We start from the raw sequence: 56,677 nt of genomic DNA on the forward strand, positions 1-56,677 counted from the left end.
GTCAACCTATTCCAGGACTTGACACCGGACGATGCCGGCGGCGCAAGCCGTCAGCGCGGTTTTGCGCCGTGCCGGGCCGCCATCCGCGCAAGCGCGGCCTGCAGCGGCGACGGTTCGAGATGATCGGCCAGATCCCGCAACGCGGCCGCGCCGACCGACGTCATCCGCGCCTGCTTCACGTGCGGCGGCTCCGGCGCATCCTTCGGGCGCACGCGCACGCGCAACGTCGAGACCGGCCAGCCGCGCTTTTGCAGATCGCCGAGCAGCCGCGGCTCGACCTGCCGCAGCCGCGCGGCCAGCGCATTGTGCGCGGCAAAGAGGGTCAGGGTGCCGTCCTTCACGAAGCCGGGTTCGACGTGGTTCGCCAGGTAATCGGGCAGGAGCGCGGCAAGATCGCGCTGCAGCGACGCGATCTGCTCGACGCCGGCGCGCAGTGCCGCGAACGCGTCGGTGCGGCCGAGCACTTCGGACACGGGTTGCGGGCGATAGGCGGCGAGCGGGCCGAAACGCTTGGAAAATCGGTTCATCGAGACATTCTTCGGGCGCGCACGCGCGCGGACGTTGACGCCGATTGTACCCGCGCGGACCCATGCACGGGCGGCTTTCGCCCCGTGGGCCCGGCCGTCGGCGCGCAGTGCCCGTCCGGCCGAGACACGGGCGCGCGCTTCCCCGCGTGCTAAAATTCGACGTTTGAGTCCACTAATTCGCTAAGCCGCCGAGGCTCGGGCGTCGGGGCGCGCAACACGCGCCGGGCGCCGGTGCTGCGACGCAGGATCCGATCCGATGACAACCGGTTTTCTCCAGAAAATTTTTGGCAGCCGCAACCAGCGGCTCGTCAAGCAATACCAAAAGACCGTCACGACGATCAATGCGCTCGAAACGCAGATCGAGAAGCTGACGGACGACCAGTTGCGCGGCAAGACGGACGAATTCCGCCAGCGGGTCGCGGCCGGCGAGTCGCTCGACAAGCTGCTGCCCGAGGCGTTCGCGGTCTGTCGCGAGGCCAGCCGGCGCGTGCTGAAGATGCGGCACTTCGACGTGCAGATGATCGGCGGCATGGTGCTCCACTACGGCAAGATCGCGGAAATGCGCACCGGCGAGGGAAAGACGCTCGTCGCGACGCTGCCCGTGTACCTGAACGCGCTGGCCGGCCGCGGCGTGCACGTCGTGACCGTCAACGATTACCTCGCGCAGCGCGACGCCGAATGGATGGCGCGCCTCTACAACTTCCTCGGTCTGTCGGTCGGCATCAACCTGTCCGGCATGGAGCACGACCAGAAGCAGCAGGCTTATGCGGCGGACATCACGTACGGCACGAACAACGAGTTCGGCTTCGACTACCTGCGCGACAACATGGTCTACGAGACCGACGCGCGTGTGCAGCGGGCACTGAACTTCGCGGTCGTCGACGAAGTGGACTCGATCCTGATCGACGAAGCGCGCACGCCGCTGATCATTTCGGGCCAGGCCGAGGATCACACCGAGCTGTACGTGCGGATGAACGCACTGCCGCCGCTGCTCGAGCGCCAGATCGGCGAAGAGAAGGCCGACGGCACGGGTGTCGAGAAGCCGGGCGACTACACGCTCGACGAGAAGGCCCGCCAGGTGTTCCTGACGGAATCGGGCCACGAGAAGGCCGAGCGCCTGCTCGCCGAATGGGGCCTGATCGGCGAGGGCGAAAGCCTGTACGCGCCGCAGAACATCACGCTGATGCACCACGTGTACGCGGCGCTGCGCGCACACACGCTGTTCCACAAGGATCAGCACTACGTCGTGCAGAACGGCGAAGTGGTCATCGTCGACGAATTCACGGGCCGCCTGATGGCCGGCCGCCGCTGGTCCGACGGCCTGCACCAGGCGGTCGAGGCGAAGGAACACGTGAAGATCCAGAGCGAGAACCAGACGCTCGCGTCGATCACGTTCCAGAACTACTTCCGGATGTACGCGAAGCTGGCCGGCATGACCGGTACCGCGGACACCGAAGCGTACGAATTCAACGAGATCTACGGTCTCGAGACGGTCGTGATCCCGACCAACCGCCCGCCGAAACGGATCGACAAGCAGGACCAGATCTACAAGACGGCCAAGGAGCGCTACGACGCGGTGATCCGCGACATCCGCGACTGCTACGAGCGCGGCCAGCCGGTGCTGGTCGGCACGACGTCGATCGAGAACTCGGAACTGCTGTCGCACCTGCTGAAGCAGGCCGGGCTGCCGCATGAGGTGCTGAACGCGAAGCAGCACGAGCGCGAAGCGGCGATCGTCGCGGAAGCCGGCCGTCCGAAGCGCGTCACGATCGCGACCAACATGGCGGGCCGCGGTACCGACATCGTGCTCGGCGGCAATGCCGAGAAGCAGGCCGCGTTCATCGAGGCCGACGACGCGATCCCGGCCGACGAAAAGGCGCGCCGCATCAAGCAGTTGCACGACGAGTGGGAAACGCTGCACGAGCAGGTGAAGGCCGCTGGCGGCCTGCACATCATCGGCACCGAGCGCCACGAATCGCGCCGGATCGACAACCAGCTGCGCGGCCGTGCGGGCCGCCAGGGCGATCCGGGCTCGTCGCGCTTCTACCTGTCGCTCGACGATCCGCTGCTGCGCATCTTCGCGGGCGACCGTGTGCGCTCGATCATGGATCGCCTGAAGATGCCGGAAGGCGAAGCGATCGAAGCCGGCATCGTCACGCGCTCGATCGAGTCCGCGCAGCGCAAGGTCGAAGCGCGCAACTTCGACATCCGCAAGCAACTGCTCGAATACGACGACGTGTCGAACGACCAGCGCAAGGTCATCTACCAGCAGCGCAACGAGCTGCTCGAAGCGCACGACATCACCGAGACGATCTCCGCGATGCGTCACGGCGTGATCGCCGAAGTCGTCCGCCAGTTCGTGCCGGAAGGCAGCATCGAAGAGCAGTGGGACGTGCCCGAGCTCGAGGAAGCGCTGCGCAACGACTGGCAGCTCGACCTCGCGATCCAGGAAATGGTGAACGAGTCGTCGTCGATTACGGCCGAGGAGATTCTCGACGCCGTGATGACGGCCGCCGACGAGCAGTACGAGGCGAAGGTCGCGATGGTCGGCCGCGAATCGTTCAGCGCATTCGAGCGCTCGGTGATGCTGCAGACGGTCGACCGCCTGTGGCGCGAGCACCTCGCGGCGCTCGACCATCTGCGCCAGGGCATCCACCTGCGCGGCTATGCGCAGAAGAACCCGAAGCAGGAATACAAGCGCGAAGCGTTCGAGCTGTTCGCCGCGATGCTCGAGGCGATCAAGCAGGAAGTCACGCGCGTCGTGATGAACGTGCAGATCCAGTCGCCGGAACAGCTCGAGGAAGCGGCCGAGCAGATCGAGGAGCGCGCAGGTCATCTTGAGAACGTCGAGTACCAGCACGCCGATTACGCGGAAGCCGGTGCGCCGGTGGCGAACGTTACGGCTGCCGCGGCGGCCACGGCAACGGCCGACATGGTCGGCAGCGCGATGACGCACAGCGGCCCCGGCGGCGAAATGCCGAAGGTCGGCCGCAACGACCCGTGCCCGTGCGGCAGCGGCAAGAAGTACAAGCAATGTCACGGGAAGCTGTCATGATCGACGGCGGCGCGCGTGACGCGTGCCGCGTCGTTCGCAGCTTCGAGTCAGTGATGTGAGTTGTGGCGGCCCGCGTGGGGCCGCCGGTTCTTCCAATCGATGCCGGCACGTGCCGGCATTTTCCATCCGGCAGGTGTGCCCCATGGCTGTCAATTTTCCGTCGATCGATCCCGCCCAACTGCATCCCGTCGCCGGCGTCACGCTCGGCTGGGCGGAAGCGAACATCCGCAAGCCGAATCGCAAGGACGTGCTGGTCATCTCCGTCGACGAGGGCGCGACGGTCGCGGGCGTATTCACCGAAAACCGTTTCTGCGCGGCACCGGTCACCGTCTGCCGCGAGCACCTGGCGAAGGTGCGCGCGGGCGGCGCGGGCATTCGCGCGCTGGTCGTGAATACGGGCAATGCGAACGCGGGTACCGGCGAGCCGGGCCTAGTGAACGCGCGCGAAACCTGCACGGAACTCGCGCGTCTCGCGGGTATCGAGCCGGCGCAGGTGCTGCCGTTCTCGACCGGCGTGATCCTCGAGCCGCTGCCGATCGACCGCCTGAAGGCCGGGCTGCCGGCCGCGCTCGCGAATCGCAAGGCCGCGAACTGGTTCGACGCCGCGCAGGCGATCATGACGACCGATACGCTGCCGAAGGCCACGTCCCGCCAGGTGACGATCGACGGTCACACGGTCACGCTGACGGGCATCAGCAAGGGCGCCGGCATGATCAAGCCGAACATGGCGACGATGCTGGGCTTCCTCGCGTTCGACGCGAACGTCGCGCAGCCGGTGCTCGACACGCTCGTGAAGGAAGTGGCCGACCGCTCGTTCAACTGCATCACGATCGACGGCGACACGTCGACGAACGACTCGTTCATCCTGATCGCGTCGGGCAAGAGCACGCTGCCGGCGATCACGTCGACGGATTCGCCGGCCTATGCGGCGCTGCGCGATGCGGTGACGGAAGTCGCGCAGGTGCTGTCGCAGCTGATCGTGCGCGATGGCGAAGGTGCGACAAAATTCATGACGGTGCAGGTCGAAGGCGGCAAGAGCGTCGCGGAATGCCGCCAGATCGCTTACGCGATCGGCCATTCGCCGCTCGTGAAGACCGCCTTCTACGCATCCGACCCCAACCTCGGCCGGATTCTCGCGGCGATCGGCTACGCGGGCGTCGCCGATCTCGACGTCGGCAAGATCGACCTCTATCTCGACGATGTGCTCGTCGCGAAGGCGGGCGGCCGCAACCCGGCTTACCAGGAAGAGGACGGCCAGCGCGTGATGAAGCAGAGCGAAATCACGATCCGCGTGCTGCTTGCCCGAGGCGACGCACAGGCCACCATCTGGACGTGCGACCTGTCGCACGACTACGTGAGCATCAACGCGGATTACCGCTCCTGATCAGGAGTGCCTGAACGACATGGACAAGCTTGAACAGTTTCTGACGCGCGCGGAAGCGCTGCTCGGTCGTCTCGAGGGGATGTTGCCGCCCGCGCAGGCAGCGGTCGACTGGAATGCCGCACACGCATTCCGCTGGCGCAAGCGCCAGGGGCGCGGTTATCTGCAGCCGGTGCCGGCCGTGTCGTCGATCACGCTCGACGACCTCCACAATATCGATCGCCAGAAAGGGCTGATCGACCAGAACACGCGGCAGTTCGTGCAGCAGAAGCCGGCGAACAACGTGCTGCTGACCGGCGCGCGCGGTACCGGCAAGTCGTCGCTGATCAAGGCGTGCCTGAACGCGTATGCGAAGGACGGGCTGCGTCTGATCGAAGTCGACAAGGACGACTTGCACGATCTCGGCGACATCGTCGACCTGATCTCGCAGCGTCCCGAGCGTTTCATCGTGTTCTGCGACGACCTGTCGTTCGAGGAAGGCGAGTCGGGCTACAAGGCGCTGAAGGTTGCGCTCGACGGCTCGATCGCCGCGCAGTCGGACAACGTGCTGATCTACGCGACGTCGAACCGCCGCCATCTGCTGCCCGAGTACATGAGCGACAACGAGACGTACAAGCATCTCCCGGACGGCGAGATTCACCCCGGCGAAGTCGTCGAGGAGAAGATCTCGCTGTCGGAGCGCTTCGGTCTGTGGGTCAGCTTCTATCCGTTCAAGCAGGACGACTATCTCGACATCGTCGGGCACTGGCTGCGTCATTTCGGTTGCCCGGATGCGGAGATCGAGTCCGCACGCGGCGATGCGCTCGTGTGGGCGCTCGAGCGCGGCTCGCGGTCGGGGCGCGTCGCGTGGCAGTTTGCGCGTGACTGGTCGGGTCGCAAGGAGCAAGCATGAGCGCGGATCAGGCGCAGGGCGCCGTGCGGGCGCCGGACGGCCGCAAGGTGACGGAAGTCGCGGTCGGCGTGATGGTGCAGCCGGACGGCCGGTATCTGCTCGCGCAGCGGCTGAAGGGCAAGCCGTATGAAGGTTACTGGGAGTTCCCGGGCGGCAAGCTGGAGGCCGGCGAAAGCGTCGAGGACGCGCTGGCGCGCGAGCTACACGAGGAACTCGGCATCGAAGTCACTGCCAGCCACCGCTGGCACACGCTCGAGCACGATTATCCGCATGCGTACGTGCGGCTCTATTTCTGCAAGGTGACGGGCTGGACGGGCGAGCCGCACAGCAAGGAAGGGCAGGCGTTCGTGTGGCAGCAACTGCCGGTCGAAGTCGCGCCGCTGTTGCCGGCGGCGCTGCCGGTGCTCGAACTGCTCGAGAAGGAAGCGGCGTCGCAATGACGCCGTGGCGGCCCACCTGAAACGCGGGCCAGATCGGCGGGCGGCACGGCGGACGGCGGCGCTGCGCGCCGCTCAGCTGTCGCGGCGGTTGTCCGTGCCGTCTTCTTCCGATGACGGACCCTCGTCGGAGGAACCGCCGATCCGATACTTTTCCGCGGCCCATGCGCCGAGGTCGAGCTGCTTGCAGCGGGCCGAACAGAAGGGACGGAACTTGTTTTCAGGCGTCCAGCGCACTTCCGCGCCGCACGAAGGACATTTCACGACGGTAGTCATACGAAAGCGTTGAACCGGCACGCGGCCGTTACAGATTGCACAGTGTCAGATGGAACGGCACGTCGATGTCCACCGCGCGCGGCCGCACGTCGCCGTCCTGCATGGTGAACCGTACCCACAGCATGTATTTGTTGGCGCTTGCCTCGGGGATGACGCGCAATTCCGGCGCCACGCGCACCTGCATCAACTGGTAGGTGCGGCCGGACAGCATCTGCTGGTAGCTGCCCTGCATCGCCATGACCTTCGACGCCTGGCCCGATTCGCGCGCGAGGCGCAGCACGATCGCAGCGGCATCGCGCAGCGGCAGCATCGGCAGGATCCATTTCGCGATGTCCTGGCGCCGCTGCTCGGCGGGCCATTGCTGCCATGCGTAGTACGACGGCAGGTCGAACTTGCACGTGCCGCCCGGAATCACCGCACGGCTGCGGATGCTGGCGAGCCACTCGTTGTCGACGAGGTGCTGACCGGTCTTGCCCTGCATCTGCGCGAGATTCGCGAGCGTCTGCTCGATTTCGCCGAGCACGGCTTCGAGCGCGTTCTGCTCGATGCCCGGATTGCCGCGAAAGGGGGCGAGCGTCTGGCGTTGACGTTCGAGCTCCTTCATCAGATCCGATTTCAGGTCCGCGCGGCCCGTTACCTCGGCAATTTCGAACAGCGTCGTCAGCGCGACGTGGTGTTCACGCGGGTCCTCCTGAGCCAAAAAGAACGCGAAGCGCTCGAAGAGATCTTCGAGGCGCAACAGCGTGCGAATTCGCTCGTTGAACGGATACTCGTAAAGAATCAAGCGCGCTCGCCTCTTGGGTAGGGATGGAAACAATGCAGGACATTCTAATGCCCACGCTCTACCCTAGCAACGCGCCAATTTCGTACACCATCACGATCGCGCGCGAGGCTCAGTGCGCAGCGAGCGCGAACCCGAGATAGCGTTGGTGCAGTGCATCGACCTGCGCGGCAAGCGCATCGGGCGTCGTCGCGTCGTTGACGATGACGTCGTCGGCCGCCGCGAGGCGGGCCTCGCGCGACGCCTGCCGCGCGATGATCGCCTCGACCTGCTCGCGCGTGAAGCCGTTGCGCTGCATCACGCGTGCGATCTGCGTTTCGACCGGACAGTCGACGACGAGCACGCGATCGCAGCGCGCCTTCCAGTTGCCGGATTCGACGAGCAGCGGCACGACGAAAATCACGTATGGGCCCTGCGCTTCGCGCGCCTCACGATCGGTCTCTGCCCGGATCAGCGGGTGCGTGATCGCTTCGAGGCGCCGGCGCGCGTCGTCGTCGCTGAAGATCAGTGCGCGCATCTGCGCGCGGTCGAGCGAGCCGTCGGCAGCAACGAAGCCGCGGCCGAATGCCTGTTCGATCGCGGGCATCGCGAGGCCGCCCGGCGCGGTGATGCGATGGGCGATCAGATCGGTATCGACCAGCGATGCGCCTCGGGCGGCAAACAGGTCGGCGACGGTCGTCTTGCCGCTGCCGATGCCGCCGGTGAGTCCAATTGCGAACATGTCAGCCTCCGAGCGCCGAATAGAAAGGGGTGCCGAAAAACAGCGTCGCGACACCGCCTGCCGCGAGGAACGGGCCGAACGGAATCGGCTCCTCGAAGCGCATGCGACCGCGCCAGGTCGCGACGAGCCCGACGACCGCGCCCGTCACCGCGGCGAACAGCACGACCTGCGGCAGTGCGGCCCAGCCCATCCATGCGCCGAGCGCGGCGAGCAGTTTCAGGTCGCCGAAACCGATGCCCTCGATGCCGCGCAGCCATTTGAACAGCCAGTAGACCGACCACAGGAACAGGTAGCCGGCCATGGCCCCGATCACGGCCGAGCGCAGCGATGTGAACGTGCCGCCGAGGTTCAGCACGAGCCCGGCCCAGAGGAGCGGCAGCGTCATCGAGTCGGGCAGGTAGCCTGTCCGGACATCGATCGCGCTCATCGCGAGCAGCGCGGCGCACAGCGCGAACGCGGCGAGCGCGGCGACGGTCGGGCCGAATGCCGCGAGCGAGCCGGCGGCGAGCAGCGCGCATGCGAGTTCGACGAGCGGATAACGGATGCCGATCGCGTGGCCGCAGCGTCGGCAGCGCCCGCGCAGGATCAGGTAGCTGACGAGCGGGATGTTTTCCCATGCGCGCAGCACGTGGCCGCAATGCGGGCAAGCGCTGCGCGGGCGCCACAGATCGTAGCGCGGCGGGTAGCCGTCTTCGTGCGTGGCACTCGTGTTGCCGGTCGCTTCGTCGATCTCGGCCTGCCATGCGCGCTGCATCATCACGGGCAGCCGGTGCACGACCACGTTCAGGAAGCTGCCGACGCACAGGCCGATGACGACTGCGAACGCGTACTGCAGCGCGGGCGGCAGCATCGCCAGCGCGAGCAGCGTGCTCTCGGGCGAATCGGTAACGGCGGACAAGGGCGCTGGCGTCATGAGGCTCAAGGTTCGGACTTAAAGGGCGACAGAATCGGTTGCGATGCTACACCACGTTGCCGAGCTGAAGGATGGGCAGGTACATCGCGATCACGAGGCCGCCGACGAGTGCGCCCAGTACGATCACGATCAGCGGTTCGCCGAGCGCGGCGAGCGTATCGAGATGCGCGTCGAGCTGGCGCTCGCACAGCGCGGCGATGTCGGCGAGCATCGTGTCGAGCGCACCGGTCTCCTCGGCGACGGCGATCGGCTGCACGACGTCGTCCGGAAAGCAGCCGGCCGACTGCATCGCGTCCGCGAGACGCGCGCCGCGCAGCACGTGGGCGGCGATGTGGGCGGTAGCGCGCTCGAATACGGGATGGCCGGCCGTGCGTTCGAGCGTGGTGAAGGCGTCTGCGAGCGGCACGCCGGCGCCAAGCAGCGTCGCCAGCGATCGGCACCAGCGCGCGGCCGCGAACCGGCTCATCGCGCTCCCCGCGAGCGGGACGTGCAGCAGGCGCCGCGCGACGGCGTGGCGCAGTGGCGCCGATAGCCGTAGCGCGCGATGGGCGGCCAGCGCGGCTGCCGCCGTACCGGCAACCAGCACACCGCCCCACGCCGACAGTGCCGAGGACAACGCGAGCAGCGCACGGGTCGGTGCCGGCAGTGCGGCGCCGAAACCGTCGAAGATCTGGCGGAACGTCGGTACGACCCACACCATCAACGCGGCCGAGATCGCGAGCCCGAACAGGATGACGGCCGCCGGATAGGCAAGCGCGGCCCGCAGCTTGCGCCATTGCGCGTCGGCGCGCTCGCGGTGCTCCGCGACCCTGGTCAGCATGATGCCGAGCGAGCCTGACGCTTCGCCGACCTCGATCAGCTGGCGATACAGTGTGCCGAACTGCGCCGGATAGCGTGCGAGTGCATCGGCGAAGCGATGGCCGCCGACGATCTCGCGTGCGAGACCGGCGGCGATGCGCGGCAGGCCGTCGCGTGGCCGCGTGCGCGCGAGCATCTCGAGCGACGGCGCGAGCGGCAACCCGGCCTGCAGGAGGCTCGCGAGCTGGCGCGTGAAGCGCGTGACGTCCCGCGTGCCGGCCGTTGGCGGCCGGGCCGGCCCGCGGATGTCGAGCGACAGGACTGCGATGCCGTCGCGTGCGAGCGCGGCGCGTGCACTCGCGGCATCGAACGCGATGATGATCCCGCGGCGTGGCGTGCCGTCGCGATGGCGGCCGCGCCATGCGAAGCGGCTTTCGCGCGGCGTTGTGCGCATGCTCATGCCGCAGGTGTCGCGGCGATGGCCTCCGCGATGCTCGTCGTGCCGTCCCGGACACGCGCGAACGCCGCGTCGCGCAAACTGCGCACGCCTTCGGCAGCCGCGCATTGCGCGAGTTCGCCGACGCTTGCCCGGGCGACGATGCGTTCCGCCAGCCGGGGCGATACCGGCATCGTCTGATGCAGGCCGATGCGGCCGCGATAGCCGATGCCGTGACAGGCCGAACAGCCTCGCGCGACGAACGGCCGCCATCCCGCGGCGAGAGCAGCCGGGTCGCAGCCGGCGTCGTGCAATACGGGCACCGGTGCGTCCGAGTGCATGCGGCAGGTAGTGCACAGCCGCCGGACGAGGCGCTGCGCGGTGACGAGGTGCAGCGCGGCCGCGAGGTTGTATGGAGCGACCCCGATGTCGAGCAGCCGCGCGACGGCGGCCGGCGCGTCGTTCGTGTGCAGTGTCGACAGCACAAGATGGCCGGTCTGCGCGGCCTTGATCGCGACGTCGGCCGTCTCCGCATCGCGAATCTCGCCGACCATGATGATGTCCGGATCTTGCCGCAGCAGCGCGCGCAGTGCCGTCGCGAACGTGAGCCCCGCCTTTTCGGCGACGCCGACCTGGCTGATGCCGTCGAGCTGGATCTCGGCGGGATCCTCCACCGTGCAGACGTTGTGCGCGTCGCGATCGAGCATCTGCAGCGCGCAGTAGAGCGACAGCGTCTTGCCGCTGCCGGTTGGGCCCGTGACGAGCACGAGGCCATGCGGTGCGCGTATCGCGGCTTCCATCGCGGCCGCCTGTTGCGCGTCGAAGCCGAGACGGGCGAGCGTGAGGTCGGTCGGCAGGGTTTCGAGGCGCCGCAGCACGAGTTTTTCACCGAACAACGTCGGCAGCGAACTGACGCGGTAGTCGCCGCGCGTACCACCGTCGATCGCGATGCGCAGCCTGCCGTCCTGCGGGAGCCGTCGCTCGGCGATGTCCATGCGTGCGAGCACCTTGATCCGCGTGACGAGCGCGTCGCGCAGATGAAGAGGTGGCCGCGCATGTTCGTGCAGCACGCCGTCGATGCGCAGGCGGATGCGCCAGCCGGCTTCGAACGGTTCGACGTGGATGTCGGATGCGTCGCGCACGCGTGCCGCGTGAAGCGTGTCCGTCAGCAGCCGCACGGCCGGCGCGTCGTCGAGCTGGGCCGCGTCGAGCGCGCGCGGCGCGGTGACGGGCGTTGCATCGGAATGAGTGGGTGGCGGCTGCGTGCGCAGCGGCGCCCCGGGAGGAGTGAAATGCATGTGAGCCGGCACGCTGGCCGCCAGTTGACCGTGACCAGCAGATGGTCGCGCGTCGCAGGCGGCGCCGGCAGTCGGCCGTTCGGCTAACGCGCGGCGGCGCGTGCGGTGCGCGAGCCGCGCGGCTTGAAGAGCTTGACGGTGCGCACGGCCTGATCGTCGCTGCGCATCACCTCGAGCATCACGTCGCCGATTTTCAGGCACACGTCGTCTTCCGGAATTTCCTCGAGGATCTCGAGCACCAGGCCGTTCAGCGTCTTCGGCCCGTCGGTCGGCAGCTTCAGGTGCAGCCAGCGATTCAGTTCGCGCAGCGGCATGCTCGCCGAGACGATGCATTCGCCGTTCTCGTCCCAGCCGCCCGCGCGTTCGCTGCGCGGCATCGATGTCGTGAATTCGCCGATCAGCTCCTCGATGATGTCTTCGGGCGTGACGAGTCCTTCGAGTTCGCCGTACTCGTTGACGACGAGCGCGGTCCGCTGCCGCGTTTCCTGGAAAAACTGGAGCTGCTGGACCACCGGCGTGCCCGAAGGCACGTAGTACGGCTCGGCGAGCAGCGTGCGCAGCGTCTCGCGGTCGAACTCCTGGTTGTGCAGCGCGGTCAGCGTCTTGCGGACGTGCAGCACGCCGAGCACCTTGTCGATGTCGCCTTCGTAGACGACAAGCCGGTTGTGATAGCAGGTTTCGAGCTGGTGCAGGACGTCGTCGAGCGGCGCGTAGAAGTTGAGCGACTCGATCTGGCGGCGCGGCACCATCACGTCGTCGACCGTGATGTTCTCGAGGTCGAACAGGTTGAGCAGGATGCTGCGGTGCTTGGTCGGCATGAAACTGCTCGACTCGAGCACGATGGCCCGCAGCTCGTCGGCCGACATCCGCTGGTCGCGGCCCTTCTTCGTGTTGATGCGCAGCACCCACAGCACGCCGTTCGCGAGTGCGTTGACGAACCAGACGACCGGCTTGAACACGCGCATCAGCGGCGCGATCACGAGGCTTGCGGGCAGTGCAATGCGTTCGGGGAACGTCGCACCGACGATCTTCGGCGCGATTTCGGCGAACACGATGATCAGGAACGCGACGATGCCGGTCGCGATCGACAGCGCGAGGTTGTTGCGGCCGAACGTATGGAGCGCGAGCGACGTCGTCAGGACCGGGATGATCGTGTTGAACAGGTTGTTGCCGATCAGGATCACGCTGAGCAGCAGGTCAGTGCGCGTCAGCAACCCCTGCGTGGTTTTCGCGCCGAGCGCGCCCTGGCCGGCGAGATGCTTCAGCCGATGGCGATTGAGCGCCATCATCGCGGTCTCGGAAATGGAAAAGAAGCTGGAACAGAGGAGAAGCAGGAAGACGGCGCCGATTTGCGCCCATAAGGGAATTTGGTCCACGCGTTGGAAGGAGCAGTGAAGGACAGGGATGGGGGAAATATAGCAGAGGCCGGCGACCGTGATGTGTCGTGCGCGACACGAGGGGGCCGCGGCGGCCGGACGAAAAAAAACCGTGCACATGGTGCACGGTTTTTTCAAAATCTGGTCGGGGTGAGAGGATTCGAACCTCCGGCCTCTACGTCCCGAACGTAGCGCTCTACCAGGCTAAGCTACACCCCGATTTCTACTCTTCCGATTTCGCCGTCTTCTTCAAGACCGCTGCGTCGTCAAGCAAGAACATAACTATAACGACGTTTCTTCAAGAAGGGAAGCCCTTGGAGAAAAAAATTTTCGAGACAGGTGATTTTCCCGTGTCGAACATGTGTCGCAGCCGTGGCGGCGACACATGACATGCAATCAGGACTGCCGCGACGTCGAGTAAGAGCACAGCGCGAGCAGGCTCTCCTTGTAGATTGAATCGGGGAATGCGGCGATCGCGGCCGCTGCCGCCTGCGCTTCCTGGCGCGCGCATTCGAGCGTGTGATCCAGTGCGCCCGAGCGCGTGATCGCTTCGAAAATCGTGTCGAAGCGATCGGTGCCGCCCTGTTCGATCGCCTCGCGTGCCAGCGCTGCCTGCTCGGGCGTGCCGCGCTCGATCAGATAGATGAGCGGCAGCGTCGGCTTGCCTTCGCGGAGGTCGTCGCCGGCATTCTTGCCCATTGCCTCGACGGTGCCCGCGTAGTCGAGCCAGTCGTCCATGATCTGGAATGCGGTGCCGATCCGGCGGCCGTATTCGGCGGCGGCGGCCTCGGTCGGCGCATCGGCGCCCGCGAGCACTGCGCCCAGGCGTGCCGATGCCTCGAACAGCTTGGCCGTCTTGTAGCGGATCACCTGCATGTAGCGCGCTTCGTCGACGTCCGCGTCGTGCATGTTGAGGAGCTGCAGCACCTCGCCTTCGGAAATGATCGTCGTCGCTTCGGACAGGATCTCCATCACGCGCATCTTGCCGACGCCGACCATCATCTCGAACGAGCGCGAATAGAGGTAGTCGCCTACCAGCACGCTCGCCGCGTTGCCGAACAGCGCATTGGCGGTCTGGCGGCCGCGGCGCAGCTCGGATTCGTCGACGACGTCGTCGTGCAGCAGCGTGGCCGTGTGGATGAACTCGACGACGGCGGCCAGCACGTGCCGCTGGTGCGACGTCTCGCCGAGTGCACCGGCGACGAGCAGCAGCAACGCCGGGCGCAGCCGCTTGCCGCCCGCGCCGATGATGTACTCGGCGATCTGGTTGATCAACAGCACGTCGGACGCGAGGCTTTGCCGGATAACGCGATTCACCTGCTCCATGTCGCTGGTGATCGGAGCGAGCAGGTGGGCGGCGCTGAGGGTGGGGGAGGCGGTGGACGACGACATGATGATGGAATTGGGTGATGCCGCGGATTATAAGTCGAATCCGAGATATCCCGGTCTGTCACACGTGCCGCAGCCGCGAATTTGGCCGTTCGGCCGAGGCCCGCGCGTGGCAATCGTCGATCGGTTTTGACTTCGGTGCTAACCCCATGTATAATCACGTGTTTTCCGCGCGTGGTGTGCGGAAAAATTGGATCCAGAGTGAGGTTCTCAATGTACGCGGTCATAAAAACCGGCGGCAAGCAGTACAAGGTTGCCGTTGGCGAAAAACTCAAAGTAGAACAGATACCGGCTGACATTGACGCTGAAATCACGCTCGACCAGGTTCTCGCAGTGGGCGAAGGCGAATCGATTAAGTTCGGTACGCCGCTGGTCAGTGGGGCTTCCGTCAAGGCCACCGTTGTGTCGCACGGTCGTCATGCCAAGGTCACCATCTTCAAGATGCGTCGCCGGAAGCACTACCAAAAGCACGGCGGCCACCGCCAGAACTACACTGAGCTGCGCATCGACGCGATCAACGCGTAAGCGCCTCGGTAAAGGAGCAATCAGATGGCACACAAAAAGGCAGGCGGCTCTTCCCGGAACGGCCGCGACTCCGAGTCGAAACGTCTCGGCGTGAAAGTGTACGGCGGCCAGGCAATCAATGCCGGCGGCATCATCGTGCGTCAGCGCGGTACGCGTATGCACGCAGGCGAGAACGTCGGCATGGGCAAGGATCACACCCTGTTCGCGCTGGTCGACGGTCACGTCAAGTTCGCGACGAAGGGCGCGGACAAGAAGCATCTGGTCATCGTCGTCCCGGCGGCTGCCTAAGTTCAGGCACCCACGGGCTTCGTAGCCGAAAGGCCCCGCAGTCTTCGCGGGGCCTTTTTTTATTTGGCCGCCGGGCGCGTGCGCGTTCCGGCGACCGTTGCGCAACCGGCGTACGATCGGCCGAACGGCAGATTGTTCAAGCGTGCCGGCGCGCGGCACAATAGCGGAAATACTGGGCGGAGTGACGAATGAAGTTCATTGACGAAGCACGAATCGAAGTCATCGCCGGCGACGGAGGCGATGGCAGTGCGTCGATGCGCCGCGAGAAATTCGTCCCGTTCGGCGGGCCGGACGGCGGCGACGGCGGTCGGGGCGGTAGCGTGTACGCGATCGCCGACCGCAACATCAACACGCTGATCGACTACCGTTACGCGAAGAAGCATCTGGCGCGCAACGGCGAAAACGGGCGAGGCTCGGATTGCTACGGCAAGGGTGGCGACGACGTCACGCTGCGCATGCCGGTCGGCACGATCATCAGCGACATGGATACCGGCGAGCTGATCGCCGACCTGACCGAGCACGACCAGCAGGTGATGCTTGCGCAGGGCGGTGCCGGCGGGCTCGGCAACCTGCATTTCAAGTCGAGCACGAACCGCGCGCCGCGCCAGAAGACGGACGGCAAGCCCGGCGAACGTCGCATGCTGAAGCTCGAGCTGAAGGTGCTCGCCGATGTCGGCCTGCTCGGCATGCCGAACGCAGGCAAGTCGACGTTCATCTCGTCGGTGTCGAATGCGCGGCCGAAGATCGCCGACTACCCGTTCACGACGCTTGCGCCGAATCTCGGCGTGGTGCGGGTCGGCCCGAGCAAGAGCTTCGTGATCGCCGACATCCCGGGGCTGATCGAGGGTGCCGCCGAAGGCGCGGGCCTCGGCCATCAGTTCCTGCGCCACCTGCAGCGCACCGGCGTGCTGCTGCATCTGGTCGATCTCGCGCCGTTCGACGAAAGCGTCGATCCGGTTGCCGAAGCGACGGCGATCGTCGGCGAACTGCGCAAATACGACGAGGCACTCTACGAGAAGCCGCGCTGGCTCGTGCTCAACAAGCTCGACATGGTGCCGGAAGACGAGCGCAAGGCGCGCGTCGCGGATTTCCTCGAGCGCTTCGAGTGGGACGGCCCGGTGTTCGAGATTTCGGCACTGACGGGCCAGGGCTGTGAAGCACTGTGCTACGCGATCTACGACTACCTCTCCGAACATTCGGACGCGCATCGCGCGGCGGAGGCGGAAGATCTCGCGGCGGACGTGCGTTTCCGCGACGCGCCGCCTGCGAAGGGCGAGGCCGCGCCGGGCGACGACGCCTGAGTGGTTCCGGAGCGCGCCGGGCGTGCCGCCCGGCGTCGGCGCTCGATCGCGCCCGGCCGGGCAGGCATCAGATACAGGAGACAGTGCAGGATGCGTTCGATCATCGCGGATTCGAAGCGATTGGTGGTGAAGGTGGGCTCCAGCCTCGTGACCAACGACGGCAAGGGGCTTGATCATGCTGCAATCGGCCGCTGGGCGGCCCAGATCGCCGCGTTGCGCGCCCAGGGCAAGGAAGTCGTGCTCGTCAGCTCGGGCGCGATTGCCGAAGGGATGCAGCGGCTCGGCTGGAGCAAGCGGCCGCGGGAAATCGACGAGTTGCAGGCGGCGGCCGCGGTCGGCCAGATGGGGCTCGCGCAGGTCTACGAGAGCCGCTTCACCGAGCACGACATCCGCACCGCGCAGATCCTGCTGACGCATGCCGACCTGGCGGATCGCGAGCGCTACCTGAATGCGCGATCGACGCTGCTGACGCTGTTGCGGCTCGGCGTCGTGCCGATCATCAACGAGAACGACACGGTCGTCACCGATGAAATCAAGTTCGGCGACAACGACACGCTCGGCGCGCTCGTTGCAAACCTGATCGAAGGCGATGCGCTGATCATCCTGACCGACCAGTCGGGGCTGTTTACGGCCGATCCGCGCAAGGATCCGAACGCGACGCTCGTCGCGGAAGCGAATGCGGGAGCGCCGGAACTCGAGGCGATGGCGGGCGGTGCGGGCTCGAGCCTTGGCCGCGGCGGGATGCTGACGAAGATTCTCGCGGCGAAGCGCGCGGCGCACAGCGGTGCAAATACGGTAATCGCGAGCGGCAGGGAGTCCGACGTGCTCGTGCGTCTGGCGGCCGGCGAGGCGATCGGCACGCAACTGATCGCACGTACCGCACGGATGGCGGCGCGCAAGCAGTGGATGGCCGACCACCTGCAGGTGCGCGGCCATGTCGTGATCGATGCGGGCGCGGTCGAGAAACTGACGGCCGGCGGCAAGAGCCTGCTGCCGATCGGCGTGATCGACGTACAGGGTGCGTTCGCGCGCGGCGAAGTCATCGCGTGTGTCGGCCCCGACGGGCGCGAAGTGGCGCGCGGGCTCACGAACTACAGCAGCGCGGAGACGAAACTGATTCACCGCAAGCCGAGCGGCGAGATCGAATCCGTGCTCGGCTACATGCTGGAGCCCGAACTGATCCATCGCGACAATCTGGTGCTGGTGTGATCATTCGCGTTGCCGGTTCAGGCCGTCAAATGAAAAAGCCCGCGTGATGCGGGCTTTTTCATGCAGCGGGCGGCAGAGAGTGCGGCGGCGGGCGCCGCGCGCCATCAGCGCAACTGGCTCATCGCGGTACGGTGAAACCGGATGTTCTCCAGGATCTGCCGGGTCGAGCCTTGCGGCATCTTGTTCGCACAGAAGTAATCCTGATACAGCGCCGAGTGGTAGGCATTCAGCTCGCCGTTCTCGATGCGCTGCCAATCGTTCTCGACCGTACGATCCCAGCCGTCGTGGTCCGAATTCAGGCCGGCATACTGGCGCCATTCATAGGTGTCGCAGCGGATGCCCTCGTAGTTGACGTTGCGCGCGCCGGCCGGGCTCGTGACGACGACCGCGTAGCGCACGACGCCGTCGGTGCCGACCGCGAGCGACTTCGCATCGACGAAGAACTTGAGCGGCGTGTTCTGCGATACGTTGAACGGCAGCAGGTCGCTCGCCTGCGGCAGCGGCGGCAGCGAGTCGACCGTGTTTTCCTTCCAGGTTCCCTGGCGGTCCAGCAGATACACGAACTCGCTGTCATCCTTGTTGGTCGGTGTCTTCGAATTCGCGCAACCTGCCAGCGTGGCCACCGCGGCAATCGATGCGAGCGCGAGAGCAATCGCTTTCAATATGCATTCCTCGTAAAAAAAGGGCGCGACACCAAGGTCGCGCCCGGTCATGCAGTTCGATTCGTCATTTGCCGACGATCACGTGGGGCGGCATCTCGTCGAGCGTGCTCGCCTCCACTTCGATCTCCGAACAGACTACCGATGCGTCGACAATCGTCAGCGTCTGCTGGGCCTGTGCGCCAATGACGCGCGGATAGCGCGACAGACGCGGCCCACGCGGCTTCTCGGCTCGCTGCGCCGGGCGGCGCAGGAAGCGCGACAGTTCCGTCAGCGCCAACTGATAGACATCCCGCTTGAACTCGATCACCGCATCGAGCGGCACCCAGTACTCGTTCCAGCGCCACGCATCGAACTCCGGGTGGTCGGTCGCGCGCAAGCAAATGTCGCAATCGCGTCCGACCATCCGCAGCAGGAACCAGATCTGCTTCTGGCCGCGGTAATGACCGCGTACTTCGCGTTTGATGAACTTGTCAGGCACCTCATAACGCAACCAGTCGCGAGTGCGGCCGATTATCTTGACGTGTTCCGGATGCAGGCCCGTTTCCTCGTGCAGCTCCCGGTACATCGCCTGCATGGGGGTCTCGCCGTACTTGATCCCACCTTGAGGAAACTGCCAGGAATGCTCGCGGAGCCGCTTGCCCCAAAACACCTCGTTGCGCGCGTTCAAGAGGATGATGCCGACGTTCGGGCGAAAGCCTTCACGATCCAGCATACAACCACCTTCGAATCCTTTAAAATTGCTTTGATTATAAACAGATAACGGGCGCTGCGCACCGTAGCGGAGCGAATCCGCGCGGGGTACACCGGCTGAATTGTCCCTGATTAGTCTGCTACGTCGTCTGCGCCATCGTCGTCCATTGCTGTTCGCCGCGCGCAGCTTTTTCACCTTGAAACTTTTTCGGGCGCCCCGCCTGGGGGCGCCGTTTTTGGAACCGTCCGCATGAAAGCTTCCCGTTTCTTTATCGGCACCCTGAAAGAAGCACCCGCCGACGCAGAGATCGTCAGCCACAAGCTGATGGTGCGCGCCGGCATGATCCGTCGCGTCGCCGGCGGCATCTATAACTACCTGCCGGTCGGCCTGCGTTCGATTCGCAAGGTCGAGGCGATCGTGCGCGAGGAAATGAACCGGGCGGGCGCCATCGAGCTGCTGATGCCGGCCGTGCAGCCGGCCGAGCTGTGGCAGGAATCGGGCCGCTGGGAACAGTACGGCCCCGAGCTGCTGCGCTTCAAGGACCGCAAGGACAACGACTTCGTGATCGGGCCGACGCACGAGGAAGTCATCACCGACATCGCGCGCAACCAGATCAAGAGTTACCGGCAGATGCCGGTGAACTTCTACCAGATCCAGACGAAGTTCCGCGACGAGATCCGTCCGCGCTTCGGCGTGATGCGCGGCCGCGAATTCATCATGAAAGACGCGTACTCGTTCGACAAGGATGCGGCCGGCCTGAACGAGTCGTATCGCAAGATGTACGACGCGTACGTGCGCATCTTCACGCGTCTCGGCCTCGAGTTCCGCGCGGTCGCGGCCGACAGCGGCTCGATCGGCGGCAACTTCTCGCACGAATTCCACGTGATCGCCGACACCGGCGAGGACGCGATCGCGTACTGCCCGACGTCCGAGTTCGCGGCGAACGTCGAGGCGGCCGAAGCGCTGCCGCTGATCGCCGAACGCGCGGCGCCGGCCGAGGCGATGGCGAAGGTCGCGACGCCGGGCAAGGCGAAGTGCGAAGCCGTCGCCGAACTGCTGGCCATCCCGCTCGAGCGCACGATCAAGTCGATCGTGCTCGCGACCGACAACGAAGGCGCCGAGCCGACCATCTGGCTCGTGATGCTGCGCGGCGACCATGACCTGAACGAGATCAAGGTGTCGAAGCTGCCGGGCCTGAAGAACCACCGCTTCGCGACCGAGCAGGAAATCGTCGAGTGGTTCGGCACGCCGCCGGGCTACCTCGGCCCGGTCGGCACCAAGAAGCCGGTGAAGGTGATCGCCGATCGCACGGTCGCGAACATGAGCGACTTCGTCGTCGGTGCGAACGAGGTCGACTATCACATCGCCGGCGTGAACTGGGGCCGCGACTTGCCCGAGCCGGACGTCGCCGACGTGCGCAACGTGAAGAAGGGCGACCCGTCGCCGGACGGCAAGGGCGTGATCGACATCTGCCGCGGCATCGAGGTCGGCCATGTGTTCCAGCTCGGCACCAAGTATTCGGAAGCGATGGGCGCGACGTTCCTCGACGAGTCGGGCAAGCCGCAGCCGATGCTGATGGGCTGCTACGGCGTCGGCGTCACGCGTATCCTCGGCGCGGCGATCGAGCAGAACTTCGACGACCGCGGCATCATCTGGCCCGAATCGATCGCGCCGTTCGAAGTCGTGCTGTGCCCGATGGGCTATGACCGCAGCGACATGGTGCGCGAGACCGCCGACAAGCTGTACGCGGAACTCGCCGCGGCCGGCATCGACGTGATCCTCGACGATCGCGGCGAGCGCCCGGGCGTGATGTTCGCCGACTGGGAGCTGATCGGCGTGCCGCATCGTCTCGTGATCGGCGAGCGCGGCCTGAAGGAAGGCAAGATCGAGTATCAGGGCCGCCGCGACGCCGAAGCGACGCTGCTGCCGGCCGACGCGGCTGCGGCGACGGTCGTGGAGAAGATCCGCGCCGCGCTCGCGCGCTAAGCGCACCGACCGGGGAACGCGGTGGAATACACCTTCCTGTCGGCCACCGTGCTCCTGGTGCTGATCACCGATCCGCTCGGCAACATCCCGCTGTTCATTTCGGCCATGCGGGATGTGCCGCGCGAGCGGCGCGTGAAGCTGATCCTGCGTGAAGTGGGGATCGCGTTCGTGATCCTGCTGTTCTTCATGCTGGTCGGCGACCGCTTCCTGCGGATGATGAGCCTCACCGACCTGTCGTTGCGGCTCGGCGGCGGGATCGTGCTGTTCCTGATCGCGCTGCGGATGATCTTCCCGCATCCGGACGGCGCACTCGGCAACGATCCGCGCGCGGGCGGCGAGCCGTTCATCGTGCCGCTCGCGATACCGGCGCTCGCCGGGCCGTCGGCGCTCGCGACGGTGATGCTGCTGACGTCGCAGGGGCCCGGCAAGATGCTGGAGTGGGTCGGCGCGCTGACGGTCACGATGATCGTCTGCGCGGTGACGCTGGTGCTGGCCGAGCGGATCCAGCAATGGATCGGCGAACGGACCGTCGCGGCGTTCGAGCGGTTGATGGGCCTCGTGCTCGTCGCGATTTCGGTCGAGATGATGCTGGGCGGCATCCGCGCATTTGTGCACCAGCTGTAGGCGGCGCGGCGCGTGCCCACAAAAAAGCGGCGCTCCGGGAAACCGGAGCGCCGCTTTCTATTTATATAGTGCGGAGCGGGGCGCTCAGACGTTCGTGGTCAGCGCGCGGATCGTCGGCAGGTTGCGCCAGTAGCCCTTCGCATCCATCCCGCAGCCGAACACGTAGCGATCCGGCACCGCGAAGCCGCAGAAGTCGGGGTGCAGCGGCTTTGCCTTCGCGAGCGTCTTCTCGCACAGCACGGCCGACATGAAGCGCTTCGCGCCCATGTCGAGGATGCGGTCGCGGATCGCGGCCATCGTCTCGCCTTCGTCGAGGATGTCGTCGAGCACGAGCACGATCCGGTCTTTCACCGATTCGCGCGGCGCGACGCGCCAGTGCATTTCCGGGCTGCCCTGCGTCGTGTTGCGGTAGCGGGTCAGGTGGATGTAGTCGAATTCGAGCGGGAAATCGAGATGCGGCAGCAGCATCCCGGTAAACACCGCGGCGCCGCCCATCACCGAGAGAACGAGCGGGAACGCATCGCCGATCTCGGCGCGGATCGCGTCGGCCATCCGGGAGATCGACGCATTGACGGCGTCGGCCGAGACGATCTCTTCGGAGTGGTTGAAAATGTGGAGGGCTTCTTCGCGGTTCATGTGTTCTGGCGGGCAGTCGGTATACAAATAAGAATGAAGCAGAACGGCCGGCGCGCGCTACAGCAAAAACCCGCGCGCCGGCCGATCGGCGGAATCAGCGCATGCCGGGCATCATGCCCTTCAGGCCGCGCATCATCTTCTGCATGTTGCCGCCCTTCAGCTTCTTCATCATCGTACGCATCTGGTCGTACTGGTTCAGCATCCGGTTGACTTCCTGCACCGGCACGCCCGCGCCGGCTGCAATGCGGCGCTTGCGCGTCGCCTTGATGATCTCGGGTTTCGCGCGCTCGGCGGGCGTCATCGAGCTGATGATGCCTTCCATCCGGCGGATCGACTTCTCGGCCTGGCCCATGTCGGCGCCGGCCGCCGCCTGCTGGAACTGCGCCGGAAGCTTATCCATCAGCGACGACAGGCCGCCCATGTTCTTCATCTGCGAGATCTGCGCGCGGAAATCGTTCAGGTCGAAGTCGCCGCCTTTCTTGACCTTGTCGGCGAGCTTCTGCGCGGCCTGCACGTCGACGCCGCGCTGCGCCTCCTCGACGAGGGCGAGGATGTCGCCCATGCCGAGGATCCGGTTTGCCATCCGGTCGGGGTGGAACACCTCGAGACCGTCGAGCTTCTCGGCCACGCCGACGAACTTGATCGGCTTGCCCGTGACGTGACGCACCGACAACGCGGCGCCGCCGCGCGAATCGCCGTCGAGCTTGGTCAGCACTACGCCGGTGAGCGGCAGCGTGTCGTTGAACGCCTTCGCGGTGTTGACCGCGTCCTGGCCGAGCATCGCGTCGACGACGAACAGCGTTTCGGCCGGCTTCAGCGTGCCGTGCAGCGCGGCGATTTCCTGCATCATCGCCTCGTCGATACCGAGGCGGCCGGCCGTATCGACGATCAGCACGTCATGGTAGTGGCGCTTCGCCCAGTCGACGGCCGCGACCGCGATGTCGACGGGCTTCTGGTCCGGCGTGGACGGGAAGAAGTCGGCGCCGACCTGCTCGGTCACCGTTTTCAGCTGCATGATTGCGGCCGGGCGATACACGTCGCACGACACGGTCAGCACCTTCTTCTTGTACTTCTCGCGCAGCAGCTTCGCGAGCTTGCCGGCGGTCGTGGTCTTGCCCGCGCCCTGCAGGCCGGCCATCAGGATCACCGCGGGCGGCGTGACCGCGAGGTTCAGCTCGGCGGCCTTGCCTTCGTAGTCGCCGCCGATCACGGCGGTCAGTTCCTTCTGGACCACGCCGACGAGCGCCTGACCCGGCGACAGGCTGCTGATCACTTCTTCGCCGAGCGCCTTTTCCTTGACCTTGGCGATGAATTCGCGGACGACCGGCAGCGAAACGTCGGCCTCCAGCAGCGCGAGACGCACCTCGCGGAGCATCTCCTGCGTGTTCGCCTCGGTAAGCCGGGCCTCGCCGCGCAGCGTCTTGACGACGCGCGCCATCCGTTGAGTGAGATTGTCGAGCATGGGGAGCGATGGACAGTGGGGCCCGAAGGCGCGGCGGAACCGAACAAAGGGAGCCGTCGCGGGAAGGGGGCCTAGTGTAAACTTCGAACATGGATATTGTACTGTATGCCCTCACCGCATTCCTGTACGGCGGCCTTGCCGTCGCAGGCTGGCGCACGCACCGCCAGGGCGCGACGCCGCTCGTCGCGAGCGTGCCGGCCGTGCCGGTTCCCGCGTCCGCCGCGTCCGGGATGAGCGGGGCCGGCCGCGCGCTGCTGTTCGCCGCGCTCGTCGCGCACGGCGTGCTGCTCCATACGACCATCTTCCCGCACGACGCGATGGTGTTCGGCTTCGCGTTCGCGCTGTCCGCGATGTTCTGGCTCGGCGCCGGCATCTACTGGATCGAGAGCTTCTTCTTCCCGCTCGACAGCCTGCGGCTGCTCGTGCTGCCGCTCGCGTGCGGTGCGTCGCTGCTGCCGCTCGTGTTCGGCGGCGTGCGGGTGCTTCCTTATGCCGCAGCGCCGCTGTTCAAGCTGCACTTCCTGATCGCGAACATCGCGTACGGGCTGTTTGCGATCGCCGCGCTGCACGCGATCCTGATGCTGATGGTCGAGCGGCGCCTGCAGTCGCTGAGGAGCGGCGGACGCGACGGCTCGACGGGCTGGATCGCGAGCTGGCTCGAGACGCTGCCGCCGCTGCTCACACTCGAGAAGCTGCTGTTCCGCCTGATCGGCGCCGGCTTCGTGCTGCTCACGCTGACGCTCGCGTCGGGCATCCTGTTCAGCGAACAGGTCGACGCGCGCGCGCTGCGGCTCGACCACAAGACCGTATTCGCGATCCTGTCGTGGCTGATGTTCGGCGGCCTGCTGGTCGCCCGCAAGACGTCGGGCTGGCGTGGCCGCGGTGCTGCGCGCTGGGTGCTCGTGTCGTTCGCCGCGCTGCTGCTCGCGTATGTCGGCAGCCGGTTCGTTTTCGAGGTGCTGCTGCACCGTTCCGTGGTTTGAACGCAGGTTTCCGATGCGACAGATTCTTCTCCTGATCCTTCTCTTCTTCGCGGGTTCGTGGCTCGCGCGCAAGCTGCGCCAGGCGCAGGAGCACGCGCAGGCGCGCACCGGCCGCGGCGCCGGTTACGACGGCGCGCCCGGCACCGGCGGCCCCGGGGCTGCGCGGCCGAACGGCGACGCCGCCCGCTCGCTGCCCGAGCCGATGGTGCGCTGCGCCGAATGCGGCGTGCATGCGCCGAAGGGCGATGCCGTCGTCGCGGGCGGCGAATACTTCTGCAGCACCGAGCACGCGCAGCGCCACGGTGCACGCGCGAGCGGCCACGACGCCCGATGAACGACGCAGCACGACTGTCGGTCGATGCACACGGCTGGGTGCGTGAAGCGCGTCACGCGCCGTCGCCGAATTACGAGGTGCGGCCCGCGGGCGCGGTGCCGACGCTCGTCGTCGTCCACAACATCAGCTTGCCGCCCGGCGAGTTCGGCGGCGACGCGATCGAGGCGCTGTTCCTGAATCGCCTCGACTGCGATGCGCACCCTTATTACCAGAGCCACCTGCGCGGCGTGCGCGTGTCCGCGCACTTCCTGATCCGCCGCAGCGGCGAACTCGTGCAGTTCGTGTCGTGCGACGAGCGCGCGTGGCACGCGGGCTCGTCCGAATTCTTCGGCCGGCCGCGCTGCAACGACTTCTCCATCGGCATCGAGCTCGAGGGCGCGGACGACGTGCCGTTCGACGACGCGCAGTACGCGACGCTCGCCGCACTCTCCCGCGCGCTCGCCGCACGCTACCCGGTCGACGCATTCGCGGGGCACTCGGACGTCGCGCCGGGCCGCAAGACCGACCCGGGCCCGCATTTCGATTGGCAACGCTTCGCGAGCGATGCCGGGTTTTCCGCCGAATACTTTCCTTTCCGTCAGCACTGATCGCGGGGTTTTTTGATCGGAGAAAGTTTTTTCTCCGACCAATGCCTTGTCGTGTCTGCGCGTGAGCGATGTCAAGACCTCCACCGCAAATTATCCGTTTGGACGTCCTCCGAATGTCCACTATACTTGGTGCCAGTTGAGCGGTTCTGCACTAGATATAGTGTGTGTCGCAGGGGAAACCCGAGCGGCACCGGCCGGCGGCCAACGCCGGCGGACAGGGTTCTCAGGGCGGCGCGTCAGGCCGGGCGGTCCAGGCGTCGCGATCAGCGCAGCGAACTTCGACGGGGCAGGGGATACATGACGAAGCACACGACCGGCTCGGTTGTCGCGCATCGACCGAACCGGCTTCCCCGGCGCATCGCTCGCCTCTTACCGCTCGCGCACCGCGTTGCGCAGCGTTCGTTTTAATCCGCGGTTCTCTCCGCACCATCCAACACCAGGAGCTTTGCACATGCAAACCACCGACAACGCGACGTCCCAGTACGAGAGCGCCTCGAGCCGTCCGCTCGGCGGGACCGAACAGGGCGCGAAGGCGCTCGCGCCGCAGGCCACGTTCGCCGACTACAAGGTGATCCGCCGCAACGGCAGCGTCGTATCGTTCGAACCTTCGAAGATCGCGATCGCGGTGACCAAGGCTTTCCTGGCCGTCAACGGCGGGCAGGGCGCGGCTTCGGCGCGCGTGCGCGAGCAGGTCGAACAGCTGACGCACAACGTCGTGCGCGCGCTCGTGCGCAGCCGCCCGAACGGCGGTACGTTCCATATCGAAGACATCCAGGACCAGGTCGAACTCGCGCTGATGCGCGGCGGCGAGCACAACGTCGCGCGTGCGTACGTGCTGTATCGCGAGAAGCGTCACCTCGAGCGCCAGCATGCGGGCGAGGAAGCCGCGGCAGCGGGCGGCGAGTCGAGCACCGGCATCAACGTCGTCGACAACGGCGTCACGCGTCCGCTCGACCTGAACGCGCTGCGCGCGCTGATCGTGTCGGCATGCGACGGCCTCGGCGCTGCGGTTAACCCTGACCCGATCGTCGCCGAAACGGTGAAGAACCTGTACGACGGCGTGCCGATGAGCCAGGTCTACGACTCGGCGATCCTCGCGGCGCGCACGATGATCGAGAAGGACCCGGCATACAGCCAGGTCACGGCCCGCATCCTGCTGCACACGATCCGTCGCGAGATCCTCGGCGAGGAAGTCGTCCAGGCCGAGATGCCGGCCCGTTACGCGGAATACTTCCCGCAGTTCCTGAAGCGCGGCGTCGACGCCGGCCTGCTCGACGACAAGCTGCTGCAGTTCGACCTGAAGCGCCTCGGCGAAGCGCTCGACGCGAACCGCGACCTGCAGTTCGGCTACCTCGGCCTGCAGACGCTGTACGACCGTTACTTCCTGCACGTCGACGGCACCCGCATCGAAATGCCGCAGGCATTCTTCATGCGCGTCGCGATGGGCCTGTCGCTGAACGAGATCGACCGCGAGACGCGCGCGATCGAGTTCTACAACGTGCTGTCGAGCTTCGACTTCATGAGCTCGACGCCGACGCTGTTCAACTCGGGCACGCACCGCTCGCAGCTGTCGTCGTGCTACCTGACGACGGTCGCGGACGATCTCGACGGCATCTATGAAGCGCTGAAGGAAAACGCACTGCTGTCGAAGTTCGCCGGCGGCCTGGGCAACGACTGGACGCGCGTGCGTGCACTCGGCTCGCATATCAAGGGCACGAACGGCAAGTCGCAAGGCGTGGTCCCGTTCCTGAAGGTCGTGAACGACACGGCCGTCGCGGTCAACCAGGGCGGCAAGCGCAAGGGCGCGGTCTGCGCGTACCTCGAATCGTGGCACCTCGACATCGAGGAATTCCTCGAGCTGCGCAAGAACACCGGCGACGACCGCCGCCGTACGCACGACATGAACACGGCGAACTGGATTCCCGACCTGTTCATGAAGCGCGTGATGGAAGGCGCCGACTGGACGCTATTCTCGCCGTCGACCTGCCCGGACCTGCACGACAAGTTCGGCGCCGATTTCGAGAAGGCTTACACGGCTTACGAAGAGAAGGTCGCGCGCGGCGAGATCAAGCTGTTCAAGAAGATCCCGGCGCAGCAGCTCTGGCGCAAGATGCTCGGCATGCTGTTCGAGACGGGCCACCCGTGGATCACGTTCAAGGATCCGTGCAACGTGCGCTCGCCGCAGCAACACGTCGGCGTCGTCCACTCGTCGAACCTGTGCACGGAAATCACGCTGAACACGAGCGACACCGAAATCGCGGTGTGCAACCTCGGCTCGGTGAACCTCGTCGCCCACCTGGTGAAGCAGGCCGACGGCAGCTACGCGCTTGACCACGAGAAGCTGAAGCGCACGATCAGCGTCGCGATGCGCATGCTCGACAACGTGATCGACATCAACTACTACGCGGTGCCGAAGGCGCGTAACTCGAACCTGAAGCACCGTCCGGTCGGCATGGGCATCATGGGCTTCCAGGACTGCCTGCACCTGCTGCGCACACCGTACGCGTCGGAAGCGGCGGTCGAGTTCGCCGATCGTTCGATGGAAGCGGTCTGCTACTACGCGTACTACGCGTCGACCGAGCTGGCCGAAGAGCGCGGCCGCTACTCGAGCTACCGCGGCTCGCTGTGGGATCGCGGCATCCTCCCGCAGGACACGCTGAAGCTGCTGACGGAAGCGCGCGGCGGCTACGTCGAGGTCGACACCTCGGAGTCGCTCGACTGGACGTCGCTGCGCTCGCGGATCGCCGCACACGGCATGCGCAACTCGAACTGCGTCGCGATCGCGCCGACGGCGACGATCTCGAACATCATCGGCGTGTCGGCCTGTATCGAGCCGACCTTCCAGAACCTGTACGTGAAGTCGAACCTGTCGGGCGAATTCACGGTGGTCAACGAGTACCTCGTCCGCGACCTGAAGGAACGCGGCCTGTGGGACGAAGTGATGGTCGCTGACCTGAAGTACTTCGACGGCATGCTGTCGCGCATCGACCGTATCCCGGCCGACCTGCGCGCGATCTACGCGACCGCGTTCGAAGTCGACCCGACGTGGCTGGTCGAAGCGGCATCGCGTCGCCAGAAGTGGATCGACCAGGCGCAGTCGCTGAACATCTACATGGGCGGCGCGTCGGGCAAGAAGCTCGACGAGGTCTACAAGCTCGCATGGTTGCGCGGCCTGAAGACGACCTACTACCTCCGCACGATGGCGGCGACGCACGTCGAGAAGTCGACGGTCGCGCACGGCGCACTGAACGCAGTGCCGACCGGCGGCTCGAGCAGCGGCGGCGCGCAAGGCGCAGCGGGCGGCTTTGGTGCGGCGGGCGGCGATGCGTCGTCGGGCGCGGTCAACGCAGCGCCGGCACTCGCGCCGGTCGAGGCGGATGGTCCGGTGTGCACGATGCGTCCGGGCGATCCCGGCTTCGACGAGTGCGAAGCGTGCCAGTAACGCAGTGCGCCTGACCTGAGAAGCAGGCAAGGGCGGCGCACACGACGACCGATCGAGGTTGAAGTGTGCGCCGCTCTCAACTAAAAAAATGATAAGGAATCTGTAACGCGGCACCTGCGTTGCAGGCAGTGACAAGCGATCGAAACATCCCCGACGACGTCGCGTTTCGATCAGCGTTCGATGCGTCGAGCGCACCTCGCGATACACGCGCGACTCACATCGCGCGCTGCATGAATGACGATGCGTTGCTCAAAGTGTTGTATCGAGGTCGCAACGCGAATCGAAAAAAGGATTTTTCGTGAGCGAACCCTTTTATCGCTCAGGAAAAGATGGTACAAACCGTTCTAAATTGATGGTGAGAATTTATGCTCAACTGGGATGACGAGAAGACTGCCGTAACCCCCGCGAGCGGAGCGCAGCAAAACGCAATGCGCACCTCCGCCGGGATGGCTGTCGGAATGCAGGCTGCAACGCCTGCCGCCCATCAGGTCCGTGACATTTTCGAAGGCGATCTTGCGGTGCCGCCGCAAGCATCGGCTGTTCCCGCCGGCGGTTCGGAAGCGCGGGTCAATGTCGCCGACAAGCGCATCATCAACGGCCAGACTGACGTGAATCAGCTGGTGCCGTTCAAGTACAAGTGGGCGTGGGAAAAGTATCTGGCCGGTTGCGCGAACCACTGGATGCCGCAGGAAATCAACATGTCCCGCGACATCGCACTGTGGAAGGACCCGAACGGTCTGACCGAGGACGAGCGCCGCATCGTGAAGCGCAACCTCGGTTTCTTCGTGACGGCCGATTCGCTCGCGGCGAACAACATCGTGCTCGGCACGTACCGCCACATCACGGCGCCCGAGTGCCGGCAGTTCCTGCTGCGCCAGGCGTTCGAGGAAGCGATCCACACGCACGCGTACCAATATATTGTCGAATCGCTCGGTCTCGACGAAGGCGAGATCTTCAACGCGTACCACGAGGTCACGTCGATCCGCGCGAAGGACGAATTCCTGATCCCGTTCATCCACACGCTGACGGATCCGGCCTTCAAGACCGGCACGCTCGAAGCGGACCAGAAGCTGCTGAAGTCGCTGATCGTGTTCGCCTGCATCATGGAAGGCCTGTTCTTCTATGTCGGGTTCACGCAGATCCTCGCGCTCGGCCGCCAGAACAAGATGACGGGTGCTGCAGAGCAATATCAGTACATCCTGCGCGACGAGTCGATGCACTGCAATTTCGGCATCGACCTGATCAACCAGATCAAGCTCGAGAACCCGCATCTCTGGACCGCGGAATTCCGCGCCGAGATCCGCGAGCTGTTCAAGCAGGCTGTCGAACTCGAATACCGCTACGCCGAAGACACGATGCCGCGCGGCGTGCTGGGTTTGAACGCGTCGATGTTCAAGAGCTACCTGCGCTTCATCAGCAACCGCCGTTGCCAGCAGATCGGCCTCGATCCGCTGTACCCGAACGAGGAAAACCCGTTCCCGTGGATGAGCGAGATGATCGACCTGAAGAAGGAACGCAACTTCTTCGAGACGCGTGTGATCGAGTATCAGACGGGCGGTGCGCTGTCCTGGGAATAACCCGCAGCAGCGAACCCGTCACATGATGTGAGCAGCCGGTGGCCTCTCGGCCCCGGCCCAAGGTTTAGGAGCAAGAACGCCTGATGCAAAGCATGCCCGGTGCCTTAACGGCCCAACGACACGACAGGCACTTTGCGAACCCTTCAGTGGGATGGGCAAACTTCCCTCCGGAAAAAGCGGACGGCCGTGTGGCGGTCCGCTTGATCAAGCGATTAGGGGTAGCGGCGCGAGGTGCGCCGGCTACCGACTTGATTTGGCGCGCGAGGCCGGGTGGTCACGCGCGCCATACCGTATTCATTAGCGTAAGCGCGTGGTATCCGCGTACGCCGATGAATAGCCCGCTTCGAAGCGCACGTCCTGAACAGCGTCCGCGGGAAGCGGGTTTTGACGAAGGGTGTAGTTTGAACTGACTCTCATCTGAACCTGAAGGAGAACAACATGGCTACCGCCAAGAAGAAACCGGCTGCTAAGAAAGTTGCTGCCAAGAAGACCGTTGCGAAGAAGGCTGCTGCTCCGGCGAAGAAGGCTGCTGCAGTGAAGAAGGTTGCTGCGAAGAAGGTCGCGGTGAAGAAGGTTGCCGCGAAGAAGGCAGCACCGGCGAAGAAGGCCGCAGCGAAGAAGGTTGCAGCCAAGAAGGTCGCGGTGAAGAAGGTTGCCGCGAAGAAGGCAGCACCGGCGAAGAAGGCCGCAGCGAAGAAGGTTGCAGCCAAGAAAGTCGCAGTGAAGAAGGTTGCTGCGAAGAAGGCCGCACCGGCGAAGAAGGCTGCTGCGAAGAAGGCCGCACCGGCGAAGAAGGCTGCTGCGAAGAAGGCCGCGCCTGCTAAGAAGGCTGCTGCGAAGAAGGCCGCGCCTGCTAAGAAGGCTGCCGCGAAGAAGGCTGCGCCTGCTGCGAAGAAGGCTGCCGCTGCTCCTGCGAAGAAGGCCGCTGCTCCGGCGAAGAAGGCTGCTGCACCGGCCAAGAAGGCTGCAGCTCCGAAGAAGGCCGTCGTGAAGAAGGCTGCGCCGGCAACGACCGCGTCGACCGCATCGGTTGCGCCGGCATCGGGCGTGAAGACCGCGCTCAACCCGGCAGCGGCATGGCCGTTCCCGACCGGCAGCCGTCCGTAATCGAGGCTGAGCCGTACCACCCGGACACTCACATGGTGTCCGTGGGTTGAGTAGCGCTACTCAATCAGTCCCGCCATCTGGCTCAGGTGGCGGGATTTTTTTCGTCCGTGTTTGCCGATGTGCCCGTATGCCGGCTGCCCGTATGCGGGCCGCGGCGAGTACGGACGAAAAAAAACGCATGTGCAGCTTCGCACATGCGTTCGACCGCGGCTTGCGCCGCGAGCTGAGGTACCTGTTAGTGCGTGACGCGCGTGACGCCGCCGCTCGACAGCAGTCGCACCCGCTCGCCGGCGCGGAACGCTTCGCCGCTTGCTGCCTGCGTGATCGAGCGCAGATCGCCGTTGTCGAGGCGCACGGTGATTTCGACACCGTTCGCCGTGCTGAGGTTTTCGCCGACTGCGTTGCCTGCGACCGCACCGACGAGACCGCCCGCGATCGCGGTCAGGATCGATCCCTTGCCGCCGCCGATCGCGCTGCCTGCCACCGCACCGAGTGCGCCGCCGCCGAGCGTGCCGATCGCACTGCCGCCGCCGTCGGACTGGATGCGCACTGCACGGACGCTTTCGACCGTGCCCATGCGAACCGTCTGTTCGCGCTGCGCCTGGCCGACGCTATAGACATCCGCCGAGCCCGGCGCGGTGAAGCAACCGGTGAGCGTCAGCGAGGCCGTCAGCATGGCCGCGAGCGTGAGGGTCTTTTTCGTCAACATCTTTGCTCTCCCACAATATTCATTTGAGACTGTAACCGAATGCAGTCTCGAAGCGCGCGTCGATCTCGGCGCGCGTCAGTACGTAAGTCTGGGGCCCCTGGTGGGCGATCTTGATCGAGCCCATCAGGCTCGCGAGGCGGCCCGTGGTTGCCCAGTCGAGGCCATGCTCGATGCCGTACAGCAGGCCGCCCCGGAAGGCATCGCCGCAGCCGGTCGGATCGGCGATGTGCTCGGCCGGTACGACCGGAATCTGCTCTGCACCCTGCTTGTGGCGGATGGTCGCGCCATGCTCGCCACGCGTGATGACGAGGGCGTCGACCCGGCTGGCGATTTCATCTTCGGACCATCCCGTCTTGTCGCTCACCAGCTTGGCCTCGTAGTCGTTGACCGCTACATAGGTCGCAAGTTCAATGCTGCGGCGCAGCGTCGCACCGTCGAACAGCGGCAGGCCCTGGCCCGGATCGAACACGAACGGCACACCGGCCTTGGCGAGTTCTTCCACGTGCTGGACCATCCCGTCGAAGCCGTCAGGGCCGACGATCGCGAGCTTGATGTCCGGCGCGTCGCCCGCGTGGTTCAGGTGCGACTGCATCATCGCGCCCGGGTGGAACGCCGCGATCTGGTTGTTGTCGAGATCGGTCGTGATCATCGCCTGCGCCGTATAGGTGTCGGGCAGCACGCGAACGTGGTCGCGGCGCAGGCCGAGCTGGTCGAGGCGGTCGAGATACGGCTGCGCGTCGAGCGCGCCCACCGTTCCCATCATGCGTGCATCGCCGCCGAGCAGGTGCAGTGCGTACGCGATGTTGCCCGCGCAGCCGCCGAATTCGCGGCGCATCGTCGGCACCAGGAAGCTCAGGTTGATGAGGTGCACCTGGTCGGGCAGGATGTGCTCGCGGAACCGCCCTTCGAAGGTCATGATGGAGTCGTAGGCGATCGAGCCGCAAATCAACGTAGCCAAGGTGTGCGTTCCTGTAGAAATGAGGGACCCTGCGCGACAACGCCGCGCGAAAGGCGCGGCGCGGCAGGAGAAAGCGAAAGAAAGCTTACTTCAGTGCGGCGAGTGCTGCATCGTAGTTCGGCTCGTCCTTGATTTCGCCGACGAGTTCCGCGTGGATCACCTTGTCCTGCGCGTCGAGCACGACGACGGCACGGGCGGTCAGGCCGTTCAGCGGGCCGCTCGTCACGTCGACGCCGTATGCGTTCGCGAATGCGCGGCCGGTACGGAACGTCGAAGCCGTCACGACGTTCTCGAGGCCTTCGGTCGTGCAGAAGCGCGTCGCCGCGAACGGCAGGTCGGCCGACACGACGACGACAACCGTGTTGTCGAGCGACGATGCGGCTTCGTTGAACTTGCGGGTCGACGTCGCGCAGGTCGGCGTGTCGAGGCTCGGCACGATGTTCAGCACCTTGCGCTTGCCGGCGAAGCTGGCGAGCGACAGGTCGGCGAGGTCCTTGCCGACCAGCTTGAAATCGGCGGCTTGGGCGCCGACGGCCGGGAACGTGCCGGCGAGATCGATCGGGTTGCCACCCAGCGTAACTTTGCTCATGTTCGTGCTCCGAAATAGCGCGCCGCTCGGGCGCGCGGGTTGAGACGGGCGCGCATGCGCGCGCCGCGGTGCGTCACGGATAGAAGATCTGGACGCGGAAATTCGAGGCGGGCGTGCCGTTCGTTTCGAGGCGGACGACCATCGTCTGCGTCGTGCCGGGCGGCAACCCGGCGTCGATCGGCGTGCCCGGGCGCACGTAGTCGCGCGGCGCGAGCACGCGGCGCACGGTCACGTGGTTGGTGTCGTCCAGCAGCGTCAGTTCGAGCGACGGGTAGGCGAGCGCGACGCGGTAGCGGTTCGTCAGCGGTACCTTCAGCTCGAGCTCGCGCGGGCCGTCGAGCTGGCGCAGGTCGGTCGCGTCGAGCCGCAGGCCGTCGATCGCGCGCGGCGGCGCGACCGTGCAGCCGAGCGGCGCGCAGGCCTGCCGGAACCAGCCCTGCGTGACCGGCCAGTGGATCATCAGCGTTTCGCGTTGCCACCACGCGAGTTGCGCGACGAGCAGCACGGCCAGCACGGCGGCGACGAGGCCGCCGAAAAAGCCGCCGAGCATTCCGCGCCGCTGCGGGGCGCGCGTCTCGCGCGTCACGGCGAAGTGGGGGCGATCGTCGTCGGTCAGCGCAGCGGGGAACGGTGCGGCCGGCGCGCTGGCGGCCGCGGCTGGTTTCTCGTCGTGCGGTGCTTTTGCGTCGGTACCGGTGTCGGGTTCGGATCCGGCCGCGGCGATGGCCGGTGCCGGCGCGAATGCAAAACGCGGTTCGCGCGGCGCGCGTTCGTCGTCCGGCACGGCGAAGTGCGCGGTGCCGAAGGGTTCGGGGGCATCGTGAGCGGTATCTGCGTCCGACGGGCGGTGCGCAACGAAGCGCGGCTCACGCGGGTCTCGCTCGACGGGTGCGGCCGATGATTCGGTATCCCGCGGTGTTTGCGTCTGCAGCGATTCGGCTGGTTGCGCGACGGCTGCGGAAGTGTCCAGCTCGGCCGGGGAGGGGGCGAACGGCGCGGGCGTGCCCGACAAGTGAACGACGCCGGCGTCGGTGGACGGAAGGGCGAGCGGTATCAGCGGCTCGGTGCGCACGGTCTGCACGTTGTGTTGCAGCGACGGGTCGACGCCGGCGTCGAGCCACGGCGCCCACATGTCCCAGCCTTCCGGCTTGTAATCGGTGTCGGAAGATGCCCCGGCCGGCGCATCGGCAGTGAACAGCCGGGCCGGCGGGGCCGGATGGTGCGTGTTGCCTTCGTCCGGCGCGGCAGCCGGTTCGGTCAGGGCCGGCTCGGGCTGCTGCGCATGCTCGGGAACGAGCGACTCGGATGCGTTGAAGACTTCGTGGCAATGCCCGCAGCGCACGAGCCCTTGATGCAGCGAGAGCTGTTCCTGCTGCAGCCGGAAGACGGTTTCGCAATGAGGGCAGCGCGTCGCAAGAAGCATGTCGAGCCGGGCGGCCTGCTGGCCAGAGTGAAGGACAGCGCTATTCTAATGGCTTTCGCGCCGGGTTCCGGCGAGGCATACCCAACCTTCGTGTTCACGCCAGACCGAGATGTCGACGTAGCGCGCGTAGACGGCCGCGACTTCGTCCGCCTGGCGCGCGAGCACGCCCGACAGCGCGATGCGCCCGCCCGGCTTGACCTTCGATGCGAGCATCGACGCCATCAGCTTCAGCGGATTCGACAGGATGTTCGCGACGACGATATCGAATTCGCCGTCCGGGCACGCATCGGGCAGCCCGTACGTGACTTCCGCACGGTTGCGTTCACTGTTCTGCCGTGCCGATTCGACGGCTTGCGGATCGATGTCGATGCCGATGACGGGGTTCGCCCCGCATTTCTTCGCGAGGATCGCGAGAATGCCCGAGCCGCAACCGTAGTCGAGCACCGATTGGCCCGGTTTCACCGACTGCTCGAGCCATTCCATGCACAGACGCGTGGTCGGATGGCTGCCGGTGCCGAACGCGAGGCCCGGATCGAGTTCGAGGACGAGCGCATCGGGATCGGGCGCATCGTGCCACGACGGCACGACCCAGATCCGCTCGCCGATCGGGATCGGCTCGAACTGCGATTGCGTGAGTCGCACCCAGTCCTGTTCCTCGACTTCGCGGACGACGAACGTCGGCGTTTCAGCGATGCCGATCTCGTTGGCAGCTGCGGCGAGCAGCACGGCCGGCTCATGCTCGGCCGCCAGCAGCGCGACCACGCGCGAGTGCTGCCACGCGGTGCGGTCGGGCACGAGGCCCGGCTCGCCGAAGAGCGGCTGTTCGTCGGGCGTGTCGGCGTCGGCGTCTTCCACGGACACCGACAGCGCGCCGAGTTCGAGCAGCGCGTCGGACAGTGCCTCCGCGTGCTCACGGGCCAGTTCGACGACGAGTTCGCGATAGCTCATGCTTACGCTTCTTCCGGTGCGACCTGCTGCTTCTGGGCGAGCCGGTTTTCGAGGTAGTGGATGCTGGTGCCGCCTTCGACGAACTTCGAATCGATCATCAGCTCGCGGTGCAGCGGGATGTTGGTCTGGATGCCTTCGACGACCATTTCGGACAGCGCGATGCGCATCCGGCTGATCGCCTGCTCGCGCGTCGCGCCGTAGGTGATCAGCTTGCCGATCATCGAATCATAGTTCGGCGGCACGAAATAGCCATTGTAGGCGTGCGAATCGACGCGCACGCCGGGGCCGCCCGGCGTATGCCACGACGTGATCCGGCCCGGCGACGGCGTGAACTTGAACGGATCTTCGGCGTTGATCCGGCATTCGATCGCATGTCCGCGGAACTGGATGTCGCGCTGGCGCAGCGTGAGCTTCTCGCCGGCCGCGATGCGGATCTGTTCCTGCACGATGTCGACGCCCGTGATCAGCTCCGATACCGGATGCTCGACCTGTACGCGCGTGTTCATCTCGATGAAGTAGAACTCGCCGTTTTCATACAGGAATTCGAACGTGCCCGCGCCGAGATAGCCCATCTTCTTGCAGGCGTCCGCGCAGCGGTCGCCGATGCGGTCGATCAGGCGGCGCGGAATGCCGGGCGCCGGCGCTTCCTCGATCACCTTCTGGTGGCGGCGCTGCATCGAGCAATCGCGTTCGCCGAGCCAGATCGCGTTCTTGTACGCGTCGGACAGCACCTGGATTTCGATGTGGCGCGGGTTCTCGAGGAACTTCTCCATGTACACCTGCGGGTTGCCGAACGCACGGCCGGCTTCCTCGCGGGTCATGTTGACCGCGTTGACGAGCGCGGCCTCGGTGTGCACGACGCGCATCCCGCGCCCGCCACCGCCGCCCGCCGCCTTGATGATGACCGGATAGCCGATCGCGCGCGCAATCTTGACGATCTCCTTCGGATCGTCCGGCAACGCGCCTTCCGAGCCCGGCACGCACGGCACGCCGGTCTTGATCATCGTCTGCTTCGCGGTGACCTTGTCACCCATCATGCGGATCGTTTCCGGGCGCGGGCCGATGAACGTGAAGCCCGACTGCTCGACGCGTTCCGCGAAATCGGCGTTCTCCGACAGGAAGCCGTAGCCGGGGTGGATCGCTTCGGCGTCGGTGACTTCCGCGGCGCTGATCAGCGCCGGCATGTTCAGGTAGCTCAGGTTCGACGGGGCCGGGCCGATACAGACGGCTTCGTCCGCGAGGCGCACGTACTTGGCTTCCTTGTCGGCTTCCGAGTAGACGACCACCGTCTTGACGCCGAGCTCGCGGCACGCACGCTGGATGCGCAGCGCGATTTCACCGCGGTTGGCAATGAGGATTTTTTCAAACATAGCGAGTATTCGTCTCTTCGAGGGGCGCGCGAACGGCGCCTGGCGAGCATCGGCGGTGCGCGGCCTGCGGGCCGCGCGGCGGATTTAGCCGATCACGAAAAGCGGCTGGCCGTATTCGACGGCCTGGCCGTTCTCGACGAGGATTTCCTTGATCACGCCGGCCTTGTCCGACTCGATCTCGTTGAGCAGCTTCATCGCTTCGATGATGCAGATCGTCTGGCCTTCCTTGACCGTGTCGCCCACCTGGACGAACGGGTCCGCGCCCGGCGACGGCGCGCGATAGAACGTGCCGACCATCGGCGACGTCACGACGTGGCCCTGCGGGGCAGCCGGTGCGGCAGCGCCGCCAGCGGCCGGCGCGGCAGCGCCTTCGGTCGGCAGCGCGACCGACGGAGCGGGCGCGCTGACTTGCGGGGCATACCCAGCCGTCGGCTGCACGTAGACCGGCGGCGCGTTCTTGACGATGCGCACCTTGCCTTCGCCTTCCGTCACTTCCAGCTCGGAGATGCCGGATTCGGAAACGAGGTCGATCAGAGTTTTCAGCTTACGAAGATCCATCGGGAATTCCCCTTTCAATACGTGAAAGCGCCGGTTAGGGGCCGGCGCTGAATCTAGATCGCGAATTCAGCCGCGCGACGTGCCTTGCAGCTTGTCCAGCGCGTACTCGAGCGCGTACAGATAACCTTTCCAGCCGAGCCCGCAGATCACGCCTTCGGCCTGGTCGGAAAAGTAGGAGTGGTGCCTGAACGCTTCGCGGCGATGCACGTTCGACAAGTGAACCTCGACGAACGGGATGCCAACGCCGGCGATCGCGTCCCGGATCGCGACGCTCGTGTGCGTATACGCGGCCGGATTGATCAGGATGAAATCGGTCTGTTCCTCCCGCGCGGCCTGGATGCGGTCGACCAGCGCACCTTCATGGTTGCTCTGGAACGACGACAGTTCGGCGCCGGCTTCCCGGGCACGCGCGGCAAGCGCCTGATCGATCTGTGCGAGCGTGACGCGGCCGTACACCTCCGGTTCCCGGGTGCCGAGAAGGTTCAGGTTGGGGCCGTGCAGCACCAGCAATCGTGTCATGGTCGCTTCTATTTCTGCGGAATTGCGCGAACTTTAGCGCTATTTAGAGAAATTTGTCTAGTTTTGCCGAACGGCCGAGCGCGCGGGACCTGCAAGAATTACCGGTGCGCATGCAAAGTAGCGGCGAATTCACGCGAAATTGCGGCGATCGACGGGCAAATCGCCCACAACGTCCGGGCCGCCGTTCGGGCGGGTTACAGCGCGTCGAGCGTCTTTTTCAGCTCGGCCGGCTGGATTTGTCCCAATTTTGTCTCGCGAATCTTGCCGGTCTGGTCGATGACGACCGTAAACGGCAACGCGCCGGCGGTATTCCCGAAATTACGGGCCAGATCGGCGCCCGCGTAACCGCTGACGAAGACGGGATAGTCGACCTTCACCTTCTGCAGAAAGTTCTTCACGTTCTGTTCGGAATCGACGCCGATCCCGATGAAACGGATGCCCTTCTGTTTGTACTGGTGCGACAGCGCGACGAGCTCCGGCATCTCCTCGACGCACGGGCCGCACCATGACGCCCAGAAATTGACGACGACCTTCTGGCCCTTGAAGGCGGACAGCGTGGCCGGCTTGCCGTCGACACCCGTCAGGGAGGCCGCCCACAACTGTTCGACCGGGCTGCCCTGCGCGGCGGGCGCGGCGACGGCAACCCCGTCATCGGCGGTGCCGCGGAACCAATGGCCGGCGGCGAGCCCGCCGGCAACGGCGGCGGCCGCGACGACCGCGAGCGCCAACATGCGTTTCATCATCATCGTTGAATCATTCCGGTTCGGAAGGGGCCTTGCCTGCTTCGACGAGCGCGCGCAGCGCGGCGGCATCCGCACGGGCGACCCGGCCGCGCGCGTCGGCCTTGACCGCGCCGCGCAGGTCGTCGCTCGCATAGAGCGCGAGATGGATGCCGATCGCATCCACGTCGCGCCGCGGGCGCCACAGGAAACTGAGCGTCTCGACGTCGGCGCGGCCCGCGAAATGCCGCGTCTCGGACACGTCGTACTGGACGTTCTGGTTCAGCAGGTAGATCGCGACGTCCTTCGGGTTGTCGGTGAATGCCTGCAAATGGATATCCGAATGCGCGTTCGCGGTGCCGTTCAGCACGGCACCCGTCACATAAGGATGGAACTCGGCGAGCCGGCGCATCCAGTCGAGCGCGACTTCGCGCAGGCGGCGCAGTTCGTCCGGCTGCGTGTCGCTCTGGAACAGCGCGATGTATTCGCGCAGTTCTTCCTCGATCTGGTCGTTATCCGGCAACCATTCGCCGGCAACGCGCGAGTCGCCCAGCAACTGGCGCGCGGCCTTGCGTTTTGCGCCGGCATAGTCGAGGCCGTCCTCCGCGATCAGGCGGGCGGCGGACTGGGCAATTTCCTCGCGGAGGCGCCGCGGGTCGACAAGAGGTTTGCGAGACATGATCCGGCAATCATACTCGATCGCCGCGGCGCCCGAGCACGGGTGCGGCGGCCTGCCGCCAGGCGTGCCGGCGCCGCCCGCGCGCATCGTTCGGGCCGCCGGGCACGGCAGGCCGTCAGTTACAATAGTGTTCTTTGTGTCGCGGCAAAAGCCGTTGGCCGGGCGCCGGCCGCGCGGCCCGTCCGGCGCGCCGCACACACATCCTTTCCGAATCGACGGCGCCCGGCGGCGCGAAAGCATTCATCTATGCACATCCACATTCTTGGCATCTGCGGCACCTTCATGGGCGGTCTCGCCGTACTCGCGCGCGAGGCGGGCCACACGGTGACGGGTTGCGACGCGGGCGTCTATCCGCCGATGAGCACGCAGCTCGAGGCGCAGGGCATCACGCTGATCGAGGGCTACGGCGCCGAGCAGATCGACCTGAAACCGGATCTGTTCGTGATCGGCAACGTCGTCACGCGCGGCAATCCGCTGATGGAGGCGATCCTCGATCGCGGCCTGCCTTACGTATCCGGCCCGCAATGGCTCGGCGAACACGTGCTCGCCGGCAAGTGGGTGCTCGCGGTCGCGGGCACGCACGGCAAGACGACCACGTCGTCGATGCTCGCGTGGCTGCTGGAAGACTCCGGTCTGAACCCGGGCTTCCTGATCGGCGGTGTGCCGCTGAACTTCGGCGTGTCGGCGCGGCTCACCGATTCGAGCTTCTTCGTGATCGAGGCCGACGAATACGATACGGCGTTCTTCGACAAGCGCTCGAAGTTCGTCCACTACCGGCCGCGCACCGCGGTGCTGAACAACCTTGAATTCGATCACGCCGACATCTTCCCCGATCTCGCCGCGATCGAGACGCAATTCCACCATCTCGTGCGCACCGTGCCCGGTGTCGGCAGGATCGTCACGAACGGCCGTTCCGACGCGCTCGAGCGCGTGCTGGCGCGCGGCTGCTGGAGCGAGGTCGAGCGGTTCGGCGTCGACGGCGGCTGGCAGGCGCTGCCGGCCGAGGACGGCGTGCCGGTCGACGAGCGTTTCGCGGTGTATTCGCACGCGGAACGCGTCGGCGAAGTCGCATGGCAGGTGCAGGGCGATCACAACCGGATGAACGCGCTCGCGGCGATCGCGGCCGCGCGCCACGTCGGCGTGCCGCCCGCGCAGGCCGCCGCGTCCCTCGCGGCGTTCCGCAACGTGAAGCGCCGCATGGAAGTGCGCGGCAGCGTGGACCGCGTGACCGTCTACGACGACTTCGCGCACCATCCGACCGCGATCGAAACCACGATCGCCGGCCTTCGTGCACGCATCGGCCGCCAGAATTCCCGCATTCTCGCCGTGCTCGAGCCGCGCTCGAACACGATGAAGCTCGGCGTGATGAAGTCGCAATTGCCGGCGAGCCTGGCCGACGCCGATCTCGTGTTCGGTTACGGCGCACCGGCCGGGCGCGACGCGCTCGGCTGGAATCTGGCCGAGGCGCTGGCGCCGCTCGGCGATCGCGCGCATGCGTTCGACGACCTGCACCTGCTGGTGAAGTCCGTCGTCGCAGCCGCCCGCCCGGGCGACCACGTGCTCGTGATGAGCAACGGCGGTTTCGGCGGCGTTCATCAGAAGCTGCTCGATGCGCTCGGGAGCCGCTCGTGATCCTGTATCTGCACGGCTTCCGGTCGTCGCCGGAATCGCAGAAGTCGCGCCAGCTCGCCGCGCGCATGGCCGAGCTCGGCCGCACCGGCGAGTGGCGGTGCCCGTCGCTGTCGGTGTCGCCGCTCGAAGCGATCGCGGTCGCGGAAGCCGAGGTGGCCGGCGCGCGCGACGTGACCGTCATCGGCAGCTCGCTCGGCGGCTATTACGCCACGTGGCTGGCCGAAAAACACGGCTGGAAGGCCGTGCTGCTGAATCCGGCCATCGTGCCGCAGCGCGATCTCGAGCAGCACCTCGGCGAACAGCCGCTGTGGCACGGCGGCGGCACGATCGTCGTCGAGCGCCATCACCTGCATGAACTCGACGCGCTGCGCGTGCCGGCAATCACGCGTGCCGAACGCTACTATCTGTTCGCGGCGACCGGTGACGAAGTGCTCGATTACCGCGAGATGCTCGCGCATTACCCGGGCGCGAAGACGCGCGTGATCGAAGGCAGCGATCACGGGATCAGCGAATTTGCCGACTATGTCGACGACGTTCTCGCGTTTTGCGACGGAAAGACGTCTTGATCCGGCCATGTGCCGATCGAATTCCCATCATCATGAGGCGCCGCGGACGCGGCGCCCGGCAGTCTGAACGAGAGTACTGAGTGAACGTTTTCTTCGAGGAATCGGGCAGTTTCAAGGCGGGCAGCGTGCTGTCGCGCCAGGGCGACGCATTTCAGGTCGAGTTGCCCGGCGGGCGGCGGGCCAAGGTGCGCGCGAAAGACGTGCTGATCGAATTCGACAAGCCGGCCGCGGGCGAACTGATGCAGGAAGCCGACACGGCCGCGCAGCAGATCGACCTGGATTTCCTGTGGGAATGCGCGCCGACCGACGAGTTCGCGTATACGGCGCTGGCCGCGGAATACTTCGGCGCGACGTACGGCCCGGTGGAGCGCGCGGCGCTGGTGTTGCGACTGCACGGCTCGCCCGTCTACTTCCGCCGCAAGGGGCGCGGCCAGTACCAGCGCGCGCCGGAAGAGCAGCTCAAGATGGCGCTCGCGTCGCTCGAGCGCAAGCGCCAGCAGGCGCTCGTCCAGGCGCAGTACGAAGAGGAGCTGAAGGCCGGCAAGCTGCCGGAAGCGTTCACGGGCAAGGTGCTCGGGCTGCTGACGCGGCCGGACAAGAACGCGATCGAATACAAGGCGATGGAAGCGGCGGCCGGTGCGCGCGGCGTGTCGCCGGCGCGGCTGATGCTCGACTGCGGCGGCATCGCGTCGCCGCGCGCGCTGCACGAGGCGCGCTTCCTCGCGGAGTTCTTCCCGCACGGCACGGGCTTTCCGGCCGTCACGGTCGGCCCGCTGCCGGACGACCTGCCGCGCGCGGACGTCGAGGCGTTCTCGATCGACGACATCACGACGACCGAAATCGACGACGCATTCTCGGTCGAGCATCTCGCCGACGGCCGCGTGCGCATCGGTGTGCACATCGCGGCGCCGGCGCTCGGCATCGTGCGCGGCGACGCGATCGACGCGATCGCGCGCACACGCCTGTCGACCGTCTACATGCCGGGAGACAAGATCACGATGCTGCCGGACGACGTCGTCGACGTGTTCACGCTGAAAGAGGGCGACTACCGTCCGGCACTGTCGCTGTACATCATCGTCAACCGCGAAACGCAGGAGATCGTCGCGAACGAGACGCGCGCCGAGCTCGTGTTCGTGAAGAACAACCTGCGACACAACAACCTCGACGAGCTCGTCAACGAAGAGACGCTCGCGGCCGGCACCGGCGACTATCCGCACAAGGACGACATCGCCGTGCTGTGGCCGCTCGCGCAGGCGCTGTTCGAGAAGCGCCAGGTCGCGCGCGCGGGTTACGGCCTGAAGCGCGAGGTGCAGCGCAACACCGACTACAACTTCTACGTCGAAGGCGAGCACGTGACGATCACGCCGCGCCGGCGCGGCTCGCCGCTCGACCTGATCGTGTCGGAGCTCGCAATTCTCGCGAACTCGACGTGGGGCGCGTTCCTGCACGATCACACGGTGCCGGGCATCTACCGCTCGCAGCGCGGCTTCGGCGCACCGGGCCCGAAGCGCACGCGGATGCAGACGACGGCCGCGCCGCACGAAGGTCTCGGTGTCGCGCAGTACGCATGGAGCACGTCGCCGCTGCGCCGCTACGTCGACCTCGTGAACCAGTGGCAGCTGCTCGCGTGCGTGCAGCACGGCGTCACCGCGAAGCTCGCCGCACCGTTCAAGCCGAAGGACGCCGACCTGTACGCGGTCGTGCAGGGCTTCGACGACACGTATACGGCCTACGCCGACTACCAGCGCCGGATGGAGTACTTCTGGTGCCTGCGCTGGCTCGCGCAGGAGCAGAAGAAGCAGGTCGTCGCGAGCGTGGTGAAGGGCGATCTCGTGCGCCTCGAGGAAATTCCGCTGCTGCTGCACGTGCCGGGGCTCGGCGTGCATGCGCGCGGCACGCGCGTGCTGCTCGACGTGATGTCGCTCGACGAGCTGACGATCGAGGCATCGGTGCGGTTGCTGAACGTGCTCGATGCGCCGACCGTGACGAGCGGCGACGCGGCCGACGAAGAGGATGACGCCGAAAGCGGCGACGACACGCTGATCGACGCCGAAGACGCAACGGCCGAAACCGAGGCGGAAGCGCTGGCGGAGGCGGACGGCGCAGCTGCCGGCGAAGGCGGTGAAGGCGGCGAAGCCACGGGCGGCAACGCCGAAGAAGAGGGGCGCGCATCATGACCGCAGCTGCGTCGACGAGCGGCGCCGACCGCTATGTCGTGTTCGGCAACCCGGTGGCGCACAGCAAGTCGCCGTTCATCCACGCGCAGTTCGCCGCGCAGACGGGTGAGCCGGTCGACTACGCGCACCGGCTCGCGCCGGTCGACGGCTTTGAAGCCGCCGTGCGCGCCTTCGTCGCCGAAGGCGGTCGCGGCGCGAACGTGACGGTGCCGTTCAAGCTCGAGGCGCATGCGCTCGCCGACACGCTGTCGCCGCGCGCGGCGGCGGCGGGCGCGGTGAATACGCTGCGCATCGACGCCGACGGCCGTATCCATGGCGACAACACCGACGGCGTCGGCCTCGTGCGCGACATCGAGGCGAATCTCGGCGTGTCGCTGGCGGGCGCGCGCATCCTGCTGCTCGGCGCGGGCGGTGCGGCGCGCGGTGTCGTGCTGCCGCTGCTCGACCGCGCGCCGCTGTCGATCACGATCGTGAACCGCACCGCGAGCAAGGCCGAGGCGCTCGTCGGCCAGTTCATGCAGGCCGCCCACGATGCAGGCTGCACGCTCGCGGGCGGCGGCCCGGACGTCGTGCGCGCGGAGCCATATGACGTGGTGATCAACGCGACGGCCGGCAGCCTCGATGCCGCGCTGCCGGAGTGCGACGCGGCCGCGTTCGGCGCGGGCACGCTCGCGTACGACATGATGTACGGCGCGCAGCCGACGGTGTTCATGCAGCATGCGGCGTCGCTCGGCGCGCGCACCGCCGACGGGCTCGGGATGCTCGTCGAGCAGGCGGCCGAATCGTTCTTCATCTGGCGCGGCGTGCGGCCGGACGGCGCGCCGGTGCTGGCCGCGCTGCGCCAGGCGCTCGCGGCGAGCTGAACGGGGCGCGGCACGTGGTGGCGGTGAGCGGCACGCAGCACACGCGGACGGTGAGCCCGACGCGCTGGATCGTCTATGCGGGATCGGTGTTCGCGGGTGCGTGGTTCGCGACGCAACTGTTCTATCTCGTACAGATCGCGCTGTGGTCGTTCGTGAACCCGGGCTCGACCGCGTTCATGCGCACCGACGCGTGGTGGCTGTCGCGCGACAAGCCGCCCGCGCAGATCCAGCACCAGTGGGTGCCTTACGACCAGATCTCGCGCAACCTGAAGCGCGCGCTGATCGCGTCGGAAGACTCGACCTTCGCGACCAACAACGGCTACGACGTCGACGCGATCCTGCAGGCGTGGGAGAAGAACAAGGCGCGCGGCCGGATCGTCGCGGGCGGCTCGACGATCACGCAGCAGCTCGCGCGCAACCTGTTCCTGTCGCGCGAGAAGAGCTACATCCGCAAGGGGCAGGAGCTCATCATCACGTGGATGCTCGAAACGGTGCTCGACAAGGAGCGGATCTTCGAGATCTACCTGAATTCCGTCGAGTGGGGACGCGGCGTGTACGGTGCCGAGGCGGCCGCACGCTATTACTACCGGATTCCCGCGAGCCGGCTCGGCGCGTGGCAGTCGGCGCGCCTCGCGGTGATGCTGCCGAAGCCGCGCTGGTTCGACGCGCACCGCGGCTCGGCCTACCAGGCGCAGCGCGCGGCAGTCATCGCCCGCCGGATGGGCGCGGCCGAACTGCCGCAATCGGAGTGAACGGCGCGAGCGCGCCGTCACATTGACCGTTTCGATGCCCGTGCGCCGCACGCGGGTCGCTTGCATGCCGTTTGTGCGCTGCAGCGCATGCGTGTCGCGCGCATTTCGGGTCACATCCATTAGACGAATCCGTCTATTTCGCTTTGCTGAGCAATGCTCGCGATCACGCGTGTTTGTTGGCTGATATGGCACGAAATCCTGGATTTTTTAGTATTCCCGGGTAAACGCGAAAGTCCGTGAAAGGTGCGTGAAATGCAACGTTTCGCAAACCGAAGCATTCCTGAAAGGTGTGCGCCGCACCGGCCGCCGGCCAAATATTTCAAAATTTTTCAAAGCTGACGGGCTCGCGTATATTGGCCAGCGCCTCGGCTTATCGGCCGCGATCGAGGCGGGGGGCGGCTTATCCGGCTGCTCGATACAAAAAACATCCGAGAGAAGGAAAGCAACGATGCCAGCGAGCAAAGCGAAGCTGTTGTTGGGAGTGGTGTTTTCTTCGCTGATTCTGACGGCCTGCAACGACGACGTGACATCGTCCGCCGCTGCCGGCGCCGACAACTCAGCCGATCCCGCCGGTCAGGTGGACAAGGCGTACAACGATCCGAACAGTTATTCGTCGAGCGCGAACGCGTCGCTCGACGCCTCCGCCGCGGTTGAAAAGGCCGCCGTCACGCATCACCAGATCACGCTGAACGGCAAGACGATCCGCTACACGGCCACGGCCGGCCACCTCGTCGCGCGCAATCCGCAGACGGGCGCGCCCGAAGCGTCGTTCTTCTATGTCGCCTATACGGCCGACAACCAGCCCGCGGCGAAGCGGCCCGTCACCTTCCTGTACAACGGCGGCCCCGGCTCGGCATCGGTGTGGCTGCACCTCGGCTCGTTCGGCCCGCGCCGGATCCAGACGGGCGACCCGAACGCGAACACGTCGACGTTCCCGTTCGTCGACAACCAGGAAAGCCTGCTCGACACGACCGACCTCGTGTTCGTCGATGCGATCGGCACCGGCTTCTCCGAAGCGATCGCGCCGAACACGAACCAGACGTTCTGGGGCGTCGACCAGGACGGCGGCGCGTTCCGAGATTTCGTCACGCGCTACCTCGCCGTGAACCAGCGCAGTGCATCGCCGAAATACCTGTTCGGCGAATCGTACGGCACGCCGCGCACCGACGTGCTCGCGAACCTGCTCGAGACGGCGGGCGTGAAGCTCGACGGCATCGTGCTGCAGTCGTCGATCCTGAACTACAACACGAACTGCGACATGGCGAGCGACTACATCGGCAACTCGAACAACGGGTCGAGCCCGGTGAGTTGCGCGGGTTTCGTGCCGTCGTATGGCACCGTCGGTGCGTACTACCAGCTCGACAACCCGAACCCGTCGAACCTGCCGCAGTATGCGGACCAGATGCGCCTGCTGACGGCCGGCAGCTACGCGCCCGCCGTGAACGCGTACCTCGCGAGCCATACGCCGCCGCCGCCGGCCCTCGTCACGACGATGGTGAATTCGACCGGCGTGAAGCAGTCGCTGTGGAATGCGGACTTCAACGTGATCCCGACCTTCTTCGACAACAGCTTCCAGCTGTCGCTGATCCCGGGCACGCTGATCGGCCGCTACGACGCGCGCGTGAACGTGCCGGTGTCGAGCCCGCTTGCCGCGGACGGCGATCCGTCGAGCTCGTTCATCACGAAGCCGTTCACCGACACGATCGGCCAGTACCTGCCGAACGAGCTGAAGTACACCGCGCAGTCGGCGTATTCGTTGAGCAGCAACGCGATCAACACGTGGGACTGGACGCACGACGGGCTCGCGATGCCCGACACGATCCCCGATCTCGCCGCGGCGCTGGCGCTGAACCCGCAACTGAAGGTGCTGTCGCTGAACGGGTATCACGACATCGCGACGCCGTTCTACCAGACCGAGCTCGACCTCGCGCGGCTCGGCACGCAACCGAACCTGACGATCAGGGACTATCAGGGCGGACACATGGTCTATCTCGACGATACGTCGCGTCCGCAGGAGAAAGCCGACCTCGTGACCTTCTACAACGCGGCCGCGCACTGATGCTGCGTCGGCCGGCGACAGGCGCCCGCGGTGGCGCCGCGCCGGCCGTCGACGACCTCATTCCAGACTGGAGCCTGATATGAAGAATCGTTTCATCGTCGTTGCCGCGGCGCTCGCATGTGTCGGCGCCGCAGCATCCGTATCCGCGTTCGCGCAGGCGAGCGACGCCGCCGCGCCGGCGCGCGCGCGCCAGGCGCAGCTCGGCGATCCGTACGTGCCGCCGGCCGCGCGCAAGCCGACCGCCGGCACGCAGACGACGGGCGCCGCGCTGCATGCGCAGGTGGTGCGCAAGCTCGCGCGGCAGTTCAGCGCGGCCGACTCGCAGAACACGGGTTCGATCACCGAATCGCAGGCGCGCGCGGCCGGCCTCGGTTATGTCGCGAACCACTTCCGGCAGATCGACTCGAGCGGCAACGGCCGCGTGTCGTTCGCGGACGTACAGCGCTACATGCAGGCACGCAGCACGAGCCAGCAGTAAGCGCGGCGAGCGGTGAACCAACGGGGGCGGAACCTGCGATACGGCGGGTTCCGCCCCCGTGCACATGGCGCAGCCGTTATGGCGTGCCTGCCGCGGATTCCCGTCGAATTCTCATTATCTGGACAACGCATTCAAATATTGGAGACGAGTGCGTGCGCTCCTACAATCCGAAGCACATCGACAGCTTCGGACCCACGCATCGCGCGGCGCCCGACGCACACGGAGACACCTTCCATGAAGTTCGCCGGGCGCTTTATTCGGTGCATCGACCGCCGCCTCGACGCAATGCCGGACGCAGTTCCGGCGTCGCGCGAACGGCTTCACCGGTTCCGTTGAAGAAGCCCGCCCCATGACCAAGATGCCCGACTCCCTTGCCCTCGACGCCCGGCGCGCGACGCCGGACGATGCGTCGCTGACCGACAGCATCGGCGCGACCAGCACGCCGCTCGATCTCGCTGCCCAGCAGGCCGGTACGCAGACGCTGCTGCGCGGTCTGGCGATCCTCGAGGCGATCGCGAACGGCGCGCGCGACATGCGCGCGATCGGCGCCGCACTCGGTACGACGCGCAGCACGACGCATCGCCTCGTCAGCAGCCTCGTGCAGGCGCGCTACCTGCGCCAGGTGCAGGGCGGCTACCTGCTCGGCCCGAAGCTGATCGAGCTCGGCACGATCGCGCTTGAGCAGATGCCGCTCACCGCGGTCGCGCGCCCGCACCTCGAAGCGCTCGCGGAAGCGACGCTCGACACGATCCATCTCGGCGTGCGCGACGGCGACGACGTGCTGTACATCGACAAGATTCCCGGTACGCGCGGCCTCGAGATGCGCTCGCGCGTCGGCCACCGGATGCCGCTCGCGTCGACCGGCATCGGCAAGGCGATGATGCTCGACCTCGATCCCGACCTGTGGCGCTCGCTGTTCGAGGCCGCACGGCGCGCGCTGGCCGGCGTCAACTTCAAACCCGACAACCGGCCCGAGACGAGCGCGTTCCTGCAGCGCATGGCCCATTACGCGGCCGGCGGCTATACGTTCGACCTCGAGGAGAACGAGGCGTCGATCCGCTGCGTGGCGGCGCCGATCCGTGACGCATCGGGCGCGGTCGTCGCGGCGGTGTCGGTGGCGAGCACGATTCCGTACATGCCGCACGACCGGATGGACGAACTGATTCCGCTCGTGCAGCGCGAAGCGCGAGCCATTTCCGCGGAACTGGGCTGGAGCCCGCCGCAGGGTACCCGCAGGATCAAACGATGACGACTTCGACCCGGCCCGTTCCGGACGCTACCTCCGCCACCCCGTCGCTGATCGCGCTCGACTGGGGCACGACCTCGCTGCGCGCGTATCTGTACGACGCGCACGGCGCGCTCATCGACACGCGCAGCCGCCCGGCGGGCGTCATGCATGTGCCGGGCGGCGGCGCGCGCGCGTTCGACGCGGTGTTCGAGGAAGCCTGCGGCGACTGGCTCGACCGCTCGCCCGGCCTGCCGGTGCTCGCCGCCGGGATGGTCGGCAGCGCGCAGGGCTGGCGCGAGGCGCCGTATGTCGCGGTGCCGGCCGGCGCCGACGCGCTCGTCGCGGGCCTCATCACGGTGACGACCTTGCGCGGTACGACGGTCTCGATCGTGCCGGGCGTGATCGCCACGGGAGAACTGCCCGACGTGATGCGCGGCGAAGAAACGCAGATAGTCGGCGCACTCGCGAGCGATCCCACGCTTGGCGCAGATCGTTCAGGGGTACTGATCGGCTTGCCGGGCACGCATGCGAAATGGGCGTGGGTGACGAACGGGCTGATCGAGCGGTTCCAGACCTTCATGACCGGCGAGCTGTTCGCGGTGCTGCGCGACCACACGATCCTCGGCCGCACGATGCGCGCCGGTGCGTCGCCCGATCGCGCGGCGTTCGTGCGCGGCGTATCGGTCGCGCGCGGCGCGCGGCACACGGGGCTGCTCGCGACGATTTTCAGCACGCGCACGCTCGGCCTGACCGACCGGCTCGCGCCCGATGCGCAGGGCGACTACCTGTCCGGCCTGCTGATCGGCCATGAGCTCAACGCGCTCGACGCGATGCTCGCGGAGCGCGGCATCGCGCTCGCGCACCAGCCGCTGCTGCTGATCGGAGACGACGGTTTGTGCGCGCGCTACGCCGATGCGCTTCAGGAATTCGGCCACCCGCACGCGCGAGTCGTCGCGCATGCGACCGAGCGCGGCCTGTGGCGGATCGCGTCACGCGCCGGGCTCGTGCGCGCGGACGGCGAGCCCGTCTGCGCCGACCAATGAATCGATTGCAGAGGAACCCCTGATGCCGTCCGACCTTACGTTACCCGCGCCGTACACGCCTCACGCCGCACTGATGCGCGCGTTCGACGCGTGTCCGCTGATTGCGATCCTGCGCGGGATCACGCCCGCCGAAGCGGCCGACCACGGCCGTGCACTGTACGAAGCCGGCTTCCGGATCGTCGAGGTGCCGCTCAATTCGCCGGACCCGTTCGGCAGCATCGCGGCGCTGCGGCGCGCGCTGCCCGACGACGTGATCGTCGGCGCGGGCACGGTGCTGCGCGCGGAGTACGTCGATCGCGTGCAGGATGCGGGCGGTTCACTGATCGTGATGCCGCACAGCGATGCGGCCGTGATCCGCCGCGCACGCGAGCGCGGCCTCGCGAGCGCGCCGGGTGTCGCGACGCCGACCGAAGCGTTCACGGCGCTTTCGAACGGTGCGGACGTGCTGAAGATGTTCCCGGCCGAGCAGTTGGGCGTGATCGTCGTGAAGGCGTGGCGCGCGGTGATCGACCGCGCGGTGCCGCTGATCCCGGTCGGCGGGATTGCACCCGACAACATGCAGCCGTTCCTCGCGGCCGGCGCGAACGGCTTCGGGCTCGGTTCGGCGCTGTACCGGCCCGGCCAGCCGGCCGACGAGACTGCCGCGAACGCGCGTGCGTTCCAGGCTGGCCTGCGTGCGGCGCGCGGCGGAGCCGCATGATGGGCCGCCTCGCGGACAAGGTCGCGATGGTGACGGGCGCGGGCCGAGGCATCGGCGCCGCGATCGCCCGCGCGTTCGTTCGCGAGGGCGCGGCCGTCGCGCTCGTCGATCTCGACCTCCCGCAGGCGCAGCGCACGGCCGCCGGAATTGCACACGACATCGCCGGCGCGCGCGTCCTGGCGCTGCAGGCGGATGTCGCGCGCCAGGATGCGGTGCGCGATGCCGGGGCGCGCACCGAGGCGGCGTTCGGCCCGCTCGACGTGCTCGTGAACAACGCGGGCATCAACGTGTTCGCCGATCCGCTGACGATGACCGACGACGACTGGCGCCGCTGCTTCGCGGTCGACCTCGACGGCGTGTGGCACGGCTGCCGGGCGGCGCTGGAAGGGATGGTCGAACGCGGTCGCGGCAGCATCGTGAACATCGCGTCGACGCATGCATTCAGGATCATCCCGGGCTGCTTTCCGTACCCGGTCGCGAAGCATGGCGTGCTCGGTCTCACGCGTGCGCTCGGCATCGAATACGCGGCGCGCAACGTGCGCGTGAACGCGATCGCGCCGGGCTACATCGAGACGCAGCTCACGCGCGACTGGTGGGACGCGCAGCCGGATCCGGCCGCCGCGCGCGCCGACACGCTCGCGCTGCAGCCGATGAAGCGGATCGGCCGGCCCGAGGAGGTCGCGATGACGGCCGTGTTCCTGGCGTCCGACGAGGCGCCGTTCATCAATGCCGCATGCATCACCGTCGACGGCGGGCGTGCGGCGCTGTACCACGACTGACACGATTGACGTAGCGATTCGAAAGACCGCACGTGCGACGGCCGCGCGCACGCTGCGTCGAAACCAACAAGCGGCTGCATCCCGTTCGATGAAGAAAGGAGACACTGGAGATGAAACGCAGAACGTTCGTAACGCTGGCCGCTGCAGCTGCGGTGGTGATCGGGAGCCCGGTTGCGCACGCGGCCGATCCGGTCAAGATCGGCTTCCTGGTGAAGCAGCCGGAAGAGCCGTGGTTCCAGGACGAGTGGAAGTTCGCCGAGATGGCGGCGAAGGCGAAAGGCTTCACGCTCGTGAAGATCGGTGCGCCGTCCGGCGAAAAGGTGATGAGCGCGATCGACAACCTGTCCGCGCAGAAGGCGCAGGGCTTCATCATCTGCACGCCCGACGTGAAGCTCGGGCCGGGCATCGTCGCGAAGGCGAAGTCGCACAACCTGAAGATGATGACGGTCGACGACCGCCTCGTCGACGGCGCGGGCAAGCCGATCGAGTCGGTGCCGCACATGGGGATCTCCGCGTACAACATCGGCAAGCAGGTCGGCGACGGCATCGCGGCCGAGATCAAGAAGCGCGGCTGGGACATGAAGGACGTCGGTGCGATCGACATCACCTACGAGCAGCTGCCGACCGCGCACGACCGCACGAGCGGCGCGACCGACGCGCTGGTGGCCGCCGGCTTCCCGAAGGCGAACGTGATCGCCGCGCCGCAGGCGAAGACCGACACGGAGAACGCGTTCAACGCGGCGAACATCGCGCTCACGAAGAACCCGCAGTTCAAGCACTGGGTGGCGTACGGCCTGAACGACGAGGCCGTGCTCGGCGCGGTGCGCGCGGCCGAAGGGCGCGGCTTCAAGGCCGACAACATGATCGGCATCGGCATCGGCGGCTCCGATTCGGCGCTGAACGAGTTCAAGAAGCCGCAGCCGACGGGCTTCTACGGCACCGTGATCATCAGCCCGAAGCGCCACGGCGAGGAAACCTCGGACCTGATGTACGCGTGGATCACGCAGGGCAAGGCACCGCCGGCGCTGACGCTGACGACGGGCATGCTCGCGACGCGCGACAACGTGGCGAAGGTGCGCGACGAGATGGGGCTCGCGTCGAAGTAAGCGGCCCGCCGGCTGCCGCGGCGATGCGGCGGCCGGCGGTCGATCGATTCCGGAAGTGGAGAGGCGACGTGTCAGCGGCACTGCGTTTTGACAATATCGGCAAGGTATTTCCCGGCGTGCGCGCACTCGACGGCATCTCGTTCGACGTGCATGCGGGCGAGGTGCATGGCCTGATGGGCGAGAACGGCGCGGGCAAGTCGACGCTGCTGAAGATTCTCGGCGGCGAATACCAGCCCGATGCGGGCAGCGTGCTGGTCGACGGCCAGCCCGTGCAGTTCGCGAATGCGGCCGCGTCGATCGCGGCCGGCATCGCGGTGATTCACCAGGAGCTGCAGTACGTGCCCGACCTGACGGTCGCGGAAAACCTGCTGCTCGGCCGCCTGCCGAATGCGTTCGGCTGGGTGAGGAAGCGCGAGGCGAAGCGCTACGTGCGCGAGCGGCTCGCGGCGATGGGTGTCGATCTCGATCCCGATGCGAAGCTCGGGCGGCTGTCGATCGCGCAGCGGCAGATGGTCGAGATCTGCAAGGCGCTGATGCGCAATGCGCGCGTGATCGCGCTCGACGAACCGACCAGTTCGCTGTCGCATCGCGAGACCGAGGTGCTGTTCAAGCTCGTCGACGACCTGCGCGCGCAGGGCCGCGCGCTGATCTACATCTCGCACCGGATGGACGAGATCTACCGGCTCTGCAATGCGTGCACGATCTTCCGCGACGGGCGCAAGATCGCGTCGCACGAATCGCTCGCCGACGTGCCGCGCGAACGGCTCGTCGCCGAAATGGTCGGGCGCGAGATTTCGGACATCTACCATTACGCGCCGCGCGCGCTCGGCGACGTGCGGTTCTCCGCCGACGGCGTCGACGGCCATGCGCTGCGCGAACCCGCGAGCTTCTCGGTGCGCGCGGGCGAGATCGTCGGCTTCTTCGGGCTGGTCGGCGCGGGCCGCAGCGAGCTGATGCGGCTCGTGTACGGCGCGGATCACCGGCGCGCGGGCGTGCTGACGCTCGACGGCGCGCGCATCGACGTGAAGCGCACCGGCGACGCGATCCGCCACGGCATCGTGCTGTGCCCCGAGGACCGCAAGGAAGAAGGGATCATCGCGATCGCGTCGGTGGCGGAGAACATCAACATCAGCTGCCGCCGCCATTCGCTGCGCGCGGGGCTGTTCATCAACCGCAAGGCCGAAAGCGAAACCGCCGACCGCTTCATCCAGCGGCTCAAGATCAAGACGCCGAACCGGCGCCAGAAGATCCGCTTCCTGTCGGGCGGCAACCAGCAGAAGGCGATCCTGTCGCGCTGGCTCGCGGAGCCCGACCTGAAGGTCGTGATTCTCGACGAACCGACGCGCGGCATCGACGTCGGCGCGAAGCACGAGATCTACGACGTGATCTACCGGCTCGCGGAGCGCGGCTGCGCGATCGTGATGGTGTCGTCGGAGCTGCCGGAAGTGCTCGGCGTGTCCGACCGCATCGTCGTGATGCGCGAAGGCCGGATCGCGGGCGAGCTGCCGCGCGAACGGGCGAACGAACACGCGGTGCTGAGCCTCGCGCTGCCGCAGACGAGCGCGGTCGAGGCGGCCTGACGTAGAGGCCCCGACATTCGAATCGAACACGCGCGGCACGGGCCGCGCGATGCAGGAGCAGGAGACACAATCATGCAAGTCAACGAAAACCTCGGCAGCGCCGCCGTGAAGCCCACGGCCGACGCACTGGTGCCGCAGCAGAGCGACCGCCAGAAGTGGTGGCAGCACCTGACCGAATACAGCCTGATCGCGATCTTCGCGGTGATGTTCATCACGATGTCGCTGACGGTCGATCACTTCTTCTCGATCGACAACATGCTCGGCCTCGCGCTGTCGATCTCGCAGATCGGCATGGTCGCGTGCACGATGATGTTCTGTCTCGCGTCGCGCGATTTCGACCTGTCGATCGGCTCGACCGTCGCGTTCTCGGGCGTGCTGTGCGCGATGGTGCTGAACGCGACCGACAACACGTTCGTCGCGATCGTCGCCGCGGTCGCGGCCGGCGCCGCGATCGGCTTCGTGAACGGCGCGGTGATCGCCTACCTGCGCATTAACGCGCTGATCACGACGCTCGCGACGATGGAGATCGTGCGCGGGCTCGGCTTCATCGTGTCGAAGGGGCAGGCGGTCGGCGTGTCGTCGGATACGTTCATCGCGCTCGGCGGGCTCACGCTGTTCGGCGTGTCGCTGCCGATCTGGGTCACGCTGCTGTGCTTCATCGCGTTCGGCGTGCTGCTGAACCAGACCGTGTATGGCCGCAACACGCTCGCGATCGGCGGCAACCCCGAGGCGTCGCGTCTCGCGGGGATCAACGTCGAACGCACGCGCGTGTACATCTTCCTGATCCAGGGCGCGGTAACGGCGCTCGCGGGCGTGATCCTCGCGTCGCGCATCACGTCGGGCCAGCCGAACGCCGCGCAGGGCTTCGAGCTGAACGTGATCTCCGCGTGCGTGCTCGGCGGCGTGTCGCTGATGGGCGGCCGCGCGACGATCTCCGGCGTCGTGATCGGCGTGCTGATCATGGGCACGGTCGAGAACGTGATGAACCTGCTGAACATCGACGCGTTCTACCAGTACCTCGTGCGCGGCGCGATCCTGCTCGCGGCCGTGCTGCTCGACCAGCTGAAGAACCGCGGCGTTCGCGACTGACCCGGCCTGCCCTGACGGAGACGAACCGCATGACCATCGACACTTCCGCGCACGACGCGCACACCACCAGCCACGCGCGCGATGCACGGTACCCGAGCCTGGAGGATCGCGCGGTGCTGATCACGGGCGGCGCGACCGGCATCGGCGCGGCGTTCGTCGAACACTTCGCGTTGCAGGGCGCACGCGTCGCGTTCGTCGACCTCGACGCGGCGGCCGGCGCCGCGCTGGCGGACAGCCTCGCGCACGTACGCCATGCGCCGCTGTTCATCCAGTGCGACCTGACCGACGTCGGCGCGCTGCGCCATGCGATCGACGCGATCCGCGCGCGCATCGGCGCGATCGCGGTGCTCGTGAACAACGCGGCGAACGACGCGCGCCACGCGATCGGCGACGTGACGCCCGAATCGTTCGACGCGGGCATCGCGGTGAACCTGCGTCACCAGTTCTTCGCCGCGCAGG

55 protein-coding genes and 1 tRNA gene (1 of these 56 cut by a window edge) are annotated in these 56,677 nt (G+C 66.5%); 32 read left to right on the forward strand and 24 right to left on the reverse strand.

Going from position 1 to position 56,677, the window contains the following annotated elements; all coding sequences use genetic code 11:
* Window positions 1-50: 50 nt before the first annotated feature.
* Complete coding sequence (locus tag VK92_RS12250; protein ID WP_021159908.1) at window positions 51-527, reverse strand: DUF721 domain-containing protein; 477 nt, start codon at window positions 525-527, stop codon at window positions 51-53.
* A 256-nt stretch (window positions 528-783) separates the two neighbouring features.
* Here VK92_RS12250 and secA point away from each other — a divergent pair, with 256 nt between their 5' ends.
* From secA to VK92_RS12270, 4 genes are all read left to right on the forward strand, one after another.
* Window positions 784-3,582 carry a preprotein translocase subunit SecA gene (gene secA / locus VK92_RS12255; protein ID WP_048026079.1) on the forward strand — a complete coding sequence of 933 codons (2,799 nt, stop codon included), beginning with the start codon at window positions 784-786 and terminating at the stop codon, window positions 3,580-3,582.
* Window positions 3,583-3,724: 142 nt separating this feature from the next.
* Window positions 3,725-4,966, forward strand: a complete 1,242-nt coding sequence (argJ, locus tag VK92_RS12260) for a bifunctional glutamate N-acetyltransferase/amino-acid acetyltransferase ArgJ (protein WP_048026081.1) — start codon at window positions 3,725-3,727, stop codon at window positions 4,964-4,966.
* Between the two features lie 19 nt (window positions 4,967-4,985).
* On the forward strand, window positions 4,986-5,855 hold the full coding sequence (locus VK92_RS12265) for an ATP-binding protein (protein ID WP_021159904.1): 870 nt from the start codon (window positions 4,986-4,988) through the stop codon (window positions 5,853-5,855).
* Window positions 5,852-6,295 carry an NUDIX domain-containing protein gene (locus VK92_RS12270; protein ID WP_021159903.1) on the forward strand — a complete coding sequence of 148 codons (444 nt, stop codon included), beginning with the start codon at window positions 5,852-5,854 and terminating at the stop codon, window positions 6,293-6,295. The genes VK92_RS12265 and VK92_RS12270 overlap by 4 nt, the downstream gene beginning before the upstream one ends.
* Before the next feature lie 72 nt (window positions 6,296-6,367).
* On the opposite strand, the gene VK92_RS12275 is transcribed toward VK92_RS12270, so the two are convergent.
* The 9 genes from VK92_RS12275 to VK92_RS12315 all read right to left on the reverse strand — a co-directional run bounded on the left by VK92_RS12275 (window position 6,368) and on the right by VK92_RS12315 (window position 14,283).
* Window positions 6,368-6,568 (reverse strand): DNA gyrase inhibitor YacG, encoded by a 201-nt coding sequence (locus tag VK92_RS12275; RefSeq protein ID WP_021159902.1) that lies wholly within the window; start codon window positions 6,566-6,568, stop codon window positions 6,368-6,370.
* A gap of 28 nt (window positions 6,569-6,596) precedes the next feature.
* A complete protein-coding gene (gene zapD / locus VK92_RS12280; RefSeq protein WP_021159901.1) occupies window positions 6,597-7,352 on the reverse strand; it encodes a cell division protein ZapD in 756 nt (251 codons plus the stop codon).
* 109 nt (window positions 7,353-7,461) lie between these two features.
* A complete protein-coding gene (gene coaE, locus VK92_RS12285; RefSeq protein ID WP_021159900.1) occupies window positions 7,462-8,070 on the reverse strand; it encodes a dephospho-CoA kinase in 609 nt (202 codons plus the stop codon).
* A 1-nt stretch (window position 8,071) separates the two neighbouring features.
* Window positions 8,072-8,983, reverse strand: coding sequence for a prepilin peptidase (locus VK92_RS12290; protein ID WP_048026083.1), 912 nt, complete (start codon window positions 8,981-8,983; stop codon window positions 8,072-8,074).
* A 46-nt stretch (window positions 8,984-9,029) separates the two neighbouring features.
* The gene (locus VK92_RS12295; RefSeq protein WP_048026084.1) at window positions 9,030-10,241 is read right to left on the reverse strand and encodes a type II secretion system F family protein; all 1,212 of its coding nucleotides are present in this window, start codon (window positions 10,239-10,241) and stop codon (window positions 9,030-9,032) included.
* Entirely contained in the window at window positions 10,238-11,515 is a 1,278-nt protein-coding gene (locus VK92_RS12300) for a GspE/PulE family protein (RefSeq protein ID WP_048026086.1), read from the reverse strand. Before VK92_RS12300 ends, VK92_RS12295 begins: the two co-directional genes overlap by 4 nt.
* Before the next feature lie 83 nt (window positions 11,516-11,598).
* A complete protein-coding gene (locus VK92_RS12305; protein WP_021159896.1) occupies window positions 11,599-12,891 on the reverse strand; it encodes an HlyC/CorC family transporter in 1,293 nt (430 codons plus the stop codon).
* Window positions 12,892-13,033: 142 nt separating this feature from the next.
* A tRNA-Pro gene (locus VK92_RS12310) sits at window positions 13,034-13,110 on the reverse strand.
* A 177-nt stretch (window positions 13,111-13,287) separates the two neighbouring features.
* A complete protein-coding gene (locus VK92_RS12315; protein WP_042975355.1) occupies window positions 13,288-14,283 on the reverse strand; it encodes a polyprenyl synthetase family protein in 996 nt (331 codons plus the stop codon).
* Between the two features lie 210 nt (window positions 14,284-14,493).
* Between VK92_RS12315 and rplU the strand changes: the two genes are divergently transcribed.
* The 4 genes from rplU to proB all read left to right on the forward strand — a co-directional run bounded on the left by rplU (window position 14,494) and on the right by proB (window position 17,603).
* Window positions 14,494-14,805 carry a 50S ribosomal protein L21 gene (gene rplU / locus VK92_RS12320; protein WP_006025184.1) on the forward strand — a complete coding sequence of 104 codons (312 nt, stop codon included), beginning with the start codon at window positions 14,494-14,496 and terminating at the stop codon, window positions 14,803-14,805.
* Window positions 14,806-14,829: 24 nt separating this feature from the next.
* Window positions 14,830-15,093, forward strand: a complete 264-nt coding sequence (gene rpmA, locus VK92_RS12325) for a 50S ribosomal protein L27 (RefSeq protein ID WP_006476999.1) — start codon at window positions 14,830-14,832, stop codon at window positions 15,091-15,093.
* A 188-nt stretch (window positions 15,094-15,281) separates the two neighbouring features.
* On the forward strand, window positions 15,282-16,394 hold the full coding sequence (gene obgE / locus VK92_RS12330; RefSeq protein WP_042975354.1) for a GTPase ObgE: 1,113 nt from the start codon (window positions 15,282-15,284) through the stop codon (window positions 16,392-16,394).
* Window positions 16,395-16,484: 90 nt separating this feature from the next.
* Entirely contained in the window at window positions 16,485-17,603 is a 1,119-nt protein-coding gene (gene proB, locus VK92_RS12335) for a glutamate 5-kinase (protein WP_027788436.1), read from the forward strand.
* A 104-nt stretch (window positions 17,604-17,707) separates the two neighbouring features.
* Here the strand turns inward: proB and VK92_RS12340 are convergent, their stop codons facing one another.
* Both VK92_RS12340 and VK92_RS12345 read right to left on the reverse strand, forming a co-directional pair.
* On the reverse strand, window positions 17,708-18,316 hold the full coding sequence (locus tag VK92_RS12340; RefSeq protein WP_034195819.1) for a CNP1-like family protein: 609 nt from the start codon (window positions 18,314-18,316) through the stop codon (window positions 17,708-17,710).
* 13 nt (window positions 18,317-18,329) lie between these two features.
* Entirely contained in the window at window positions 18,330-18,977 is a 648-nt protein-coding gene (locus VK92_RS12345) for an RNA pyrophosphohydrolase (protein ID WP_048026088.1), read from the reverse strand.
* Window positions 18,978-19,205: 228 nt separating this feature from the next.
* Between VK92_RS12345 and VK92_RS12350 the strand changes: the two genes are divergently transcribed.
* Together VK92_RS12350 and VK92_RS12355 are read left to right on the forward strand one after the other, a co-directional pair.
* Entirely contained in the window at window positions 19,206-20,942 is a 1,737-nt protein-coding gene (locus VK92_RS12350) for a proline--tRNA ligase (protein ID WP_048026089.1), read from the forward strand.
* Window positions 20,943-20,963: 21 nt separating this feature from the next.
* Window positions 20,964-21,566: a MarC family protein gene (locus tag VK92_RS12355; RefSeq protein ID WP_009688453.1), complete on the forward strand. Its 603-nt coding sequence runs from the start codon at window positions 20,964-20,966 to the stop codon at window positions 21,564-21,566.
* 84 nt (window positions 21,567-21,650) lie between these two features.
* On the opposite strand, the gene VK92_RS12360 is transcribed toward VK92_RS12355, so the two are convergent.
* Window positions 21,651-22,202 (reverse strand): hypoxanthine-guanine phosphoribosyltransferase, encoded by a 552-nt coding sequence (locus tag VK92_RS12360; protein ID WP_021159891.1) that lies wholly within the window; start codon window positions 22,200-22,202, stop codon window positions 21,651-21,653.
* A gap of 94 nt (window positions 22,203-22,296) precedes the next feature.
* A complete protein-coding gene (ffh, locus tag VK92_RS12365; RefSeq protein ID WP_048026091.1) occupies window positions 22,297-23,664 on the reverse strand; it encodes a signal recognition particle protein in 1,368 nt (455 codons plus the stop codon).
* A gap of 89 nt (window positions 23,665-23,753) precedes the next feature.
* Between ffh and VK92_RS12370 the strand changes: the two genes are divergently transcribed.
* The 7 genes from VK92_RS12370 (at window position 23,754) to VK92_RS39885 (ending at window position 31,694) form a co-directional block, all read left to right on the forward strand.
* Window positions 23,754-24,647: a cytochrome C assembly family protein gene (locus VK92_RS12370; protein WP_027788432.1), complete on the forward strand. Its 894-nt coding sequence runs from the start codon at window positions 23,754-23,756 to the stop codon at window positions 24,645-24,647.
* 13 nt (window positions 24,648-24,660) lie between these two features.
* The gene (locus VK92_RS12375) at window positions 24,661-24,981 is read left to right on the forward strand and encodes a PP0621 family protein (RefSeq protein WP_027788431.1); all 321 of its coding nucleotides are present in this window, start codon (window positions 24,661-24,663) and stop codon (window positions 24,979-24,981) included.
* Entirely contained in the window at window positions 24,978-25,568 is a 591-nt protein-coding gene (ampD, locus tag VK92_RS12380; protein WP_021161899.1) for a 1,6-anhydro-N-acetylmuramyl-L-alanine amidase AmpD, read from the forward strand. The genes VK92_RS12375 and ampD overlap by 4 nt, the downstream gene beginning before the upstream one ends.
* Before the next feature lie 451 nt (window positions 25,569-26,019).
* Window positions 26,020-29,010 carry a ribonucleoside-diphosphate reductase subunit alpha gene (locus VK92_RS12385; RefSeq protein WP_021161897.1) on the forward strand — a complete coding sequence of 997 codons (2,991 nt, stop codon included), beginning with the start codon at window positions 26,020-26,022 and terminating at the stop codon, window positions 29,008-29,010.
* Window positions 29,011-29,375: 365 nt separating this feature from the next.
* Window positions 29,376-30,587 carry a ribonucleotide-diphosphate reductase subunit beta gene (locus VK92_RS12390; protein WP_014898151.1) on the forward strand — a complete coding sequence of 404 codons (1,212 nt, stop codon included), beginning with the start codon at window positions 29,376-29,378 and terminating at the stop codon, window positions 30,585-30,587.
* An 83-nt stretch (window positions 30,588-30,670) separates the two neighbouring features.
* Window positions 30,671-30,997 carry a hypothetical protein gene (locus VK92_RS39880; RefSeq protein ID WP_080982133.1) on the forward strand — a complete coding sequence of 109 codons (327 nt, stop codon included), beginning with the start codon at window positions 30,671-30,673 and terminating at the stop codon, window positions 30,995-30,997.
* A gap of 28 nt (window positions 30,998-31,025) precedes the next feature.
* Entirely contained in the window at window positions 31,026-31,694 is a 669-nt protein-coding gene (locus VK92_RS39885) for a histone H1-like DNA-binding protein (RefSeq protein ID WP_021161894.1), read from the forward strand.
* A gap of 235 nt (window positions 31,695-31,929) precedes the next feature.
* Here the strand turns inward: VK92_RS39885 and VK92_RS12400 are convergent, their stop codons facing one another.
* From VK92_RS12400 to VK92_RS12445, 10 genes are all read right to left on the reverse strand, one after another.
* Window positions 31,930-32,403, reverse strand: coding sequence for a glycine zipper 2TM domain-containing protein (locus tag VK92_RS12400; RefSeq protein ID WP_021161893.1), 474 nt, complete (start codon window positions 32,401-32,403; stop codon window positions 31,930-31,932).
* Window positions 32,404-32,422: 19 nt separating this feature from the next.
* Window positions 32,423-33,361, reverse strand: coding sequence for a carbohydrate kinase family protein (locus VK92_RS12405; RefSeq protein ID WP_021161892.1), 939 nt, complete (start codon window positions 33,359-33,361; stop codon window positions 32,423-32,425).
* An 85-nt stretch (window positions 33,362-33,446) separates the two neighbouring features.
* Window positions 33,447-33,950 (reverse strand): thiol peroxidase, encoded by a 504-nt coding sequence (gene tpx / locus VK92_RS12410; protein ID WP_027783488.1) that lies wholly within the window; start codon window positions 33,948-33,950, stop codon window positions 33,447-33,449.
* 73 nt (window positions 33,951-34,023) lie between these two features.
* Complete coding sequence (locus VK92_RS12415; RefSeq protein ID WP_048026094.1) at window positions 34,024-35,373, reverse strand: zinc-ribbon and DUF3426 domain-containing protein; 1,350 nt, start codon at window positions 35,371-35,373, stop codon at window positions 34,024-34,026.
* A gap of 45 nt (window positions 35,374-35,418) precedes the next feature.
* Window positions 35,419-36,321: a 50S ribosomal protein L11 methyltransferase gene (prmA, locus tag VK92_RS12420; protein ID WP_021161891.1), complete on the reverse strand. Its 903-nt coding sequence runs from the start codon at window positions 36,319-36,321 to the stop codon at window positions 35,419-35,421.
* A 2-nt stretch (window positions 36,322-36,323) separates the two neighbouring features.
* On the reverse strand, window positions 36,324-37,691 hold the full coding sequence (gene accC / locus VK92_RS12425; protein WP_021161890.1) for an acetyl-CoA carboxylase biotin carboxylase subunit: 1,368 nt from the start codon (window positions 37,689-37,691) through the stop codon (window positions 36,324-36,326).
* A gap of 84 nt (window positions 37,692-37,775) precedes the next feature.
* On the reverse strand, window positions 37,776-38,249 hold the full coding sequence (gene accB, locus VK92_RS12430) for an acetyl-CoA carboxylase biotin carboxyl carrier protein (RefSeq protein ID WP_021161889.1): 474 nt from the start codon (window positions 38,247-38,249) through the stop codon (window positions 37,776-37,778).
* A gap of 66 nt (window positions 38,250-38,315) precedes the next feature.
* Window positions 38,316-38,768 carry a type II 3-dehydroquinate dehydratase gene (aroQ, locus tag VK92_RS12435; RefSeq protein WP_011350880.1) on the reverse strand — a complete coding sequence of 151 codons (453 nt, stop codon included), beginning with the start codon at window positions 38,766-38,768 and terminating at the stop codon, window positions 38,316-38,318.
* Between the two features lie 194 nt (window positions 38,769-38,962).
* Window positions 38,963-39,514 carry a TlpA family protein disulfide reductase gene (locus tag VK92_RS12440; RefSeq protein ID WP_021161888.1) on the reverse strand — a complete coding sequence of 184 codons (552 nt, stop codon included), beginning with the start codon at window positions 39,512-39,514 and terminating at the stop codon, window positions 38,963-38,965.
* A 7-nt stretch (window positions 39,515-39,521) separates the two neighbouring features.
* Window positions 39,522-40,166 carry a hypothetical protein gene (locus VK92_RS12445; protein ID WP_042976655.1) on the reverse strand — a complete coding sequence of 215 codons (645 nt, stop codon included), beginning with the start codon at window positions 40,164-40,166 and terminating at the stop codon, window positions 39,522-39,524.
* A gap of 42 nt (window positions 40,167-40,208) precedes the next feature.
* Here VK92_RS12445 and mpl point away from each other — a divergent pair, with 42 nt between their 5' ends.
* The 15 genes from mpl to VK92_RS12520 form a co-directional block, all read left to right on the forward strand.
* Window positions 40,209-41,798 (forward strand): UDP-N-acetylmuramate:L-alanyl-gamma-D-glutamyl-meso-diaminopimelate ligase, encoded by a 1,590-nt coding sequence (gene mpl, locus VK92_RS12450; protein ID WP_231600734.1) that lies wholly within the window; start codon window positions 40,209-40,211, stop codon window positions 41,796-41,798.
* A complete protein-coding gene (locus VK92_RS12455) occupies window positions 41,795-42,364 on the forward strand; it encodes a YqiA/YcfP family alpha/beta fold hydrolase (RefSeq protein ID WP_048026099.1) in 570 nt (189 codons plus the stop codon). Before mpl ends, VK92_RS12455 begins: the two co-directional genes overlap by 4 nt.
* Window positions 42,365-42,444: 80 nt before the next feature.
* On the forward strand, window positions 42,445-44,541 hold the full coding sequence (locus VK92_RS12460) for a ribonuclease catalytic domain-containing protein (RefSeq protein WP_048026100.1): 2,097 nt from the start codon (window positions 42,445-42,447) through the stop codon (window positions 44,539-44,541).
* On the forward strand, window positions 44,538-45,404 hold the full coding sequence (gene aroE, locus VK92_RS12465; RefSeq protein ID WP_048026102.1) for a shikimate dehydrogenase: 867 nt from the start codon (window positions 44,538-44,540) through the stop codon (window positions 45,402-45,404). Before VK92_RS12460 ends, aroE begins: the two co-directional genes overlap by 4 nt.
* 14 nt (window positions 45,405-45,418) lie before the next feature.
* Window positions 45,419-46,156, forward strand: coding sequence for a monofunctional biosynthetic peptidoglycan transglycosylase (gene mtgA / locus VK92_RS12470; RefSeq protein ID WP_048026104.1), 738 nt, complete (start codon window positions 45,419-45,421; stop codon window positions 46,154-46,156).
* 448 nt (window positions 46,157-46,604) lie between these two features.
* Window positions 46,605-48,215, forward strand: coding sequence for a S10 family peptidase (locus VK92_RS12475; protein ID WP_042976644.1), 1,611 nt, complete (start codon window positions 46,605-46,607; stop codon window positions 48,213-48,215).
* Between the two features lie 79 nt (window positions 48,216-48,294).
* A complete protein-coding gene (locus tag VK92_RS12480; protein ID WP_027788419.1) occupies window positions 48,295-48,693 on the forward strand; it encodes an EF-hand domain-containing protein in 399 nt (132 codons plus the stop codon).
* Window positions 48,694-49,042: 349 nt separating this feature from the next.
* Complete coding sequence (locus VK92_RS12485; RefSeq protein WP_021161879.1) at window positions 49,043-49,942, forward strand: IclR family transcriptional regulator; 900 nt, start codon at window positions 49,043-49,045, stop codon at window positions 49,940-49,942.
* Entirely contained in the window at window positions 49,939-50,964 is a 1,026-nt protein-coding gene (locus VK92_RS12490; RefSeq protein WP_048026106.1) for a 2-dehydro-3-deoxygalactonokinase, read from the forward strand. The genes VK92_RS12485 and VK92_RS12490 overlap by 4 nt, the downstream gene beginning before the upstream one ends.
* 22 nt (window positions 50,965-50,986) lie before the next feature.
* The gene (locus VK92_RS12495) at window positions 50,987-51,664 is read left to right on the forward strand and encodes a 2-dehydro-3-deoxy-6-phosphogalactonate aldolase (protein ID WP_048026108.1); all 678 of its coding nucleotides are present in this window, start codon (window positions 50,987-50,989) and stop codon (window positions 51,662-51,664) included.
* A complete protein-coding gene (locus tag VK92_RS12500) occupies window positions 51,664-52,443 on the forward strand; it encodes an SDR family oxidoreductase (protein ID WP_048026138.1) in 780 nt (259 codons plus the stop codon). Before VK92_RS12495 ends, VK92_RS12500 begins: the two co-directional genes overlap by 1 nt.
* Before the next feature lie 110 nt (window positions 52,444-52,553).
* On the forward strand, window positions 52,554-53,549 hold the full coding sequence (locus tag VK92_RS12505) for an arabinose ABC transporter substrate-binding protein (RefSeq protein WP_048026110.1): 996 nt from the start codon (window positions 52,554-52,556) through the stop codon (window positions 53,547-53,549).
* Window positions 53,550-53,617: 68 nt separating this feature from the next.
* Window positions 53,618-55,129: an L-arabinose ABC transporter ATP-binding protein AraG gene (gene araG / locus VK92_RS12510; RefSeq protein WP_048026111.1), complete on the forward strand. Its 1,512-nt coding sequence runs from the start codon at window positions 53,618-53,620 to the stop codon at window positions 55,127-55,129.
* 72 nt (window positions 55,130-55,201) lie between these two features.
* Window positions 55,202-56,218 (forward strand): L-arabinose ABC transporter permease AraH, encoded by a 1,017-nt coding sequence (araH, locus tag VK92_RS12515; protein ID WP_048026113.1) that lies wholly within the window; start codon window positions 55,202-55,204, stop codon window positions 56,216-56,218.
* A 29-nt stretch (window positions 56,219-56,247) separates the two neighbouring features.
* Window positions 56,248-56,677: the 5' portion of an SDR family NAD(P)-dependent oxidoreductase gene (locus VK92_RS12520; protein WP_048026115.1), read on the forward strand. 377 nt of this gene lie beyond the right edge of the window; the window shows 430 of its 807 coding nt (coding positions 1-430); it begins with the start codon at window positions 56,248-56,250; the stop codon falls past the right edge of the window.

Origin of the sequence: Burkholderia sp. LK4, from assembly GCF_001043615.1 — a bacterium.
Taxonomy (GTDB): Bacteria; Pseudomonadota; Gammaproteobacteria; order Burkholderiales; family Burkholderiaceae; genus Burkholderia; species Burkholderia cepacia.

Coding starts and splice junctions, on each gene's coding strand:
- VK92_RS12250 (WP_021159908.1), bottom strand. CDS start 527: ATGAACCGATTTTCCAAGCGTTTCGGCCCGCTCGCCGCCTATCGCCCG.
- secA (WP_048026079.1), top strand. CDS start 784: ATGACAACCGGTTTTCTCCAGAAAATTTTTGGCAGCCGCAACCAGCGG.
- argJ (WP_048026081.1), top strand. CDS start 3,725: ATGGCTGTCAATTTTCCGTCGATCGATCCCGCCCAACTGCATCCCGTC.
- VK92_RS12265 (WP_021159904.1), top strand. CDS start 4,986: ATGGACAAGCTTGAACAGTTTCTGACGCGCGCGGAAGCGCTGCTCGGT.
- VK92_RS12270 (WP_021159903.1), top strand. CDS start 5,852: ATGAGCGCGGATCAGGCGCAGGGCGCCGTGCGGGCGCCGGACGGCCGC.
- VK92_RS12275 (WP_021159902.1), bottom strand. CDS start 6,568: ATGACTACCGTCGTGAAATGTCCTTCGTGCGGCGCGGAAGTGCGCTGG.
- coaE (WP_021159900.1), bottom strand. CDS start 8,070: ATGTTCGCAATTGGACTCACCGGCGGCATCGGCAGCGGCAAGACGACC.
- VK92_RS12290 (WP_048026083.1), bottom strand. CDS start 8,983: ATGACGCCAGCGCCCTTGTCCGCCGTTACCGATTCGCCCGAGAGCACG.
- VK92_RS12295 (WP_048026084.1), bottom strand. CDS start 10,241: ATGAGCATGCGCACAACGCCGCGCGAAAGCCGCTTCGCATGGCGCGGC.
- VK92_RS12300 (WP_048026086.1), bottom strand. CDS start 11,515: ATGCATTTCACTCCTCCCGGGGCGCCGCTGCGCACGCAGCCGCCACCC.
- VK92_RS12315 (WP_042975355.1), bottom strand. CDS start 14,283: ATGTCGTCGTCCACCGCCTCCCCCACCCTCAGCGCCGCCCACCTGCTC.
- rplU (WP_006025184.1), top strand. CDS start 14,494: ATGTACGCGGTCATAAAAACCGGCGGCAAGCAGTACAAGGTTGCCGTT.
- rpmA (WP_006476999.1), top strand. CDS start 14,830: ATGGCACACAAAAAGGCAGGCGGCTCTTCCCGGAACGGCCGCGACTCC.
- obgE (WP_042975354.1), top strand. CDS start 15,282: ATGAAGTTCATTGACGAAGCACGAATCGAAGTCATCGCCGGCGACGGA.
- proB (WP_027788436.1), top strand. CDS start 16,485: ATGCGTTCGATCATCGCGGATTCGAAGCGATTGGTGGTGAAGGTGGGC.
- VK92_RS12340 (WP_034195819.1), bottom strand. CDS start 18,316: ATGACCGGGCGCGACCTTGGTGTCGCGCCCTTTTTTTACGAGGAATGC.
- VK92_RS12345 (WP_048026088.1), bottom strand. CDS start 18,977: ATGCTGGATCGTGAAGGCTTTCGCCCGAACGTCGGCATCATCCTCTTG.
- VK92_RS12350 (WP_048026089.1), top strand. CDS start 19,206: ATGAAAGCTTCCCGTTTCTTTATCGGCACCCTGAAAGAAGCACCCGCC.
- VK92_RS12360 (WP_021159891.1), bottom strand. CDS start 22,202: ATGAACCGCGAAGAAGCCCTCCACATTTTCAACCACTCCGAAGAGATC.
- ffh (WP_048026091.1), bottom strand. CDS start 23,664: ATGCTCGACAATCTCACTCAACGGATGGCGCGCGTCGTCAAGACGCTG.
- VK92_RS12370 (WP_027788432.1), top strand. CDS start 23,754: ATGGATATTGTACTGTATGCCCTCACCGCATTCCTGTACGGCGGCCTT.
- VK92_RS12375 (WP_027788431.1), top strand. CDS start 24,661: ATGCGACAGATTCTTCTCCTGATCCTTCTCTTCTTCGCGGGTTCGTGG.
- ampD (WP_021161899.1), top strand. CDS start 24,978: ATGAACGACGCAGCACGACTGTCGGTCGATGCACACGGCTGGGTGCGT.
- VK92_RS12385 (WP_021161897.1), top strand. CDS start 26,020: ATGCAAACCACCGACAACGCGACGTCCCAGTACGAGAGCGCCTCGAGC.
- VK92_RS12390 (WP_014898151.1), top strand. CDS start 29,376: ATGCTCAACTGGGATGACGAGAAGACTGCCGTAACCCCCGCGAGCGGA.
- VK92_RS39880 (WP_080982133.1), top strand. CDS start 30,671: ATGCAAAGCATGCCCGGTGCCTTAACGGCCCAACGACACGACAGGCAC.
- VK92_RS39885 (WP_021161894.1), top strand. CDS start 31,026: ATGGCTACCGCCAAGAAGAAACCGGCTGCTAAGAAAGTTGCTGCCAAG.
- VK92_RS12400 (WP_021161893.1), bottom strand. CDS start 32,403: ATGTTGACGAAAAAGACCCTCACGCTCGCGGCCATGCTGACGGCCTCG.
- tpx (WP_027783488.1), bottom strand. CDS start 33,950: ATGAGCAAAGTTACGCTGGGTGGCAACCCGATCGATCTCGCCGGCACG.
- VK92_RS12415 (WP_048026094.1), bottom strand. CDS start 35,373: ATGCTTCTTGCGACGCGCTGCCCTCATTGCGAAACCGTCTTCCGGCTG.
- prmA (WP_021161891.1), bottom strand. CDS start 36,321: ATGAGCTATCGCGAACTCGTCGTCGAACTGGCCCGTGAGCACGCGGAG.
- accC (WP_021161890.1), bottom strand. CDS start 37,691: ATGTTTGAAAAAATCCTCATTGCCAACCGCGGTGAAATCGCGCTGCGC.
- accB (WP_021161889.1), bottom strand. CDS start 38,249: ATGGATCTTCGTAAGCTGAAAACTCTGATCGACCTCGTTTCCGAATCC.
- aroQ (WP_011350880.1), bottom strand. CDS start 38,768: ATGACACGATTGCTGGTGCTGCACGGCCCCAACCTGAACCTTCTCGGC.
- VK92_RS12440 (WP_021161888.1), bottom strand. CDS start 39,514: ATGATGATGAAACGCATGTTGGCGCTCGCGGTCGTCGCGGCCGCCGCC.
- VK92_RS12445 (WP_042976655.1), bottom strand. CDS start 40,166: ATGTCTCGCAAACCTCTTGTCGACCCGCGGCGCCTCCGCGAGGAAATT.
- aroE (WP_048026102.1), top strand. CDS start 44,538: ATGACCGCAGCTGCGTCGACGAGCGGCGCCGACCGCTATGTCGTGTTC.
- VK92_RS12475 (WP_042976644.1), top strand. CDS start 46,605: ATGCCAGCGAGCAAAGCGAAGCTGTTGTTGGGAGTGGTGTTTTCTTCG.
- VK92_RS12480 (WP_027788419.1), top strand. CDS start 48,295: ATGAAGAATCGTTTCATCGTCGTTGCCGCGGCGCTCGCATGTGTCGGC.
- VK92_RS12485 (WP_021161879.1), top strand. CDS start 49,043: ATGACCAAGATGCCCGACTCCCTTGCCCTCGACGCCCGGCGCGCGACG.
- VK92_RS12490 (WP_048026106.1), top strand. CDS start 49,939: ATGACGACTTCGACCCGGCCCGTTCCGGACGCTACCTCCGCCACCCCG.
- VK92_RS12495 (WP_048026108.1), top strand. CDS start 50,987: ATGCCGTCCGACCTTACGTTACCCGCGCCGTACACGCCTCACGCCGCA.
- VK92_RS12500 (WP_048026138.1), top strand. CDS start 51,664: ATGGGCCGCCTCGCGGACAAGGTCGCGATGGTGACGGGCGCGGGCCGA.
- VK92_RS12505 (WP_048026110.1), top strand. CDS start 52,554: ATGAAACGCAGAACGTTCGTAACGCTGGCCGCTGCAGCTGCGGTGGTG.
- araH (WP_048026113.1), top strand. CDS start 55,202: ATGCAAGTCAACGAAAACCTCGGCAGCGCCGCCGTGAAGCCCACGGCC.